The organism is Sagittula sp. P11 (genome assembly GCF_002814095.1).
Classification (GTDB): Bacteria; Pseudomonadota; Alphaproteobacteria; order Rhodobacterales; family Rhodobacteraceae; genus Sagittula.
On sequence record NZ_CP021913.1, the window covers coordinates 1,292,517 to 1,346,497 of the forward strand.

Here is a 53,981-nt window from a genome sequence, read left to right on the forward strand (position 1 = left end):
CGGTTCAGCCCCGCGCCCCGACGACAGGACCGCGCCATTTGCGTCCCTGCGCCGTGGATGGCGCGCATCCGGGCCCCCTGACCGGCCCACCCGCCACGTGCCGCCCCGCCCGGTTGCGCCGGGCGGCCCGAACGATGATCGCCTTTCTGGCCACCGGCGGTTGACACCGGCGCGCCCTCCTGAACCGCATCGAAAAGGGCCCGGCCGTCAAAGCCGGGCCCCTGCCCAAGTCACGATTCTCCGCAGGTCCCGGGGCGCTTCAGCCCGCCAGCGCCGTCTCCACGCCTTTCGCCAGCCGCAGCACCCGGTGTTCCGCCATCGGCGGCGCCATGACGGAGATGCCGCAGCTCGGCAGACCGGCGGGCAAGGTGACGATGGCACCGCCCAGCAGGTTGCCGATGCGGGTGTTGCGCAGGGTGCGGAGGTTCGCCTTCACGTAGGTCTCGCCCAGTTCCATCAGCGTCGCCGCCTTCTCCGGCAGGTTTGGCGCCGTGGGCATCAGCACCCCGTCGAACCCGGCCGTCGCCCGCGCCCATGTCTCCCGCACCGCCCGCAGCCGCTGCCAGGCCGCCTCGAAATCCGGGCCGGAGTGCGATTTCCCGCTCTCGAACCGCTCGCGGATCGGCTGGAACATCAGGTCGGGCCGCGCGTCGATCTCCGCGCCCCAGGTCGCCCAGGCCTCCACCGTGTACAGCATGGCGCTGTCCTTGTTCGGCCCCTCGATCTCCGGGAAGTCGAGCGGCACGATCTCGGCCCCGGCCTCCCGGATCCGGTCCAGCGCCTGCGCGTAGGCCCGCGCTGGCGCGTCGTCGAGGTCGTCCATCACCACGGTCTGCAGGGCCGCGAACCTCCGCCCCTTCAGCGACGTGTCGCCGCGCAGGTCCGGCGCCGGGCTGCCCTCCAGCGCCGACAGTACCAGCGCCGCATCCTCCACCGTCCGGCAAAGCGGCCCCACCGTGTCGAAGCTGACGATCAGCGGCACCACGCCCTTCAGCGAGAGCCGCCCCGTGGTGGTCTTCAGCCCCACGAGGTCGTTCCAGCAGGCGGGCAGCCGGACGCTGCCGCCGGTGTCCGACCCGATGCCCGCCGCCGCCAGACCAAAGGCCACCGACGCCGCCGCCCCGGAGGACGAGCCCCCCGCCACCGCATCTGGATCGTTCACGCAGGGCGAGGTCGCGGTCGACGGGTTCAGCCCAAGGCCAGAGAACGCCAGTTCCGACATGTGCGTCTTGCCGAGGCAGACCAGCCCGTTCAGCGTCGCTGTGCGCAACACCTCCGCGTCCTGCGCGGGCACCCGGCCCTTCAGCAGCGCCGAACCCGCCTCCGTCGCGACGCCTGCCGTGTCGTAGAGGTCCTTCCAGCTGATCGGCACCCCGTCCAGCGGATGCCGCCGCAGCTTCAGCCGCGCCCGCTCCGCCGCGGCCTCGGCTTCGGCCATGGCGCGCTCCGGGGTCGTGCGGGCAAAGATGCGGTCCTTCAGCGGATGCGCCTCGATCGCGTCGAGCATGTCGCGCGTCAGCCGGACCGGATCGGTCTCGCCGGAGGCAATGGCGCGTCCGAGGTCGGCGGCGCTGGGTCGGTCGGTCATGTCGGGCTCCCTGTCGTGCAGCACCTTGCGGCGGCGGCCATGCCTCCGCCCGGCTCCGGTGCGTCAGGAACAGGAGTAGCGGCGGGAAGGCGCATGGACAATCCCGCGCGGGCCGCCATATTCCGCCTCATGGAACATGACCTGATCATCGTGGGCGGCGGGCTGAACGGTCCGGCCCTTGCCCTCGCCGCCGCCCGCGCCGGACTGACCAGCGTGGTGCTCGACGCCCTGCCCGCGGCAACCCGCAGCGACGACAACTTCGACGGACGCGGCTACGCGCTGGCGCTGGCCTCGCAGCGCATGCTCGCAGCGCTCGACCTCTGGGACGGGCTGGCCGCCGACGCGCAACCGATGCGCCAGATCAAGGTCACCGATGGCCGCGTGGGCGAGGCGCAGGTCTTCCTCGGCCTGCATTTCGACAGCGCCGAGCTCGAGGAAGGCCCGATGGGCTACATGCTCGAGGACCGCTTCCTGCGCCGCGCGCTCATGGCCGCGACCGAAGCCTCGCCGCTCATCACCCCCCGCGCCGGCACCCGGGTCATCGCCCAGACCACAGGACACGAGGGCGCGACCGTGACGCTCGACGACGGCGAGGTGCTGAAGGGCCGGCTGCTGGTCGGCGCCGACGGACGGTCCAGCGGCACGGCGGCCCGTGCGGGCATCCGGCGCACCGGCTGGGGCTACGGCCAGACCGCGCTGGTCTGCGCCATCTCGCACGAGAAACCGCACGAGGGCGTGGCCCATCAGCTCTTCCTGCCCTCCGGCCCGCTGGCGATCCTGCCGCTGCCCGGCAACCGCTCCTCCATCGTCTGGAGCGAGACCGAACACCGCGCAAAGGCGATCGACGCGCTCGGCGATGCGGAATACCTGCAGGTCCTGCGCCCCCGCTTCGGCGACTTCCTCGGCGAGATCGGGCTGGCCGGGCAACGCTTCACCTACCCGCTGAACCTGACGCTGGCGAACCGCTTCGTCGACACCCGGCTGGCGCTGGTGGGCGACGCGGCCCACGGCATGCACCCCATCGCCGGACAGGGCCTGAACGCCGGTCTGCGCGACGTGGCGGCCCTGGCCCATGTGCTGAGCCACGCCAACGCCCGCGGCGAAGACATCGCCTCCGACCCCGTCCTCGCCCGCTACCAAAGCTGGCGGCGCTTCGACACCGCCTCGCTCGCGGCCAGCACGGACCTCTTCAACCGGCTGTTCTCCAACGACAATCCACTCCTGCGGCTGGCTCGGGACGCAGGCATGGCGGCGGTCAACGCCGTCCCCGGCCTGCGCCGCGGCATCATCCGCGAGGCCGCGGGCCTGACCGGCGACCTGCCCGACCTGATGCGCGGCTGACCGAACGGGGGCGCGGCTGACCGAACGGGGGCGCGGGCCAGACCGGCCCCGCCGCCGTACATCCCGCCGGCCCGACGGCATCCGCCGGCGCCCCATCCCGCGACCACGCCCCTTCCCCACCGCGCCGCGCTCTGCTTATCTGCGGCGGTCAACGGGAGGAAAGACACCAATGAAAACCGCTATCGTGACGGGCGCCGCCCGGGGCATCGGGCTGGCCACCACCGACCTCTTCCGCGAAATGGGCTGGCAGGTCGCCATGGTCGACCGCGACCGCGAGGAACTGGAGAAGGTGGCCGCCGACCGCGACAACATCCTCGCCGTCTGCCGCGACGTGTCCAACCCGCAGGAGGTGGACGCCATGATGCGTGACACACTCGCCTGGTCGCCCGCCGTCGACGCGCTGGTCAACAACGCCGGCGTCGCGGAATTCGGCCCGATCGAGGACTGCGACTTCACCACCTGGCGGCGGGTGATGGAAACCAACCTCGACGGCGTCTTCCTCTGCTCGCAGGCCGCGACCCCGGCGCTCAAGGAAAGCCGCGGCGCGATCCTCAACATCGCCTCGATCTCCGGCCTGCGCGCCTCCACCCTGCGCGTGGCCTACGGCACCTCGAAGGCGGGCGTCATCCACCTGACCAAGCAGCACGCCGCCGAACTGGGCGAATACGGCATCCGGGTGAACTGCGTGGCCCCCGGCCCGGTGAAGACCAAGCTCTCCATCGCCGTCCACAGCCCCGAGATCATCAAGGCCTACCACGATTCTATCCCGCTCAACCGCTACGGGACAGAGCGTGAGCTGGCCGAGGTCATCTGCTTCCTCTGCTCGGACAAGGCCGCCTACGTGACCGGGCAGATCGTCTCCGTCGACGGCGGCTTCGACTCCACCGGCGTGGGCCTGCCCGCACTGCGCGGCTGACCCCCTGCTTCTCTGCTGCAGAAATACTCCGGGGTGAGGCCGCAGGCCGAGGGGCAGCGCCCCTCCATCCGGTCGCGCCGCAAGGCGTGACCAGGACCTGCCGCGCGGCACGCGCGCCCGCCTGCCTGCAAACGAAAAAGGGCGGGGACCCGGCCCCGCCCTTCCAGAAACGTGTCAGAGGATCACTTGATCCGCTGGCCGTTCGCCAGGATCTGGCCCTGCGCGTTGAACTCGATGGTCGAGGTCGCGGTGTCCGGCTCTGCGCCCGGCACGGTGAACATGCCCAGCATCATCCGCGCGCCCATCGCATCCTGCTCCTGCACGATGCCCATGGCGATCAGCTTGTCGATCAGCCCGTTCAGGCCGGAGACCTGCAGGTTCACCTGGCCCTCGGGGCGCGGCATGCCGTCGAAGGTCTCAAGGTCGGTGTTGTCGAAGGTGAAAGAGCCCTCGCCCAGCACCTCCGCACCGACCGCGCGCACCACGAGGTCCGACAGCGTCAGCGCGTTCAGCTCCCCCGGCACGCCGCCCTGGCTCTCGACCTCCTCGATCGCGTCGGGTTCGAGCAGCGACACGAAGGGCGTCACCTCGGCCTCGACATTGGCACCGATGGTCGCCGGATCGCGCGGCAGCGTCTGACCCGGATCGAAGATGTTCCACAGCATGTCCGCCATGGTGAAGTCCGCCAGGAGGATCGACAGGCCCGCAGGCTTCGGCGTGTCCGACTTCGCCAGCGGCACCTCGAGCGAGAAGCCCGCCTCGCCGAAACGCGCGTCGATCGGGAACGGCATGTCGGGCACGGTCATCGACACGGTCTGCCCGACCGCCGACAGCGCATAGGTCATCGAGGCTTCGGACATCGCCATGCCCAGCTCGCCCGATTCAGACGAAAGCGTGCCGGACACCGTGTCGGACCCGTCGACGAAGTTGAACTCCGTCGTGCCGCCCTTGTGCGCCATGGTCGCATCCACGGCAAAGCCCGCGGCGAACATCGCGGCCGGATCCTCGTAATCCGAGTTCAGCGGCACGGTCGTCTCACCCGCCGCGGCCAGGCCGCGCAGGGTGCCCTTCAGTATGCCGGAGGAAGCCGGGTTTTCGGGGTCCTTGAAGGCAAAGTCATAGGAGATGTCGCCGTATGTGACCTCCTGGGTGATCGTCTGCGTGTCGGCGCCCTTCGACACATCGGCGGACCCCTCCATCGGGCCCATCGAGACCGAGGCCTTCAGCACGTCCGGCGGCAGTTGCTCTTCCGGGCTCTCGATCTCGTCGAGCGTCACGGTCATGCTCTCGGCGCTGTACTCGTAGTGCAAGTCGTTCTCGTCGCCCGAGATGTTCATGACCATGCCGCTCTGCGTCATGCCGAGCGTGACCGAGCCCTCCGACGGCTCACCGTCCTCCGAGAAGGTGATGACGATCTGCGAGCTTTCCGGCATCGACAGGTCGACCGACCCGTCGCCCTTCGCGGTATAGGTCATGTCCGGCATGGTGACGCCGACGCTGGCGTCTTCCTCCGGGACCGGGACGGTCATGGTGATATCGGTGACGGTCAGCGTGTCGCCGCTCACCGTCTCGGTCGCCGACACCTCGTAGCCGAAACCGGACATGTAGGATTCGAGGCTGTCCCACGCCTGCTGCGGCGTAATGTCCGCGTAAGCCGGGCCGCTCAGCACGAGCGCCAGGGCAGAGGCGGTAGCGAAGCGTTTCATAATGTACCTTTCTCAGTGACTTTCGTTATCCATCAAAGTCCAGCACCGGGGCAGGTCCGGTCAAGGGGCTGGATTCCCTACCCTTCAGGCTTTACCAGTTTTCCGGGAAACCGGAGCCGGGGGCAAGGCATGGATCAGACAGGACAAGAGCTCGCAGGCAAGGTGGCGCTGATCACCGGGGCAAGCCGCGGCATCGGCGCGGACACCGCACGCGCCTTCGCGGCCGCGGGCGCAAAGGTGGCACTGGTCGCCCGCAGCGCCGAGGCGGTTGCCGATCTGGCGGGCGAAATCGGCCCGCAGGCGGTGGCGGTGCCTTGCGACATATCGCGCTACTGGGAGATGGAGCAGGCCGTGGCCAACTGCCTGACGGCCCACGGGCGGCTGGACATCCTGGTGAACAACGCGGGCGTGATCGAACCCATCGCGCACCTGGCAGAGGCCGACCCGGACGCCTGGGGACAGGTAATCGACATCAACCTCAAGGGCGTCTTCCACGGCATGCGCGCCGCGCTGCCGGTGATGCTGGCACAGGGCGGCGGCTCGATCCTGACGATCGGGTCGGGCGCGGCACATGGCCCGGTCGAGGCCTGGTCGCACTACTGCGCCTCCAAGGCCGGGGCGCTGATGCTGACGAAGATGGCCCACAAGGAATACGGCGACCAGGGCATCCGCGCGATCTCGCTCTCGCCCGGCACCGTGGCGACGCAGATGCAGCGCGAGATCAAGGCCTCCGGCATCAACCCGGTCAGCCAGCTTGCCTGGGAAGACCATATCCCGCCGGAATGGGTGGCGAAGACCCTGCTGTGGATGTGCTCGGACAAGGCCGACAGCTTCCTCGGGGACGAGATCTCGCTGCGCGACCCCGACATCCGCGCGAAGGTCGGCGTCGCGTGATCCGGCTGGACAGGGAGGGCGACCTCTGGGTCGTCACCATCGACCGGCCCGAAAAGGCCAATTCCCTGACCGAAGACATGCTGGAGCGGCTGGCCGGGATCGCCGAGGACGCCCGCGACGCACGGGCCCTCGTGCTGACCGGCGCGGGCAAGGTGTTCTCCGCCGGTGCCGACCTCGACGCCGCCAAGGCCGGGCTGGCCGTCTCCCCGCTCTGGGAACGGCTCTCCGGCGCACTGGCCCGCCACCGTGGCCTGACGATCTGCGCCCTGAACGGCACGGTCGCGGGCGGCGCCATGGGCATGTTCCTCGCCTGCGACCTGCGCATCTCCGTCCCGGGCGCAAAGATCTTCTACCCGGTGATGAAACTCGGCTTCCTGCCGCAACCCTCCGATCCCGCCCGCCTTGCGGCACTGGCAGGACCCAGCCGCGCCAAGCTGATCCTGATGGGCGGCGCCAAGGCGACGGTCGAAGAAGCACTCACCTGGGGCCTCATCGACCGCATCGTCGAAGGCGATCTGCTCACCGCCGCGCGCGACCTCGCCACCGACACGCTCACGGCAGCCCCGGACCACGCCGCAGGTATCAAGGCCCTGATCCGCTGAGGGCGGCTTCGGATTGCTCCGCAATCCGACCGGCGCGCCCTCCGGGCGCGCAAACCCTCTCGACCACCTGCACCCTTCGATGAACAGATCAAGGGTTTCTCCTCGCTTTCGCGAGGCGACCCGCCGGGGGCTCCGCCCCCGCCGCGCCTTCGGCGCGACTCCCCCGAGGTATTTGGACCAAGATGAAGTGATCGGGGGCACGTCCTCTTCATCTTGGTCCAAATACCTCGGGGTGAGGCTGAAAGCCGAGGGGCGGAGCCCCTTGCGCGCCCGAAGGGCGCGCCTGTCGGAGACCGGGCAAGCTTTCGAAGAAAGCGCGGGCCGGGCTTCGATGCCCCCTAGGGCTCTTTTCCCCGGTGGTGGGTCGTGTACCGTGGACCCGAGTCAGGCAGGAGGCGGCGGGCATGGGTATTCTGGAAACGCGGATCGCGCAGGGGCGCGGCGACGAGGTGGCGGACGTCGTGCTGCGCGGCGGCCGGCTGCTGGATCTCGTCACCGGGGAATTGCTCGACGGCGACGTGGCGATCTGTGGCGACCGGATCGTCGGCACGCTCGAGACCTACGAGGGACGTGAGGTGATCGACGTCGGTGGCGCAATCCTCGTGCCGGGCTTCATCGACACCCACCTGCACATCGAATCCTCACTGGTCACGCCGTTCGAGTTCGACCGCTGCGTCGGTCCGCGCGGCGTCACCACCGCGATATGCGATCCGCACGAGATTGCCAATGTCATCGGTGCAGAGGGCATCCGGTACTTCCAGAAGGCCTCCCTGCACACGCTCATGGACATCCGCGTGCAGCTGTCCTCCTGCGTGCCCTCGACGCATATGGAGACCGCCGGGGCGGAACTCGGCGCGGAAGCGTTGCAGGCGCTCATGGGGCACCGCAGCGGGCTGGGGCTGGCGGAATTCATGAACTATCCCGGGGTGATCCACCGCGATCCGGGCTGCATGGAGAAGCTGGCGCTCTTCGACGGCGGGCATATCGACGGCCATTGTCCGCTGCTCTCGGGGCGCGACCTGAACGCCTATATCGCGGCGGGCATCCGGACGGAGCACGAGGCGACCTCGGCCCCCGAGGCGCTCGAGAAGCTGCGCAAGGGGATGCGGGTGCTGATCCGCGAGGGCTCCGTGTCCAAGGACCTGCACGCGCTGCAGCCGCTGCTGGACGAACGAACGGCGCCCTTGATGTGCCTGTGCACCGACGACCGCAATCCGCTCGACATCGGCGAGCACGGCCACCTCGACTACATGATCCGCGAACTGATCCGGCTGGGGACGCCGCCGCTGGCGGCCTACCGTGCCGCGACGCTGTCGGCGGCAGAGGCGTTTGGCCTGAAGGACCGCGGCATGATCGCCCCGGGCAAGCGGGCGGACATCGTGGCGCTCGGCTCGCTCGAGGCCTGCGATGCGCGCATGGTCATGGCGGGCGGCGTGGTGCTGTCGGACGCGGCCTTTGCCGCGCGGCAGGTGATCGAGCCGGTGGGGCGCGGGTCGGTCAGGGCACCCAGGGTCGGCGCCACGGACTTCCGCCACCGCGGCAACAGGGTGGAGACCGACGTGATCGGCATCCGCGAGGGCCAGATCCTCACCGACCACCTGCACGAGGACATCGCGATCGCCGATGGCGACAAGGCCCCGGACACCGACCGCGATCTCGTCCGCATCGCGGTAGTGGAGCGGCATGGCCGGAACGGCAACATCGCCACCGGCTTCGTCAGGGGGTTCGGGCTGAAGGCGGGAGCCATCGCCTCCACCGTCTGTCACGACCACCACAACATCGCCTGCGTGGGCGTCTCCTACGAGGACATGGCCGTGGCCGCCAACCGGCTGGGCGAGATCGAGGGCGGGTTTGTCGTGGTCCGGGACGGGGCCGTCCTGGCAGAACTGGCGCTGCCGGTGGCGGGCCTCATGTCGCTTGAGCCGTTCGAGGTGGTGCGCGACACGCTGGAAGACCTCCGCGCGGCGGCGAAATCGCTGGGCGTGACGCTGGAGGAGCCGTTCCTGCAGCTGGCCTTCCTCGCGCTGCCGGTGATCCCCGCCCTGAAGATCACCGACCGGGGCATGGTCGACGTGGTGAAGTTCGAGATCATTTCCTGAGCGCGCCCCGGCCCGGGGCGGGAGGCGGCGCGAAGCCCCGCCCTACGAACCGCTGTGCCTCAGTGCAGGTTGCGCCAGATCCCCCGCAGCGGACCGGCCATGCCGAGGATCGGGTCGGTCTCCGGCAGCGGCACGCCGGCGATGGCGGCGCGGTCGCCTGCCTGCATCTCGCCCTTGCGGCGGGTGCTGTAGCCCTCCTGCCCCGGCGGATAGGCGCCGCAGATGCGGAAGTCCTCCGACTGAGACACGCGGCAATGGCCCGTCCCCGCGGGCAGGACCAGCGCGTCCCCGGCCTCTACCGCAACCGTCCGGCCGCCGGGACCGCCCAGTTGCAGCCGGGCAGAACCGCTTGCCACGGCCAGCGCCTCGTGTGCGTCGGGGTGGTAATGGTGGTATGGGAAGACGGTGTAGACCCATGTGCCCCTCCAGCCGTTGGCCTTCAGCATGGCGCAGGTTTCGTCCGGCCCACCGCTGTCGAAGGCGCCCTTGTAGAGCACAACCGGAAGCTCCGGATTGTTCGGCACGTCGTTTGACGGTGCGAGGGCGATACGTGTGATCGTCGGTTCCGCCATGTCAGGTACACCTGTTGTACACGAGGGGATCGGAGACGGTTGCACCTTCCACGTCGCGGCGGATGAGGGTCTGGCCGTCGGCTTGCAGGTCGAAGAGGAACTCCGCGTCCCACGTCTGCCCCTCGCCGCTTGCGGCAAAGGAGGCGCGCAGATGATCCGGCCTGGCCTCCGTCACCCGTTCCAGCCTGTGGCGGCTTTCATAGAAGGTGAGCATGGTGGGCCCGATCCCGAGGAAACCCTTGGCATCGGCGCGGGTCGGGTCGCAGTCGGCAGGGTTGATGCCCCAGCGCCCCTGGAAGGCGGGCGGTATGTCGTCCGGCAGAGCCGTGTCCTGCGGCAGGCAGGCGGCCAGCACCGGCAGCACGAGCGCCATGGGCAGAAAGCGTGCGATCATGCGGGACCCGGGGTGCGGACGCGCCGCGGGGCGTCGTCCTCCACGAGGGTGCCGCAGAACAGGGTTCGGACGAGATAGCGTATCATGCCGGCACAACGCCGGCGGGGCGCGGCGGTTCCAGCGTCGTCGTTCAACTCTCAGATGAACCGCGCGCGCCATGACGGACCGGCCCCCGGTCAGATGGCGCGCGCAACCCGTATCAGAGCCGGTTCAGCAGCGTCGCGGTCGGCCATGCGTCGGCGGGCAGGCCCAGTTCCTTCTGCACGTCCCGCACCGCGTTGCGCGTGCCGCTGCCGAGGATGCCGTCGATCTCGCCCACGTCGAAACCACGCTCGGCCAGCTTGCTCTGCAGCAGCTTCATCTGGTCGCCGGACAGGCCCGGTTCCGGGTTGCCGGTCTCGTAGGGTTCGGCGCCCATCAGCCGGGTGCCGAAGTAGGCCGCCGTCAGCACGTAGGTAAAGCTCTGGTTCCACTCGAAATAGACCCGGAAGTTCGGGTAGGCGATGAAGGCCGGGCCTTTGCGCCCCTGCGGGATGATGATCGAGGCCTCAAGCCGCCCGTCGTCCAGTTGCCCGCTGCGCGCGCGCACGCCAAGCTGCTCCCACTCCGCCACGGTCTTCGTGGTCTGAAGCCCGGTCTCGTACCAGTCCAGATCCTCCGGCAGCACCACCTCCTGCAGCCACGGCTCGTTCGGGCGCCAGCCGAGGTGCGACAGCATCTTCGCCCCGGACAGGAGCGCATCGGGCGGCGAGGTCTTGAGCGAGACATGCCCGTCGCCGTCGCCGTCCACCCCGTTCTCGAGGATGTCCTTCGGCAGCATCTGGACCATGCCGATTTCCCCGGCCCAGGCGCCGGTGGTCGTCGCCGGGTCGAAGTCGCCCTGTTCGTACAGCGTCAGCGCCGAGAAGACCTGCGGGCGGAAGATTTCCGGGCGGCGGCAATCGTGCGCCAGCGTCACCAGCGCGTTCGCGGTGTTGAAGTCGCCCTGGTAGCCGCCGTAATCCGTTTCGAACGCCCAGAAGGCCAGCAGGACGCCCGGGGCGATGCCGTATTCACTTTGTATGCGGTCGAAGACCTCCGACCACTGCCGCGCCTTCTGCAGGCCGGTGTCCAGCCGGTTCTGGGAGATCAGCTTTCTCGAAAACGTGATGAACGGGTCCTGAAAGATGCCCTGGCGACGATCCGCCTTCAGCACTGCCTCGCTTTTCGAGATGCCGGAAAAGAACCGTTCGACCGTCGCGGGATCATGCCCTTCGGCCACCGCCTGGTCCTTAAGCCCCTGCACGAAGGACGAAAAGCTGCCGCCGCAGGGCACGTCCTGTGCAGAAAGCGGGCCGGACAGGGCCGTGGCCGCAAGGACCAGGCCAAGAAGGGTGTTGCGTCGCATGAAGCCTCCCGAGCGTGCGTTTCGCGGCAGATTACCAACTGGACCGCCATGAGCAAGCAGCCTGCACCCGCGGCCCATGCGGCACCGCAGCGTCAATCGGCAGATCTTTACCGGTTCTTCACCATTATGAACGCATACTGGCAGGGCCGCACCGGTAGCCCCGTCCGGGAGATTAGGATGAACGTCCTCATTCTGGAACACAACGCAGAGCTGGCCCGGCTCTGGTCACGCCACCTCGAAAGACGTGGCGCCGCGGTGACCTGTGCCACCGGGCTGGATGCCGCCGTCGCCGCGCTGGAGGACAGCCGGTTCGACATCCTCCTGCTCGACATCGAATGCGCGGACGGGGCGGCGCTGACCGTCTCCGACCTTGCCGCCTACCGCGACCCGAAGGCGCGGGTCATCTTCGTCACCGCGTCCCGCTTCTTTTCGGACGGGTCGCTGTTCAGCATCTGCCCCAACGCCTGCGCCTACCTGCCCAGCGGCACGCCCGCCAAGGACATCGCCGACATGGTGGAACACTACACGCCGATCCGCGCCTGACGGCCCTCAGGCGGCGGCGAGGTCGTCGCGGCCGTGGGGCTCGGAGAAGTCCAGCCGCGGCCCTGTCGGGATGATGCGGTGCGGGTTCACCGTGTCGTGGCTGTAGTGGTAGTGCCGCGAGATGTGATCCATGAACACCGTGTCCGCCACGCCCGGCCACTGGAACAGCTCGCGCGTGTAGGCCCAGAGGTTCGGGTAATCGACGATCCGCGCGCGGTTGCACTTGAAGTGCCCGTGATAGACCGTGTCGAACCGCACCAGCGTGGTGAACAGCCGCCAGTCGGCCTCGGTGATCCGGTCGCCCATCAGGTAGCGCTTGCCGGTCAGCCGCTCTTCCAGCCAGTCCAGACTGTCGAACAGCGGATCAACCGCCGCGTCGTAGGCGCTCTGCGTGGTGGCGAAACCGGCCTTGTAGACGCCATTGTTCACGGTGTCGTAGATCCGGTCGTTTACCGGCTCGATGTCGTCGCGCAGGTGCTCCGGCCAGTAGTCGTCGGTGTTGCCGGTAATGCCGTCGAAGGCGCTGTTGAACATGCGGATGATCTCGGAGCTTTCGTTCGACACGATGGTCTCGCGCTGCTTGTCCCAGAGCACCGGCACCGTGACGTGGCCGCTCGCGTCGCTGTCGGCCTTGGTATAGATCTCCCGCAGGAACGGCTTGCCGTAAAGCGTGTCCCCCGTCGATCCGGCAAAGCCGGTGTCGAAGGTCCATCCGTCCTCGAGCATGTCGGGATGCACCACGTTGACGGTGATCAGGTCGTCGAGCCCCTTGAGCTTGCGGAAGATCAGCGCGCGGTGTGCCCAGGGACAGGCGTAGGAGACATAGAGGTGATAGCGCCCGGCCTCCGCCTTGAAGCCGCCCTCACCCGAAGGCCCCGGCGCGCCGTCCGGCGTGATCCAGTTGCGATAGCCGGTCGTGGTCCGCTTGAAGGCCCCGTCCGGATCCTTCCCGTATTCCCACCCCGATTTCCATTCTCCGTCGACAAGTCTGCCCATGGTGTCCTCCTGTGCGTTACACCAGAGCTAGAGCGCCCGCGCCCCGAGGAAAATCCTTGGTCCCGCAGGGCGGGGGTGCACCTGCGCACATGAACGCCTGCCCAAGCGGCCTTTGCGTGCCGCCGCACAATTTCATCGGCGACAGCCCTTCCCGTGTTAACCTTGGTTTACGAATCGTTAACCAGTCCCATTTCAACGAAGGTTATTGTCCGATGAAACTCGCGATCTTGATGTTCGCTGCCGCGCTCCTCCTGCCGATGGCACAAGGCGCCCAGGCCCATGACCTGGTGACACCCGCCACCCCGCAGATCTCCACCCCTGGACCGGAACACGGTGGCGGATGCCGCAAGGACTCGCCGCGCGGCCAGTGCTGCCACGCAGGCTCCAAGCCGTACCATTGCCACTAAGGCCCGGGCGCGGCGTCAGCGCCGGCTGATCCAGTGCCAGAGGCCGATCAGCAGGAGCGCGCCAAGCGTCGCGCCCACCAGCCCCGCGGCCATGCCGGTCAGCACCAAAAGGAACCGCAGCACCAGCCCGCCCAAGAGCGCGCCGAGGATGCCGATGCTGATGGTGGTGACGATGCTCGTCTCCATCCCGAGGATGCGGGTCGCGATGAACCCGGCTGCGGCACCGATGATGACGAGGAAGACAAGCGACACGGGGCCTACCGCCTCCGGTCGCCGCGCCGTCCGACGCGGCCACGGTAATGCGTCGGCACGATCAGCAGGGCACCGACGGACGACACGATGGCGTTCAGCCCCGGGCTGCGGAAGCCGATGCCGAACATGATCTGCACGAAGTAGAACAGGAAAGCGCCGCCGATGCAGATGATGATCGACGGCAGGATGCCGTTCCGGGTGAACCCCGTCTTCTCCGACGCGTAACCGATGATGCCCGCGATCACAACCGTGCCGATCAGGACTGGAAACATGAGCAGGACTCCTTTGCGCAGACTATGGGGGCTCGCCGCGCGGCTGCCAAGTCCCGCCTGACCTCAGGTGCCGAACGCGGTGCCCTTCGGCAGCGGCAGGCCGTTCAGGAAGGTCTCCGCGTCCTGCGCCGACCTTCCCGCCCTCTGCGCCTCGGTGACGCGAAGGGCGCCGGTGCCGCAGGCGACGGTGAACCGGTCGTCGAGCGTGGTGCCCGCCGCCCCCTCGCCCGCGGCAGGGACCGCGGCCAACAGCTTGACCCGGTCGCCGTTCAGCGTCGTCCATGCGCCGGGAAAGGGCGACAAGCCGTTGATCTGCCGGACGATCGTGGCGGCATCGCCGGACCAGTCGATCGCCGCCTCCGCCTTGTCGATCTTGCTGGCATAGGTCACGCCCTCCTCGGGCTGCGGAACGGGTACGAGGTCGGGCAACCGCTCCAGCGCCTCGACGATCAGCGCCGAGCCGATCAGCGACAGCCGGTCGTGCAACTGGCCCGTGGTCTCCCCTGACGCGATGGGCGTGGCCTTGCGCAGCAGCACCGGGCCAGTGTCCAGCCCCGCCTCCATCTGCATGATGCAGACGCCGGTCTCCGCATCGCCCGCCATGATCGCCCGATGGATCGGCGCCGCCCCCCGCCAGCGCGGCAGAAGCGAAGCATGGATGTTGAGACACCCGTGCTCCGGCGCGTCGAGCACCGCCTGCGGCAGGATCAGCCCGTAGGCCACGACCACCGCAACCTCGGCCCGAAGCCCCGCAAACGCCTCCTGCGCCTCGGCGGATTTCAGCGAAACCGGATGCCGGACAGGCAGCCCCAGCTCCGCCGCGCGCGCATGCACGGGCGTGGGCCGGTCCTTCTTCCCCCGCCCCGCCGGGCGCGGCGGCTGGCAATAGACACAGACGACCTCGTGCCCGGCCTCGACCAGCGCATCGAGCACCGGCACCGAAAACTCCGGGGTTCCCATGAAGACCAGCCGCATCGAAATCTCCTTCCGGGCAAGAGGCGGCGCAAAGCCCCGCCCTACATCACGCGGCCCTGCTTGGCCCATCGCCCGCGCCGTGACAAGCCGATTGCCGGAAGGGGGCTCCGCCCCCCGGCCTGCGGCCTCCCCCCGAGGTATTTCGACAAGGTGAAGCGAATGGCGCGCGCTGCCCTTCATCTTGGTGCAAATACCTCGGGGGAGCTGCGGAGCAGCGGGGGCGGAGCCCCATCGCGCCCTGCAGGGCGCGCCTGTCGGCGCGCCTCATGTCTTTTCGAAGAAAAGGCGGGCCGGCGAGACGAGCCCTACGTTTTGCGCGCCTTGCGGATCAGCATGTCGCGTTTCACCTTGGACAGCCGGTCGAAGTACATCCGCCCGTTCAGGTGATCGATCTGGTGTTGCACCGAGGTGGCCCAGAGGCCGACGAAATCCCGTTCTACCCGCGTGCCCATCTCGTCCAGGTAGGCGACCGTCACGGCGCGGGGACGGGATACTTTGGCCCAGACGCCCGGCAGGTTGGGGCTGCCTTCCTCGTGGTCGCGCAGTTGCACCGAGGCGTGCAGGATTTCCGGGTTGGCCATGCGCACCGCCTCGCCGCGGGTGTCGGAGGCGTCGACCACCGCCAGCCGCAGCATCACGCCGATCTGCGGCGCGGCAAGGCCCACGCCCGGCATCGCCTCCATCGTGTCGATCATGTCGGTCCAGATGGCGCGGATCTCGTCGGTGACGGCCTCCACCGGCGCGGCGACCGTCCTGAGGCGCTTGTCGGGCCAGGGCACGAAGGGGCGGACGGTCATCGCAGGGCCTCGTATTCGGAAAGCAGCGCGCCGCGTTCCGCCAGCGGCAGGTGCTGAAAGTGCATCACCCCGTCGAGGTGATCGGTTTCGTGCTGGGCGATGCGGGCGGCGGCGCCGGTCAGCACGACCTCATGCGTCTTGTCGTCGAGGTCGGTGTAGCGCAGCCTGATCCGCGTTGGTCGGGTAACCATGACCGACACGCCGGGCATCGACAGGCAGGCTTCCTCGCCGGCCTCTTCGGGGCCGTCCAGCGGCTCCACCACCGGGTTGATGCAGACCATCGGCGTCTTCTCCCCGTCCTTCCAGGTCGCGTCCATCACGAACAGCCGCGACCGCACGCCCACCTGCGGCGCGGCGAGGCCGCGGCCCGGGGCGGCGTACATCGTCTCGAACATGTCGCCCGCCAGCCGCGCCACGGCAGAGGGCGCGCGCACCAGCATCGACGCCGCGCGCAGCCCGGTGTCCGGCCAGGTGAGGATCGGCAGCAGGCTCACGCCTTCTCCCGCGCGCGTTCCTTCTTCAGCTTGACCATCTTGCGGGTGATCATCTGACGCCGGAGCGGCTTGAGGTAGTCGATGAAGAGCTTGCCGTCGAGGTGGTCGATCTCGTGCTGGACACAGGTCGCCCAGAGGCCGTCGAAGGTTTCGGTCCGAAGCACGCCGTCGCGGTCAAGCCATTCCACGTCCACGACCTTGGGGCGCTCCACCTCGGCGTATTGCTCGGGAATGGACAGGCAGCCTTCCTCGTAGACGTTCTGCTCCTCCGACGAGGCGATGACGCGCGGGTTGAACATCACCAGCGGGCGGGCGTCCTCCCCGTTGTCGGACTTGGAGCAGTCGAGCACGATCAGCCGCGACAGCACGCCGATCTGCGGCGCGGCCAGCCCGATGCCCGGCGCGTCGTACATGGTTTCCAGCATGTCGTCGGCCAGCACGCGCAGATCGTCCGACAGGTCGGGCACGGGATCGCAGACCTTTTTCAGGCGCGGGTCGGGATGGATGAGGATGGAGCGCTTCATGCGCCGGGATTTAGGGAAATGTGCGCCTTCGCGCAAGCATCGGGGTTGCACCTGCGGATCAGTTGGCTAGCGTCCGCGGCAAAACTGCAGGAGATGCCGCCGCCATGAGCCGCTTTGACGAAGAGATCGACCGCCAGGGAACCCATTCGGTCAAATGGGACATGATGGAAAGCATCTACGGCGTGCCCTCGGACGAAGGTCTTGCGATGTGGGTGGCGGACATGGACTTCCGCCCGCCCGACTGCGTGCAGGCCGCCGTGCAGCGCATGGCCGACCACGGGCTTTACGGCTATTACGGCGACGACCGCGGATACCGCGAGGCGATCTGTTGGTGGATGAAGGAACGGCACGGCTGGACGGTCGAGCCGGGCGCCATCTTCACCACCCACGGGCTGGTCAACGGCACCGCGCTCTGCGTGCAGACCTACACTGAGCCGGGCGACGGCGTCGTCCTGTTCACGCCGGTCTACCACGCCTTTGCCCGCGTCATCAAAGCCTCCGGCCGCGAGGTCGTCGAATGTCCGCTGACGATTCAGGACGGGCGCTACGTGATGGATTTCGACGCCTACGACGCGCAGATGACCGGGCGCGAGAAGATGGTGATCCTCTGTTCGCCGCACAATCCGGGCGGCCGGGTGTGGACCCGCGAAGAACTGCAGGGGCTGGCCGATTTCGCCAGGCGGCACGACCTGATCCTCGTCTCGGACGAGATCCACCATGACCTCGTGATGCCGGGCCATACCCACGTGCCCATGCCGCTGGCGGACGACAGCATCATGGACCGGCTCGTGATGATGACCGCCACGACCAAGACCTTCAACATCGCAGGTTCCCACATCGGCAACGTGATCGTCCCTGACGAACGCCTGCGCGCGCGCTTCGCGGCGACCATGGCGGGGCTGGGGATTTCGCCCAACTCCTTCGGGATGTTCATGGCAGAGGCCGCCTATTCCCCGGAAGGCGCGGCCTGGGTCGACGAACTGGTGCAGTATCTCGACGGCAACCGGCGGCTCTTTGACGAGGGGATCAACGTCATCCCCGGCCTGCACAGCATGGAGATGCAGGCGACCTACCTCGCCTGGGTCGACTTCGCCGGGACGGGCATGGCGGCAGAGGAATACCGCGACCGCGTGCAGCAGCAGGCGAAGATCGCCGTCAACCACGGCCCGACCTTCGGCACCGGCGGCGAAACCTTCCTGCGCTTCAACTTCGCCACGCCGCGCGCCCGGGTGGTCGAGGCGGTCCGGCGGATGCAGGAGGCCTTCTCCGACCTGCAATGACGGCGCGGGGCCGTCAGCGGCCCCAGCCGCCTGCCGGACGGTAGGCGTCGCCGACCTCCATCTCCGAGACACCCAGCGCCTTCGCCACCTCCTTCTTGGTGGCATAGCGCGACTTGGTGTGGAAGTTGGTCGTCGCCTGCCGGTAACGGCCGATCCCGTAGGCGCCCGGTTCGTTGTTCTTGACGATGATCATCCAGGGATGCTTGTTCTCGCCGCCGAACTCCGGGTTCTCGAAATCCATGTGTTTCTTGGTGGTGATGTTGGTCGCCGCCGGGTCGGTCAGGTCGAAGGCCAGGAGGATACGCCCCTTCACCATGCTGGGCCGATACCCCTTGTCCATCGAGAAGATCCACATCGCCGATCCGTTGTGCGACACGAGGCCGGAGGCCAGCGCCTCCTCCGCGTGATCCTTCGGAACCCATCTGAAAAATGTAGGCATCGTGCAATCCTCCCCGCAGTATGAAATGCGGAAAGGGTGCCACGACTTCCCGTTTCGCGGGAGTATGATTTCCCTGACTTCAGCCCGGACTCCAGCCCCGAACCGGACACCCCGGTGCGCCCCCTCTCAGGGTTTGTAGCGCGGCGGAAACCCCTTGTAGACCGGCAGGCTCCAGCCAAAGGCGATGCTGCCCGCGCGCAGGCAGAAGGTGACGGCGGCACAGGCCATCGCCGCCTGGGCCGGGCCGACGGTCTGCGGCAGGAAGGTGGCCAGCCCCGTGGTCAGTGCGCCGAAGAAGGCGCAGGTCACGTAGAGTTCGCCCTGCTTCAGGATCAGCGGCACCTCGTTGGCGACCACGTCGCGCATCAGCCCGCCCGCGCAGCCGGTCAGCACGCCCATCACCAGCACGATGCCCAGCGACTGCCCTTCGGCCACGGCGATGCCAGACCCGGCGGCGACGGCCACCGACAGGGCCGCCGCATCCAGCCAGACGATCGCCTTGTAGCGGCTTTCCAGTAGATGCGCGGTAAAAAACACCAGCACGGCGGCGGCACAGGCCACGCCAAGGATATGCGGGTCCTTCATCCAGAAGATCGGGTTGCGGTCCAGCATGAGGTCGCGCAGCGTGCCGCCGCCCGTGGCTGTCAGGCAGGCAAAAAAGGCAAACCCCACGATGTCGAGCTGCGCCCGGCTGGCCACCAGCGCCCCCGTCAGCGCGAAGACAAGGACGGAGGCATAGTCAAGCAGTTGCAGCGCGGTCATGGCACCCATCCCGCGAGTGCGCGGACAGCCAGCGGCGCGGCACAGCCGATCCCGACAGGAGCGCCCTGTAACCGGAGGTGAGGTGACCAAAGGCGACGGGCCACCGGACGGCCCGAAAGGCTCCCGTCACGGCCTGTTCCACCGGCCCCGGGCTGCACAGCGCCAGCGACACACACGGTCATGCGCCAGCCCTCACGAGGCCCCGAACAGGATAACCCGGACCGAAGCCCGCAAGGGCCGACCCGGTCTGCGCCCGGCAAACGCGATGCGCGGTCATGCTGTCCTCCCCCTCTCCGCCTTGCAGACTGGTCCTTATCCCGGGCCGTCCGAAGGATCTCGCGACCCGCCTTCTACGACTTGAAGGGGGCCATGCCGGCGCGGGCCAGTTCGTCCGCGCGTTCGTTTTCCGGGTGGCCGGCGTGGCCCTTGACCCATTCCCAGACCACGTCGTGACGCGCCTGCGCGGCGTCCAGCCTCTGCCACAGTTCGACGTTCTTCACCGGCTTCTTCGCGGCGGTCTTCCAGCCGTTCTTCTTCCAGCCGAAGATCCAGCCCGTCACGCCGTTCTTCACGTACTGGCTGTCGGTGATGACCGTGATCCTGGACGGTTTCGTCAGCGATTCCAATGCGCTGATCGCCGCCATCAGTTCCATCTGGTTGTTGGTGGTGACCCGCTCGCCGCCCTTCAGCTCGCGCTGCTTGACGACCTCGCCGCCTTCCATCGCGCGCAGCAGGACGCCCCAGCCCCCGGGGCCGGGATTTCCGGAGCAGGCTCCGTCGGTATAGGCGTAGAGGTCGGGCATGGCGCTTTCGGTCAAGCGGTTTCGGTGTCTGGATCTGTGTCGGCGTCCGGCAGGATCTTCCGGGCGGTCAGGGTGAACCACCCGGCGACCTCACCGTCAAGCCCCTTGTCCGCACCCTCGCGCAGATCGTCCGTCACCATGTCGAGCGCGGCCAGCAGGCCGGTCAGCTCCGCCACGGTGTAATAGGTGTAGAACCGCCCCAGCCGGTCGCGCTTTTCGCCGGTGCCTTCCTTCAGCCCGATGTGCAGCACGCCGCCGGGTTTCAGCGCCCGGTGCAGCCGCGCCAGGTGGCCAGGCATGGCCGCACGCGGCGCGTGCAGGAGCGAGAAGTTCGCCCAGATCCCGTCATAGCGCGCCACGTCATCGATGTCCTCGAACACCGCCTTGCGGACCTTCAGCCCTTCGACCTTCGACGCCTCGGCCACCATGGCGTCGGAGGCATCCGTCGCCTCGACCTCGAACCCCATCTCAAGCATCGCCTGCGCCCAGCTTCCCGGCCCGCAACCGAGGTCGAGCACCCGCCCGCCCTTCGGCAGCCGCGCCACGAAGGCCTGCAGCGATGCGGTGGCGGCAGGGTCCCGCCCCATGGTCTGCGCGTAGTCGCCCGCGCGGGCGTTGTAGACCTCCAGCGTCTCGCGATCCGCAGTCACAGCAGCACCCCCACGGCCAGACAGGCGACGACCAGAACGGTCAGCAGCACCCGCAGTTTCATCCACCACTCGGGCGCCAGACCCCAACGCCAGAAGGCGAAGTCCAGCGTCAGCAGCCCGAGAAACCCGAAGATCAGGTAGGTCCCGGCCGAAACAGGCCCGCCCCCGGTCATGAAGAAGGCCCAGAGCGCGGGCAGCACCGACAGCCCGTAACCCGTCGCCGCCTGCCCGCCCTCTGCCTTCGTGGCAAAACCCCACAGAACGCCGGACATGAAGGACAGGATCACCGCGCCGTAGAACAGCTGCACGTAGGGGCCGGTGAACCGCGGCCCCAGCGTCGAGGCGGCGAAGTTCGCGGCAGCGGGCGACACCATCGTCAGCGCACCCCATGCAAACGGCAGCACCCCGGCCAGGCCGAGGATCAGGGCGGAACGGGGTATCTGGGTCATGGCGTCTCCGTCGCTTGGATGGCGGGCCGCGGGCGGGCGCGGCCCCGCACCCTGTTTAGCCCCCGGCACCACCGGCGGCCAGTGCCGCAAACCGGAGCCTCAAGCGCAGGCCGGACCGAAGGGCGCGCCCTATTCGTGCGGCGGGTTGCGCGAGGCCTGCAGCTCGCGGATCTCTTCCGGCCACTGGTCGTGGATGTAGGCGAGGATGTTCCAGATCTCCTCGTCCGACAGCGTGTCGCCGAAGGCGGGCATCCCGGACTCGAACCCCTTCACCCCCAGCCGCTTCACCAGCTCCGCGCCGCCCAGCTTCACGTAGTCGAAGTTCTGGACGTTGGAGTGATGCCATGTGTGGCCGCTCGCGTCATGCGGCGGGGCGGGCAGGATGCCGTCGTCGCCGGGCGACTGCCAGTCCGGCTGTCCTTCGAGGTCGGCCCCATGGCAGGACGCGCAGTTCTCGGCATAGAGCGTCTCGCCGGCGGCCAGGTCCCGGCCCTCGAATTCGTGGCCGGCAAAGGCCGGAGCGGCAAGCACAAGGGACAGGAGCAAAAGGCTGGATCGCATGGCGGGCACCCTTCCGGGGTTGGTCGTTGTCATCGGCTCAGCCTAGTCCGCAGGCGCGCCCGGGCAAATCACGTTGCGCGGCGGCCGCGGGACGGGGCGCACGCAACGCCCGTCTCACGCCGGGACACGCAGGACGCGGGGCACCTTGAACTCCACGTCTTCCTTGGCGGTCTCCACCACCTCCATCGCCACGTCGTACCGGGCGCGGAAGGCGTCGATGACCTCCTCGATCAGCACCTCGGGGGCAGAGGCCCCGGCGGTGATGCCCGCCGCGCCGATGCCCTCCAGCGCCCGCCAGTCGATGTCCGAGGCACGCTGCACCAGTTGCGCGTAGGAACAGCCCGCCTTCCGGGCGACCTCCACCAGCCTGCGCGAGTTGGAGGAGTTCGGCGCCCCCACAACCAGCAGCGCATCGACCTTCGGCGCGATGGCCTTGACCGATTCCTGCCGGTTCGTGGTGGCGTAGCAGATGTCTTCCTTGTGCGGTCCGACGATGGACGGGAACCGCGCCTTCAGCGCCGCGACGATCTCCGCGGTGTCGTCCACCGACAGCGTGGTCTGCGTGACGAAGGCCAGCCGTTCCGGATCGCGGACCTGCACATTGGCCACGTCGGCGGGGGTCTCCACCAGCAGCACCTCGCCCGCGGGCAGCTGGCCCATGGTGCCGATGGTCTCCGGATGCCCGGCATGGCCGATCATGATCATCTGCAAACCGTTCTCCGCGTGGCGGGCGGCCTCGATATGGACCTTCGAGACCAGCGGGCAGGTCGCGTCGACATAGATCATCTCGCGCCGCGCCGCCTCCGCCGGGACCGCCTTCGGCACGCCGTGGGCCGAGAAGATCACCGGGCGGTCGCCGGGACATTCCTCCAGCTCCTCGACAAAGACGGCGCCCTTGGCGCGCAGGTCATCGACGACGAACTTGTTGTGCACGATCTCGTGGCGGACGTAGACCGGCGCGCCCCATTTCTCGAGCGCCATCTCGACGATCTTGATCGCCCGGTCGACACCGGCACAGAAACCGCGCGGCGCGGCAAGGTAAAGGGTCAGTGGGGTCATGCGCATGTCTCCTTGCCCCTCACCTAGTCAGTCGCACCGCCCGCGTCCAGTAATCCGGACCTTGATCCACCAGCGTTAACCAAGCAGGCTGGGTCCAAACGCCTATTTCAAAGACAGAGTATTGCCATGACCGCCTCCAGCGACGAGTTCACCGATTTCCTGCGCTTTGGCGGGGCCGCCCCGCCGGACCCGTTCGCCGCCCTGAAGGAAAAGGTCCGCCGCAACCCGCTGGACGGCGCCGCGCTGGAGGAACTGGCCGAGGCGCAGATCGCCGGGGGCCGCATCCTCGACGGTTTCGCCACCTACAACACGCGGATCTCGCTCGGGAATGTCTCGGCGCCCACATGGGCGCGGATCGGCGCGGCGATGGACCGGCAGCAGGAATACGCGCAGGCCATCGCCTGCTTCGAGCAGAGCCTGTCGCTGGAGGACGCGCCGGAGGTCCGCCACATGATGGGCCGCGCGCTGTTCAAGCTGGGCGACGTGGACGCCTCCGTCGCGTTCCACGAAAGCGCCGCGAAAGAGACCGGCAACCTCGCTGCATGGCTTGCGGTGGCGACGCTGATCCCCGGCGCGCCCACCGCCACGCCCGAAACCATCCTCGCCGCCCGGCAGGCCTTTGCGCAGGTGCTGGCGAACTCCCCCCTCGCCAACCGGATGAAGCGCACGCCAAGACCCCGCCCCCGTACGGACGGGCCGCTGCGCGTGGGCTACGTGTCGTCGTGGCTGGAAAAGCCGAACTACATGCGGCCCACCTGGGCGCTGATCAACAACCACGACCGCGCGAAGGTGGAGGTGCACCTCTTCTCCGACAGCGCAGAAGGGGCGGAGATGATCGGCTACGAACCGCACCCGACCGACGTGATCCACACCACGGGCACGCTCGACAACACGCAACTGGGCAAGCTGATCTGCAAGACCGGGCTCGATATCCTGATCGATATCAACGCCTACAGCACACCCGAACGGCTGGGCATCTTCACCCAGCCCGTCGCGCCGATCTGTCTTGCATGGCAGAACCACTTCGCCCCCTCCGGCCTGCCCGGCTTTCACGGGATCGTCGGGGACGAGCAATCGGTGAAACCGGGCGAGGAGAGGTTCTTCAACGAAACCGTCCACCGCCTGCCCACCAGCTACCTGACCTTCACCGTCGCCCACAGGGCGCCGCCCGTGACCGATCCGCCCTGCCTGACGAAAGGTCACATCACCTTTGGCAGCCTCTGCGTGCAGTACAAGCTGACGCCTACCGTGATCGACGCCTGGTCGGAGATCCTGAAGGGCGTCCCCGGATCGAAGCTGTTCCTTGCCAACCGCACGCTGGAAAGCGGCGAGAACCGCGTCTGGCTGACCGAACGCTTCGCCGAACGGGGGATTGGGACGGATCGGCTGATCCTCGACGGCGGGGCCGAGCACTACGACTACCTGAAGAACTACGACCGGATGGATTTCGCGCTCGACGCCTTCCCCTACAACGGCGGCACCACCACGGTCGAGGCGATCTGGCAGGGCGTGCCGGTGCTGACCTTCGACGGCGACCGCTGGGCCTCGCGCACCTCCGCCTCGCTGATCTGCTACACGCACCTGAAGGACTTCGTCGCGCCCTCCCGGCAGGCGATGATCGACATGGCGATCCGCATGGGCAACGACCCCGAGACCCCCGCACGGCTGAAAGAGATGCGCCACGGGATGCGTGACGCCCTGAAGGACGCGCCGGTCTGCGACGGCAAGCGGATGGCGCAGTCAATGGAGGCGCTCTTCGACCGGCTGATGGACCGCCAGACCGGCCGGCAGGCGGACCCCGCCTAGCCGATGATCCCCGCCGCCGCCCAGGCGAACAGGATGTAGCGCACCGTCTTGGCGAAGGCGACGAGCGCCACGAACAGCCACAGCGGCGTGCGCATCACGCCCGCGATCAGGGTGATGGCGTCGCCCAGAGGCGCCCATGACAAGAGCAGCGTCCAGACGCCCCAGCGCGCGTACCAGCGCTGCGCCCGCTCAAGCTGCGCCTCGGAGGCCGGGAACCAGCGCGACCCGCGGAACCGCTCCGCCGCGCGGCCCATGGCGTAGTTCACCACCGACCCCAGCGTGTTCCCGACCGAGGCGACCACGATCAGCAGCCACAGCGGCCAGATGTCCTTGGCCTGCATCGCGGCAAAGACCAGTTCCGACTGGAACGGCAGGACCGTCGCCGCACCGAAGGCGGCAAGGAAAAGGCCGCCCATTGCGACGAATGTGGCGGCCAATCCCGTCATCGTTTCCCGGCTGGTGCCCCATCCGGCCCGGCGCCATCCCCACAGCGCCTGCCGGAAGGGTGCCCCGTCACTTGGACGAGGCGACCTCGAAGTTGCGTTCCACCTGCTGCTCGCGCGGCGGGCGGCCGATGACTTCGCGCAGCTCGTCCAGCTCGATGAAGTTGTCGGCCTGGCGGCGCAGTTCGTCGGCGATCATCGGCGGCTGGCTGCGGATGGTCGAAACGACCGAGACCCGCACGCCCTGACGCTGAAGCGATTCGACCAGGGGCCGGAAGTCGCCATCGCCGGAGAACAGCACGATATGGTCCACGCGCGGTGCCAGCTCCATGGCATCGACCGTCAGCTCGATGTCCATGTTGCCCTTGACCTTACGGCGTCCCTGGCTGTCCGTGTACTCCTTCGCGGGCTTTGTCACCATGGTGAAGCCGTTGTAATGGAGCCAGTCGACCAGCGGCCGGATCGGCGAATACTCGTCGTTTTCCAGCAAAGCCGTGTAATAGAATGCGCGCACCATCTTGCCACGACGCGCGAATTCCTGCCGCAGGAGCTTGTAGTCGATATCGAAGCCGAGTGCTTTTGCGGCTGCGTAGAGATTTGAGCCGTCTATGAACAGCGCAAGCCGTTCGTCCTTGTAAAACATCAAATGTCCTTTCATTCAATGTGTCCGCCGTCGTCCGTGAGTGTGAGTGTTTGGATAAAGGGCGGGCGTAGGAGCTAAGGTTAATGCTTTCAGCACGCATATCAAGCGCGCAAAACACCTCATAAGGATAGACCGGCGATCAATATGGAACAAGAATTCTTGATTGCATTGGGGTCGAACCTCGGGTCCGACCACGGCGACCCTGCGGAAACCGTGAAAGCGGCGCTTGCAGCGCTGGCAGATGCGGGCTTCCGGTTGCGACGGGTCAGCCGATTCTTCGCGACGCCGTGTTTCCCCGCCGGGGCCGGTCCCGACTACGTCAACGCCTGCGCCGCCGTGACCCTGCCCGGCGCCGCCGCGCCCGAGGTTCTGACCCGGCTGCATGCGATCGAGGCGGACTTCGGTCGCGCCCGCGTGCAGCGCTGGGGCAGCCGGACGCTCGACCTCGACCTGATCGCCGCCGATGACACCGTCCTGCCCGATGCGGACACCCACGCCGCCTGGCGCGCCCTGCCGCTCGAGGATCAGAAAAACCGCGCCCCCGACCGGCTGATCCTGCCCCACCCCCGGCTCCAGGAACGCGCTTTCGTGCTTGTGCCCCTGCGCGACGTGGCCGCCGGATGGCGCCATCCGGTGCTGGGCACAACCGTCGCCGCGATGACCGAGGCGCTGCCCGAAGAGCTGCGGCAAGAGGTCTTGCCATTGTGACTTGACGCCGCTTGTAAATCCGGCATTGCCGCGTTAAACCGTGGTTTCTCAGGAATCCACCACAGGATTGGAGCGTTCAGATGGCCCGCGTGACGGTAGAAGATTGCGTTGACAAGGTACCCAACCGGTTCGAACTGGTGATGCTCGCCGCGCACCGCGCGCGTGAGTTGTCCGCCGGTGCGGCGATCACCGTGGACCGCGACAACGACAAGAACCCCGTCGTTGCCCTGCGCGAGATCGCGGAGGAAACCCAGTCCACCGACGAACTGCGCGAGCGCCTGATCGAGTCGAACCAGACCCAGATCGAGGTCGACGAACCCGAGGACGACGCCATGGCGCTGCTCATGGGTGCCGAACAGGACAAGCCTCAGGACGACGACATGTCCGAAGAGAAGCTGCTGCGCGCGCTCATGGAAGCGCAGGGCCAAAGCTGAGCGGGACCTTTTGGGTCGGGGTAGGGCAACATGATCGCTGCTGAGGATCTTGTTGCCCTCGTCCGCAACTACAATCCGAAAACCAACGAGAAACTGATCACGGCGGCCTACGAGTACGGCCGCCAGATGCACGAAGGTCAGTTCCGCAAGTCGGGTGAACCCTATTTCACCCACCCCGTCGCCGTGGCCGCCATCCTGACGGAACAGCAGCTCGACGACGCGACGATCATCACCGCCCTGCTGCACGACACGATCGAGGACACCCGTTCCACCTATACAGAGGTGGAGCAGAACTTCGGCCACGAGGTCGCGGAACTGGTGGATGGCGTCACCAAGCTGACCAACCTCCAGCTTTCCAGCTCCGAGACCAAGCAGGCAGAGAACTTCCGCAAGCTGTTCATGGCGATGTCCAAGGACCTGCGCGTCATCCTCGTTAAGCTCGCCGACCGGCTGCACAACATGCGCACCATCAAGGCGATGAAGCCGGAGAAGCAGCAGCAGAAGGCGCGCGAGACGATGGAGATCTTCGCCCCCCTCGCCGGACGCATGGGCATGCAGTCCATGCGCGAGGAGCTGGAGGATCTCGCCTTCCGCGTGCTGAACCCGCAGGGCCGCGAATCGATCATCCGCCGCTTCATCACGCTGCAGAAGGAAACCGGCGACGTGATCCACCGGATCACCTCGGACATGCGGCACGAACTGGAAAAGGCCGGCGTCGACGCCGAGGTCTTCGGCCGCGCGAAGAAGCCCTACTCCATCTGGCGCAAGATGCAGGAGAAGAAGATCGGCTTCTCCCGCCTCTCGGACATCTACGGCTTCCGCATCATCACCCGGTCGGAGGCGGACTGCTACGCCACGCTCGGCGCGATCCACCAGCGCTGGCGCGCCGTGCCGGGCCGCTTCAAGGACTACATCAGCCAGCCGAAATCGAACGGCTACCGGTCGATCCACACCACCGTCTCGGGCCGCGACGGCAAGCGGGTCGAGGTGCAGATCCGCACGCGCGAGATGCATGAGGTCGCCGAAACCGGCGTTGCCGCGCACTGGTCCTACCGCGACGGCGCCCCCGCCGAGAACCGCTTTGCCGTCGATCCTGCCAAGTGGATCGCGTCCGTCACCGAACAGTTCGATTCGGAGGAGGATCACGACGCCTTCATGGAGGCGGTGAAGCTGGAGATGTACTCCGACAAGGTGTTCTGCTTCACGCCCAAGGGCGACGTGGTGAAGCTGCCCAAGGGCGCGACGCCGCTGGACTACGCCTACCAGATCCACACCCGCATCGGTTCGAAATGCGTCGGCGCCAAGGTCGACGGCATCCGCGTGCCGCTCTGGACCCGGCTGAAGAACGGCCAGTCGGTCGAGATCATCACCGCCGAGGGGCAGGCCCCGCAGGCCACGTGGCTCGACATCGCGACGACCGGCAAGGCCAAGACCGCGATCCGCCGCGCGCTGCGCGAGGCCAACAAGGAACGCTTTGCGCGGCTGGGCCTCGAACTGGCGCGCGCCGCCTTCGAAAGCCACGGCAAGAAGGCCACCGACAAGGTGCTCGAAAAAGCGGCCAAGACCCTGCGGCTGGAAGACACCGAAACCCTGCTGGCCCGCCTCGGCAGCGCCGAACTGACCACCCGCGAAGTGGTGGAGGCGATCTATCCCAACCTCGCCGTCGTCCGGGACGTGGAGGTGGACACCAAGCGCGCGGTCGTCGGCCTAGAACACGGCCAGGGGTTCGAACGCGCCTCCTGCTGCCAGCCGCTGCCCGGCGAACGCATCGTGGGCCTCGCCCATCGCGGCAAGGGCGTGGCGGTGCACGCCATCGACTGCGCCGCGCTGGCCGCCTACGAGGATCAGCCGTCGCGCTGGCTCGACCTGCACTGGGCGGACGGCATCCACCCGGCGGTCTACACGGTCACCCTTGAAATGGTGCTCGGAAATGATGCAGGCGCATTGGGACGGATTTGCACATTGATCGGAGAGCGCAAGGCCAATATCTCCGACATGACCTTCCTTGACAAGAAACCGGATTTTTACCGCATCATGATGGATATCGACCTGCGCGATGCCGAGCACCTGCATTCCGTCGTCTCCGCGCTGGAGGCAGAGAGCATGGTCGCTTCGGTAGAGCGACGGCGCGATCCCGGGCTGGAGGCGGCGCCGGAAGCGGCAGAATAAAGCGAGGCATCGGCAACGTGTTCAAGCGACGCGACAGGCGCCCGATCTGGCGGATCGTGGCGGAAGCGCTCTGGCCCAAAGGTGGCTGGGGTCGCGCCGCGCGTTACGTCCGGCTGCGCCTGAACCGCCTGCCCGATCCGCCGAACCGCATCGCGCGCGGCATCTTCGCCGGGGTCTTCACCACCTTCACGCCGTTCTACGGGCTGCATTTCATCGTCGCGGCGACGCTGGCGTGGCTGATGCGCGGCAACATCCTGGCCGCGCTGCTGTCGACCTTCTTCGGCAACCCGCTGACCTACGTGCCGATCGGCGTCATCGCGATGAAGACCGGCTACTGGCTCCTTGGCCTGCACGGCCATCCCGACCACCACGACGGCAGCCTCGGCGCCAAGTTCGTGAAGGCCGGGCAGGACCTGTGGGACAACTTCTACGCCATCTTCACGCCCGAACAGACGGACTGGTCGCACCTGAGGATCTTCTACGACGAGGTCTTCTATCCCTACATGATCGGCGGGATCATCCCCGGCATCATCGCGGGCACCATCGCCTACTACGTCTCGCTGCCGCTGATCACCGCCTTCCAGAACCGCCGCAAGGGGGTCATCAAGGCCAAGCTCGCCGAACTGAAAAAGCGCAAGGCCGAGGGCCGCGCGCCCTGACGTCCAAAGGTCTTCCGATGCAGGATTCCCCCACCGATTTCTTCGCGGGCAATGCCGCGACGGGCTACGACGCCCGCAACGCACGCCTCGCACCGATCTCCGACGCGCTGCATTTCCTGACCGGCCTCGTGCTGGAGGACCTTCCCGAAGACGCCCGTCTGCTCTCCGTGGGCACCGGCACCGGGGCAGAGGTGCTGGCCCTCGCCCGCGCTCATCCCGGCTGGCGCTTCACCTGCGTCGACCCCTCCGCCGACATGCTCGCCGTCTGCGCCGACCGGCTGGCGCAGGCGGGCCTTTCGGACCGCTGCACGCTGGTCCACGGCGACGTGCACGCCCTGCCCGACGGCGCCCCGCATGACGCGGCGCTGGCCATGCTCGTCGCCCACTTCATCGCCGAGGGCGACCGCCCCGCCTTCTACGCCGCGATTCGCGCGCAGCTCTCCCCCGGCGCGCCCTTCGTCAGCGCCGAGATCAGCCACGACCTCGACGCCCCCAGCTTCGCGCCGACGCTCGGGACGTGGAAAAAGGTCCAGACCCTGATGGGCGCCACACCCGAGTCGCTCGACCGCCTGTCCGTCCTGCTGAGAGAGACGCTCGCCGTCCTCTCCCCCGCCCGGACCGACACGCTGCTGGCAGAGGCGGGCTTCACCGCCCCAACGACCTTCTATCAGGCCGTGATGATCCGCGCCCTGCACGCCCGCGCCTGACCGAAGCACAGGCCCGGCCGCCGAGTATTTCCTGCAGAGGCTCACGGCCCCTACCAGCCCGCCAAACGCGCCAAGCTGTTGAAATTCAGACCGAATGGGCCGGCGGGCGGGCGCACTTGCCGAAGGCAACAGTCCCGCCCCCGGCCAGGACATCACGACAAGCGAAGCCCTTACTCTTCCTCTTCCGGCTGCACGTAGGCCACCGGCCCGAGGGTGGAGTTCAGCCCCCAGTCCCGCACCTTCAGCAGACCGTCGGCGATGTAGAGCTTGCGGATCGGGTACACCTGCTCGCCCTCCGGCCCGGCCACCACCATGACCGGCCCCTTGTTGGTGTTGCGCGTCCAGACCAGTGGGTCGGTCTCGGTGATGCTGTCGACGATCGCGCGAACCTCGTCGGGGTCGGTCACCCGCTCCACCTGGAAATAGCACAGCCCCTCGTAGCTGCCGACCGCGGCAAAGGCGACCGCCCCCACCACCAGCGTCACCGGCGCCGTGACCACCGCCGTGACCGAGGCCGCAAGCCCGCCGACACCGCCAGCCGCCGTGGTCGCGCTCGACACCGTTCCGGCGGCGCCGGTCACCAGCTTCACGCTCTGGCCCGGGTGCATCAGCATGTAGTTCCCGGCGACCCGCGCGCCGGTCCGGGCCACGTCGCCCGCCCGGTCGACCGCCGCGCCTGCCAGCTTCGACGGCTTGTTGGCGCAGACGCCTTCCGCCCATGCCAGCGACGGCAGCGCCGTCAGCATCGCCAGTCCGATGAAAGTCCCTGCAAGACGTCTCTGCGTCATTCCGGTCTCCTGCTCGCTATCCTCGCCCAAGGATCTATCAGGCCCGGCCCGCCCGGCAAACGCCGCAGCCGCGGGGCGCACCCGCCTGCGCGGCCTTCCGCCAAGCCGCGCGCCCGGAAACCGCGTTGCATTTCCCGCAGGGACCCCTAGTGTTTGATCAAATTCCACCCCGGAGGCCCCCATGACCCCCACCGGCAAATTGCGCCTCGGCGTGAACATCGACCACGTCGCCACCGTCCGCAACGCCCGCGGCTCCGCCTACCCGGACCCGATCCGCGCCGCCAAGCTGGCGGAGGAGGCGGGCGCCGACGGCATCACCGCCCACCTGCGCGAAGACCGCCGCCACATCTCCGACAGCGACATCGAACGGCTGATGGACACGCTCACCCTGCCGCTCAACTTCGAGATGGCCGCCACGCCCGAGATGCAGGCCATCGCGCTGCGCCACAAGCCGCACGCCATCTGCCTCGTCCCCGAGAAGCGCGAGGAGCGCACCACCGAGGGCGGGCTCGAAGTCGCGCGCGAGGAGAACAGGCTGGCGCATTTCATCGCCCCCCTGCGCGACGCGGGCTGCCGCGTGTCGATCTTCATCGCCGCCGACCGCCGCCAGATCGAGGCCGCCCACCGCATCGGCGCGCAGGTGATCGAGCTGCACACCGGCGCCTACTGCGACTTCCACGCCGAGGGCGACTTCGAGCAGCGCGACGCCGAGCTCGAGCGCATGCGCGAGATGGCCGCCTTTGCCCATTCCCTCGGGCTCGAGGTGCATGCCGGACACGGCCTGACCTACGAGACGGTGAAACCCGTCGCCGCCTTCCCCGAGGTGATGGAGCTCAACATCGGCCACTTCATCATCGGCGAGGCGATCTTCCTCGGGCTGCAACCGGCCATCGCCGAGATGCGCCGCCTGATGGACGAGGCCCGCGCATGACGGAGGTGACCGCCGCCGAGCGCGCGGTCATGGAGGAGCTGATCGACACCGCGCTCGACCGGCAGGGCAGCGGCGGGCCCGCCGCCATCGCCGCGGCGATCATGCGGGGCGACACGCTCCTGGCGCGCGGCGCGAACGAGGTGCACCTGAACCACGACCCCTCCCGCCATGCGGAAATCGTGGCGATCTCGGCGGCCTGCCGGGCGCTCGGCACGGCGGACCTCTCGGGCTGCACGCTGGTCACCACCCTGCAACCCTGCGAGATGTGCCTCGGCGCGATCCGCTTTGCGGGCATCGGCCGGGTGATCTTCGCCGCGCAGAAGGGCGGCGTGCAGGAGGCCAAGTATTTCGGCTTCCCCGGCCTCGACCTGCCCGACTTCGTGGCCGCCTGCGACGGGGAACTGACCACCTGCGGTGGCGTTGGGGAGGACCGTATCCTGCACGTCTACGCCGAGGGCAACGACTGAACGGACCCCCGCTTTGCGGCGCCGTTTTCCTCTCCCCTCCCCCGTGCTAGCGTCGCCGCCACCAGTTCAGGAGTGCCCGCCATGTTCCGTTCCCTCGCCCTGATGGGCCTGCTCGCCGCCACCCCGGCCCTCGCCGAAGAGTTCAACCCACAGGTGTCGAACTGCGACGGCCGGTCCAGCGCATGGAACCTCGCCGAACCGTGGGAGGCGCACACCCGCACCTTCTCCAACGGCAAGACCCGCGTGGCGATGATCGACACGGTGGAACCGGCGGGCGGCTGGGCCTACCTGCTGATCCTATCGCCCCCCTACGACGAACTCGGCATCCGCCAGTGCGTGATGATCGGCAACGGCGGGATCGGCTTCTCGCGCATGGACTTCGGCGCGATGACCGCCGATTACGACCCGGCGCAGGGGCTGATCTTCACCCTGCCCGTGGGCTCCTACATCACCGGCGAGGACAGCGATCCGGTCTACGACCTGCAGATCGTCCTCAACCAGGCGACCGGCGACGTCACCCTGCGCTGGCCGGACTGACCTCCATGATCCTCGGCATCGGCACCGACCTCGCCAACATCGAACGGATCGCGCGCACGCTCGACCGCTTCGGCGACCGTTTCCGCAACCGCGTCTTCACCGAAATCGAGCAGGCCAAGGCCGAACGCCGCGCCGACACGCCCGGCACCTACGCCAAGCGGTGGGCCGCGAAAGAGGCCTGCTCCAAGGCGCTCGGCACCGGGCTGCGGATGGGGATCGCGTGGAAGGACATGGCGGTGACCAACCTGCGCACCGGCCAGCCGGTGATGCACGTGACCGGCTGGGCGAAGGAGCGGCTGGACAGCATGACCCCGCCGGGGCACGAGGCGATCATCCACGTCACCCTCACCGACGACCACCCCTGGGCGCAGGCCTTCGTGGTGATCGAGGCGCGCCCGCTGGCATCGCCGGACAACGCCTGACCTACAGGCCAGCCCGGCGCACCCACGGCCGTCCGGACAACCGCTTCAGCGTCGCACATCCGGCCCCCATCAGGCCCGCCCTGACATCACGAACGAAGCGCCCGTCGGCACCGGCGCACCTCTGGCGCCGCGCCGCCCTGCCGGACGGACAACGCCAACCCGCACCCTCCAGGCACACCTGTCGAATGCCATGCGAAAGCGACTCGACCCCATGGATTTCGGGTCTCGGTCACGAGGCAATGCCAAGCAATCCTGCCCCCATTGCCACGCCTTTCCGACCCAATCCGGACCTTCGACGCGCCCCGCGCCCGTACCTGCTGTGCGGGACGGAGCGGACGTTGACGTGCGGTGGGTCAACGTCCGCAAATGATGACCTCAGGCCTTGGTAATGGAGTTTCCGCCATCCACGGTCATTGCGCTGCCGGTAACGAAAGATGCCTCCGGTGAAAGCAGGAACATTGCGGCCTGCGCGATTTCCGACGGCTCTGCGATCCGCTTGAGGGCATGGAACCCGCGCACGACCTCATGGAAACTGGGATCATCTCCCGCCATGGGCGTCATCGTGCCGCCCGGCAGGAGCGCGTTCACGCGCACTTTCTCTGTGCCGTGTTCGACAGCCAGAACCTGAACCAGTCCAACCAGACCTGCCTTAGCGGCAGCATAGGCCGCCATACCCGGCAATCCAATCGCATGCCCGACGAACGAAGAGGTGAAGACAATGGACCCGCCGCCGTTGTCGCGCAGCGCCGGTATCTGGTATTTGGCCGCGTAGAAGCCGCTGTTGAGATTGACGGCCAGCACCTCGTGCCAGTTGTTCGAGTGCATGTCAGGCACGGGCTGCATCTGACCTACCGTGCCTGCGTTGTTGAATGCGCCGTCAAGGCCCCCGAATGTATCCAGGGCACAGCGCACGAGGGCTTCGGCATATGCCTCGTCGCGCACGTCACCGGGAAGGCAGACCGCATTTCCGTTGCCTTGAGCGATCTGCCCGACGAGCCGTTCGAGTTCGGGCCTCCTTCGAGCGCCGAGAACGAGATTTGCGCCGTTCGAGGCCAGAAGAAGTGCGCTGGCAGCACCTATTCCGCTACTCGCCCCGGTCACGATGATGGTCTTGTCTTTGAGTTTCATTGCTATGCCTTTCGATCATTGGATGTTGATCGACTACGGCACAGCCTCGCGGACCGGCGACCCGTTTCATGCGCGGTCGGGGTGCTACGTATTCATTGCACAAGATCCGGATTGGACGTGGCCGGTATTGGAAAGCAGCCAATCGGACTGCGCGCAATATCGGCCGTTTCGGGCTCGCTGCCGGCCTTCGCTGCACGGGGCACGAACGACAGCTTTTCCTTGGCAAATGCGATCCGGGTCAGCGGTCTGACAGGGACGTCGCTTTTGTCTGACACCTGACAACACCCCCTCGCAGGGCGGGGCTATGCGCCGCCTCCCCCCGACAGCCACACGCGCCGCCTTACTCCCGGTTGCCGGAGCGGATCACCGAGCCCGCACTCGACTCGATGTCCCAGGCGCCGCGTTCGTTGCCGCGCAGGTCGTTGTCCTCGAACTGGCCGCCCGCCTCCTTGTAGATCCAGACCGCCTCGTAGGCGTTGCCGGTGATCGTGTTGCCGCGCACCACCGCGTGGCTCTTCTCGCGGGCCGAGATCCCCGCCGCGCCGTTGCCGGTGATCTCGTTGTCCTCGATGGTCCCCTTGCCGCCCTCGAACAGGCTCACCCCGCTCTGCCCGTTGTCGCGGATGGTGTTGCGGCGGATCAGAGGGTCGCCGTCCTCGCTGATCGAGATCCCGGCGTTGGCGTTGCCGTAAATCTCGTTGTCCTCGATCAGCCCCTTCGCGGCCTCGTAGACGTAGATGCCGCTCTGCTGGCCGTCGCGGATGGTGTTGCGGCGGATCACCGGATCGCCGTCCTTGCCGACGCTGATCCCCGACAGCACGTTCGCATAGACCTCGTTCTCCTCGAAGGTGCCGCGCCCGCCGTCGTAGACGTTCAGCCCGGACTGTTCGTTGTCATGCACGTCGTTGCGCCGCACGATCGGGTCCGATCCGGTCGCCACCGCGATGGCCGACTTGCCCGATCCCGTCACCTCGTTGTCCTCGATGGTGCCCTTGCCGTCCTCGAAGACGTAGATGCCGCTCTGCTCGCTGCGGTGTATGGCGTTGCGCCGGATCACCGGGTCGCCCCCGGTCTTGACCGAGATCCCCGACCCCTTGATGTCGAGGATCTCGTTGTCCTCCACCGTGCCGCGCGCGTCGTCGTAGACATAGACCCCGGTCGAGGCGCCGTCCTTGATGATGTTGTTGCGCACCGTCGCGGTGCTGCCCGACCGGACCCCGACGATGGCCAGCCCGCCCGAGGACATCACGTTGTCCTCCAGCACAGCCGAGCCGCCGTCGAAATCCACGGTGTAGAAATCGCCGCCCCGCAGGTGCAGCGTCAGGTTGGCGATGCGGCCCGACCCGGCGGTCCAGTAGATCACGTCGTCCTCGTCCGATTCCCAGACGATGGTCGTGCGGTCGCCGACCCCGACGATGGTCACGGGGATGTCCACGTCCACGCCGCCCTCGTAGAGGCCCGGGTAGATCTCGATCACGTCCCCGGCCGAGGCCGCGCGCAGCGCCGCGTCGGGCGAGTTGTAGTCGCCCCGCCCGTCCGCCATCACCCGCAGCACGTCGGTTCCGGGGATCGGCTCGCGCGGGTTGATCGCCTCCTGTGTGGAAGAGGCCGTGACCAGCTCCAGCATGGCCCGTGCGCTTTCTGCCGCCGCCGTCTCCGGGAAGGTGGCGATCAACTCCTCCAGCCGCGACCGGCGCGACAGCCCCTGCACCTGAAGCGCGGCGGTCAGCGCCGCGGTCGCGGTCTGCTCCGGGTCCTCGCGGCCCGGCCCCTGCATCAGGTCCAGCGCCCGCTGCGCGCTCTGCGCCGCGCGGCTGCCGGGAAAGCCCTGCACGATCTGCGCCAGAGCATCGCGGCGCGCCGCGTCGTCCTCGATCAGCAGCGCATCGGTCAGCGCGCCCTGCGCCCGCGCCGCCGGGTCGAAGCTGCCGGTGCCGCCCGCGCCGGCCTGCTGGAACTCCAGCCCCAGCGCCGCCGCCACGGCCGAGATCTTGTGCCCGCTGTTGTAACCGCCCTGCGCGTTCAGCCCGCCCTGGTTGTGCAACCCCATGACCGCCAGCGTCCGCGCGTCCAGCAGCAGCGACCCGGACGACCCACCCGTGCTTTCGCAGCTGTGCCGCAATTGCGAGGCGGCCTCCGGCAGCGCGGCCTGCTCCGGGTGGATCTGGCAGGTGCCCGAGGAAAACTGCTGCGCGTCGCCCCGCGGGTGATGCACCATGGTCAGCGCCCGGCGCGGCGTCACGTCGGTCTCCATCATCATCGGGACGCTGCCGCCCAGGGCCTCGTTCGCGTCGGCCCCGATGATCTGCAGCAGAAGCGCATCGGTGGCGTCGTCCGCGGCGATTTCCCGGTCGTCGACAAGGAAGGTCTGCACGTTCCCGGTGAAATCCGTCGAGGTGTAGCCGAAGTTGATCCGCGCCTCCCGCACCCGGGTAAAGCCCGCCGCGACAAGGCTCGGCTCACGGAAACAATGCACGTTGGTCAGCAGGCGGTTACCGGGCAGCAGCGCCGCGGTGCAGTTCGTCACGTAGGGCGAATTGAGCGTGGTCGACCCGTTCGGCGTCTGCACCGTGCGCGGCTTGCCGTCCGGCGTCATCAGGCACACGTCCAGCCGCCCGATGAACCGCCCGATGTCCTGCACGTCCTGCGGGGCCTCGCGGATCGGGCGCCAGAAGCCGCCGCGCGACGCGGCCCCCTCGACAAGGGCCTGGAAGGCCGAACTTTGCGCGTCGATCTTGAACTCGAACTTGCAGTCTTCCAGCGCATGGGCGGGCATCGCGGCCGCGACAAAGCCCAGCACCACGCAGGCGATCCGAAAAAGCATGATCCATCCGTCCCGATGAAATATGACCTGTGAAGTATGCCCCCACGGTACGCCCGTCCGGCGATCTGTCAACGGTTGGAGAGCCGCCTTGACACGCCCTGCCCTGCCGCTCATGTAGCGCGGGGGACATCTGGCAAGGGGCATTGAATGGCAACCGAAGAGAAAAAAGGTGGTCTGCTCGAGACCATCAAGACCATCGTCTACGCGTTGCTCATCGCCGGCGTCTTCCGCACCTTCCTGTTCCAGCCGTTCTGGATTCCCTCGGGTTCCATGAAGGACACGCTGCTCATCGGCGACTTCCTCTTCGTGAACAAGATGGCCTACGGCTATTCCTACGCCTCCTGCCCCTCCATCATCATCCCGCGCTTCGGCATCGACATCGACGCGCATGACGTCTGCGGCTGGGCCGACGGCGACAACGCCCGCCTCTTCGGGTCCGAGCCCGAGCGCGGCGATGTCGTAGTCTTCCGCCACCCGACCACCGGGCGCGACTTCATCAAGCGGCTGATCGGCCTGCCCGGCGACCGTATCCAGATGCGCAACGGCATCCTCTACATCAACGACCAGCAGGTCGAGGTGCAGCCCGACGGCACCTTCGAGGAGATCGCCGCACCGCAGGGCCCCCAGCGCCTGCGCCCCCGCTGTGCCAACGGCCCGGTCGGCGAAGGCGGCGTCTGCGTCAAGGAGAAGCTGATCGAGACCCTGCCCGGCGGCACCAGCCACTCGATCCTGAACATCGGCACGCAGGGCTCCGACAACACCGGCGTCTTCACCGTGCCCGAAGGCAACTACTTCTTCATGGGCGACAACCGCGACAACTCCTCCGACAGCCGGGTCAGCTCCATGACCGGCGGCGTGGGCTTTGTCCCCTACGAGAACCTCGTGGGCCGGGCGGACCGGGTGATGTTCTCCTCTGCCGGGCGTTCGATGCTGTTCTTCTGGACGTGGCGCGGCGACCGGTTCTTCAAGAAGATCCAGTGATCCCATGGACTTCGTCCGCGACGGGCTGGACTGGAGCGGCCTGACCGGGCGCGCCCGGGTGGCGCTTGCGACGGCCCTCTGGCTGGCGCTGTCCTTCCTGGCGCAGCGCGTCGACGGCTTCGGCCCGCTGCACGCCGCGCTCTGGCTCGCCGCCGCGCTGTCGATGCTGCTCGCCGTGGGCCATGCCCGCCGCCGCCTGCGCGACATCAACGCGTCGGGCTGGTGGCTCTGGCTGCTGATGGTGCCCTTCGTCTCGCTCGTCTTCGCGCTGTTCCTTGTCCTGCGCAGGCCCGAACCTGCAAAGGCCTCTCCCGCCTTCAGCCGCACCGCCCGCGCCGCCACGGCCCTGCTCGCCCTGCTGGTCGCCAGCCGCGCCCTGTGGGAACCCTACGCCATCCCCGCCGGCAGCATGAAGCCCGCGCTCCTGCCCGGCGACTACATCCTCGCCACGCCCGGCTTCGGCCGTCCCGAACGCGGCGACGTCATCATCTTTTCCCACCCCGACACCGGCACGCCTTTCGTCAAGCGCGTGATCGCGCTCCCCGGCGAAACCATCGCCTTTCAGAACGGCATCCCGGTGATCGACGGCACGCCCCTTCTGCACGCGCCCGACGGCCTCTTTACCGAACCGGCCGAAACACCTCTGTCCACCGCCGCGCCGCGCTGCGCCAACGCCCCCGTGGCCCCCGGCGCCCCCTGCGAAAAGCGCCGCGAGACCGAGACCCTGCCCGAGGGCCGCACCGTCACCGTGCTCGACATCGACGCGAAGACCATGGACGACCTGCCCCCCTTTGTCGTACCCGGGGGGCATGTCTTCGTTCTGGGCGACAACCGCGACAATTCTCTCGACAGCCGTGTGCCGCGCCGGTCCGGCGGCCCAGGTCCCGTGCCCTACCGCGCCATCACCGGCCGGGCGCGGATCGTGCTGTTCAACAACCGCGGCACCGGCGGCCGGGTGATGCGGGGGATCGAATGAAGGTATCGGCAGAGATCAAGGCGCTCGAGGAAAAGCTCGGCCACACGTTCCAGGACAAGTCCCTCCTGCGGCGCGCCGTCACCCATGCCTCCATGTCCGGCCCCGGGCGCGAGGACAACCAGCGGCTCGAATTCCTCGGCGACCGCGTCCTCGGCCTCGTCATGGCCGAGGCGCTGCTGGGACATGACCGCAACGCCTCCGAAGGGCTGCTGGCGCCGCGCTTCAACGCGCTGGTGCGCAAGGAAACCTGCGCCGAGGTCGCGCGCACCATCGGCGTCGGAGAGGCGCTGAAGCTCGGCCGCTCCGAACAGATGTCCGGCGGCCGGCGAAAGCAGGCGCTGCTCGGCGACGCGATGGAGGCGGTGATCGCCGCGGTCTACCTCGACGGCGGTTTCGACGTCGCGCAGGAGATGATCCTGCGGCTCTGGGCGCCCCTGATCGCCAGCGTCGAGGAAGACGCCAAGGACGCCAAGACCACGCTCCAGGAATGGGCGCAGGGCCGAGGCATGGCGCCGCCCTCCTACACCGAGGTCGAACGCTCCGGCCCCGACCACGCCCCGGTCTTCACCATCGAGGCCCGCCTCGCCACCGGCGAAACCGCCCGCGCCACCGCCGGCAACAAGCGCCAGGCCGAACAGGCCGCCGCCCGCGCCCTGCTGGACGAGCTAACCTGACGACCTGCGCGCAGCCTTCTGCCGCTCGAACCGCTCCCCTGCCACCCTTGTCACCCGGCCGGCCACAGAACTTTCCGCCCCCATGGCGGTTCTCCTTCCCTTGGGCGGCGTGCTGGTGCAAGACACGCCTCGTTCCTTTCGCGCAGAAGATCCCCATGACCGACAACCTCCGCGGCGCCCTCTGGATGATGCTCTCGATGCTGGGCTTCGGGATCGAGGATGCGTTCTTCAAGGCGGCCACCGGCACCGGCGAGGTCAGCGCGGGGATGGGCACCGTGCAGTTCGGGCTGATGGCCATGGCGCTCTACGCGCTTTATGCCGTGCAGCAGGGGGTGCCGGTCTGGACTGGCGAATACCTCAAACCGCGGCTCCTGATCCGCACCGCCTTCGAGATCCTCGGGCGGCTGTTCTTTGCCCTCTCGCTGGCCTACACGCCGCTTTCGACCACCTCCGCCATCCTGCAGGCCGCGCCGCTGGTGGTGATGCTGGGCGCGGGGCTGATCCTCGGCGAGAAGATCGGGCCGCGCCGCTGGGCCGCCATGGCCGTGGGCTTTGCCGGGGTGCTGCTGATCGTCCGCCCCACGCCCGACGCCTTCCAGCCCAACGCCATCCTCGCGATCCTCGGCATGATCGGCTTTGCCGGGCGTGACCTGGCGACCCGCACCGCGCCGATGCATGTGCACGCGGCACAGCTGGGGGTGCTGGGCTTTGCGGTCGTCACCTTCGCCGGGCTGGTCATCGTGGCGTTCGAGCCGGGCGCGTCCGCGCTGCCGACCGCGCAGGCCGCCACGCTGCTCTGCGGCACCGCCATCGCCGGGGTGATCGGCTACACCGCCATCACCTTCGCCATGCGCACCGGAGAGGTCTCGGTCGTGGCGCCCTTCCGCTACTTCCGCCTGATCGTGGCGCTGATCCTCGCCTATTCGATCTTCGGCGAACGGCCCGACACGCTGACGCTGGCCGGGGCCGCGCTGATCGTCGGCGCCGGGACCTATTCGCTGATCCGCGACGGACGGCGCAGAAAAACCGCGCCGCTCGCAAAGACGTGAGCCGCCAAATACCGACAATTTTAGCGAGCGGCCCGTTTTCGAGCTCAGACCCGCAAAAACGCCATGTTCGCGATTCGTCGCCACAGGCGAAAGGTTAACAACCGGCCGGTTCACCCCCTCCAACCGGCCGGGACTCACCACAACAAAACCTTAACGCGCCGGGATTAACGCACCGACCGATCCGGAGGGGACGGGTTTCGGCCTTTGTGCTATGGCGGGACGGCGCGAAACCCGCTAAGGGAGCGCCTTCACCATCGGACCAAGACAGCCACCATGACCACACGCGCCGGATTCATCGCCCTGATCGGAGAGCCCAACGCGGGCAAATCCACCCTCACCAACCGCATGGTCGGGGCCAAGGTGTCCATCGTGACGCACAAGGTCCAGACCACCCGCGCCCGCATCCGCGGCGTGGCGATGGAGGGCGAGAGCCAGCTGATCTTCGTCGACACGCCGGGCCTGTTCCAGCCGCGCCGCAGGCTCGACCGGGCGATGGTCGCCGCCGCATGGGGCGGGGCTGCCGACGCCGACATCGTGGTCCTTCTGGTCGAGGCGCACCGCGGCAAGACGCCGGGCGTGGACCGCATCCTCGAAGGGCTGGCAGAGCTGCCGCGCGGCCGCCGCGTCGCGCTCGCGATCAACAAGATCGACCGGGTGAAGGCCGAGGAACTGCTGGCGCTGTCGCAAAAGCTGAATGAAATCCACGCGTTCGAGAAGACCTTCATGATCTCCGCCGAACGTGGCTACGGCGTGGACGACCTGCGGGAATGGCTGGCAGCCGAGGTGCCGGAAGGCCCGTGGCTCTACCCCGAGGACCAGATCGCCGACCTGCCGCTGCGGATGATCGCGGCGGAGATGACGCGCGAGAAGCTGACCCTGCGCCTGCACCAGGAACTGCCCTACCAGCTGACGGTCGAGACGGATCACTGGACGGAACGCGAGGACGGCACTGCCCGCATCGACCAGGTGATCTACGTCGCCCGGGACGGCCACAAGGGCATCGTGCTGGGCCACAAGGGCGAGACGATCAAGGCGATCTCGAAGGCCGCGCGCGAGGAGCTGACCGAGTTCCTGGGCCGCAAGGTGCACCTGTTCCTGCAGGTGAAGGTGCGCGAGAACTGGCTGGAAGAGGCCGAGCGCTACTCGGAAATGGGGCTCGACTTCAAGGACGGCAACAGCTGAGCCGGCGATCCGGACGGGGCCCCTTGTTTCCTTGGGCGTTGACCGTTTCTCAATGGACATGAACGCCGCATAAACCGGAGTGCCGATGACCCGCCTGACCGCCCGTTTCTGGGTCGACGCTTACCTCACGCGGCTGCGCCTGCACGACATCCCGGCCTTCGTCGTGGCGCACGGCGACGACACCGCCGGCGCCGTCCTGGTCAAGCTTGCGACCCTCGACGGCAAGGCCCGCGCCTTCACCCGCAGCTTCGACCTCGCGACCGGAGAACGCGTCTGGACCGACCTCGCCAGCGGCGACGAACGGGAGGTCGACGCGGCCATTTCCCGCCAGCGCGGCTTCGACCCGGACCTCTGGGTGATCGAGGTCGAGGACCGCGCCGGACGCCACCTGCTGGACGAGGACGGGCTGGCCTGAGCGCAGGGCGGCGCAGAGCCCCGCCCTACATCCCCGCGCGCTGTTGCACGGGCCGGAACACGCCGATCAGCCGGGGAAGATCCGCGCCATCTGCCCCTCGAAATGCGCCCAGGTCATCGTCGCCCGGTTGCCCGCGTACCCGTGGTAATGCGACCGCCCCGACGAGTTCGGCAGGCCCGCCCAGATCTTCGCGATGTTGTTCATGAAGGCCGTGCGGGTCATCACCCCTTCGCGGAAGGCGGTCAGCCCCGCCTCCTCCAGCAGGATGTCTGCAAGGCGGTCCTGAACCTCCGGCGAGAAGCGGGTGTTCGGCCCGTAATGCGCCTTGCGCACAAGGCCGCGCAGGGTGGCGGGGATGATCTGGTAACGCCCGATGGCATGGGGCTGTCCGGGCGTCGCGTCGATCCAGGCGTAGATCTCCGTCAGGGTCATGCGGGTGGGCGGCAGGGGCGGCCGGATCCGCGCCCCGTGCTGCACCGCGTCATAGCCCGCGCGCCCTGCCTCTGCCGTGGCGATCAGGTCGCGCAACTGCGCCACCGGCCCGCCAAGACGCGGTCCGATCCGGTCGATCACCGGGGCCCCGCGGCTGGGCCACGGCGCAAAGAAGGAAGCCGCCGCGCGCCCGGCAAACAGGCTCGCCTCCGCGCCGTTGGCGCCGCCTGCACCGCCCGTGCTGACGTGGATCACCTGCGCCTGCCCGTCGCGGGCCATGGGCACGACCGCGCCGCCCGCCCCGCCGAACATCGGCCCGCGATCCGCGAACAATGCCCCGCGCGGTTCCATGGAGATCGCCTGCGCCGAAGCCCCCTCCGCCATCAGCACCATGGCCAGAATCCACAGGTATCGCCGCATCCCATCCTCCTTCTGAAGGTCAGGGCGTTGTGACACAGCGGGGTTGAGAAACCCTTGCCCCCGCCCGGCCGCGGCGCCAATGTCGCGGCATGGAATGGCGGGACACCGGGATACTGCTGGCAACGCGGCGGCACGGCGAGACCTCGCTGATCCTCGACGTGTTTACGCCGGAACGCGGGCGGCACGCGGGCGTCCTGAGGGGCGGCACCTCGCGCAAGATGGCACCGCACCTGCAACCCGGCGCGCAGCTCGACCTGAGCTGGCGGGCGCGGCTCGAAGACCACATGGGCGCCTTCACGGTCGAACCGCAACGCTCCCGCGCGGCGGCGGCCCTGGGGGACCGGCTGGCGCTGGCCGGGCTGAACGCGGTCGTGGCGATGCTGCGGTTCTGCCTGCCGGAGCGGGTGCCGCACCCCGATCTCTACACCTTCAGCGAACGGCTGCTGGACCTGCTGGACCAGCCCGACCTCTGGCCGCTCGCGTACCTGCGGTGGGAGATCGCGCTGCTGGAAGAGATGGGCTTCGCGCTCGACCTTTCGAGCTGCGCCGTAACCGGGCGGACAGAGGGGCTGGTCTATGTCTCGCCGAAGAGCGGACGGGCGGTGACGGCAGAGGGGGCGGGCAACTGGATCCACCACCTGCTGCCCCTGCCCGAGGTCATGCTGGGCCAGGGCGCTGCCGGGAACGCCGAGATTGCAACGGCCCTGGGCACCACCGGCTATTTCCTCGAACACCGGCTGGCGCCACAGATGGGCGACAAGCCCGTGCCAGAGGCCCGCGCCCGGCTGATCGACCGCATCCGCCAGCGGGACTGAACCGGCACGCGCCGCCCGCCCGCGCAAGCGGCGTTTCAACGCAGGCCCCCCGACAGGCAAATGTGATGAACTAGGTGGCAACGTCCTGCCAGAAGGCACGGAGGCGAGGCCCCTTCCCCCGCCGTTTGGAACCCGTTAGGAATGCTGCGATGAAATGGACCCTGCCAAATATCCTGACGGCCCTGCGCCTGCTCGCCGCCCCCGGCGTGGCGCTGATGTTCCTCTACTTCGCGCGGCCGCTCGCGGACTGGCTGGCTCTGATCCTGTTCCTCGGCGCGGCGATCACCGACTTCTTCGACGGCCACCTTGCCCGCGCGTGGAGCCAGGAAACCAAGCTGGGCGCGATGCTGGACCCGATCGCGGACAAGGCGATGGTGGTGATCGCCCTGATGGTCATCATCGGCTATTCGTCCTGGACGCCGTGGCTGGTGCTGCCCGCGACCGTGATCCTGTTCCGCGAGGTATTTGTCTCGGGCCTGCGGGAATTCCTCGGCGACGTCTCGGGCACGCTGAAGGTCACCAAGCTGGCAAAGTGGAAGACCACGGTCCAGATGGTCGCCATCTCGGTGCTGTTCAGCCAGGGCGTGTTCGAACACTATCTCGTGATGTCCGCCATGGGCATGGACGACGAGATCGTGCGCAATATCCTGAACGGCACGGCCGAGGACCTGATGGGCCTGCGCTGGAAACAGCATGGCATGGTCTGGGCCGGGCTCGCCGGGATCGCGCTCTTGTGGCTGGCGGCAGCGTTGACGCTGATCACCGGGCTCGACTATTTCCGCAAGGCGATCCCGCACCTCAAGGAGGAGACGTGATGCAGGTACTCTATTTCGCCTGGGTCCGCGAACGGATCGGACTGGCCAAGGAAACGGTAGACACCGGCGCGGCGACGGTGATGGACCTCGTGGCCGAACTGCGCGCCCGGGAAGAGCGGTACGCGGCGGCCTTCGAGGACATCTCGGCCCTGCGTGTGGCCGTGGACCAGGAACTGACGGAATTCGACGCCCCGCTGGCCGGTGTGCGAGAAGTGGCGTTCTTCCCGCCGATGACGGGCGGCTGATGCGGATCGTCGTGCAGGACGCGCCTTTCGACTTCGGCGGAGAGGCGGCGGGCTTTGCCGCCGGGCGTCACGACATGGGCGCCATCGTCACCTTCACCGGCGTGGTGCGAGACGTGGACGGCGGGCTGAACGCGATGGAGATCGAGCACTATCCCGGCATGACCGAGAAAGCGCTGGAGAAGATCGCCACCGAGGCCATGGAGCGATGGTCCTTGGGCGACGCGCTGGTGATCCACCGCTACGGGCGGATGGAGCCCGGCGAACAGATCATGATGGTCGCCACCGCCGCGCGCCACCGCAAGGACGCCTTCGAGGCAGCGGAGTATCTCATGGACTACCTCAAGTCCCGCGCGCCCTTCTGGAAGAAGGAGTTTGTGGGGGAGGAGACGGGGTGGGTCGCCGCGCGGGACGAGGATGAGGCGGCGCTCGACCGCTGGTAACCATCCCTTAAGGACGGGCGGCGCGAAGCCCCGCCCTACGATCCGTGTCGCCCTGTGGCGGGTGTTGCTTCGGCTGATGCCATCACGCCTTTTGGCGAGAGCCCACGGGTACTTTCCGTCACGCCCTCCGGAAAACCCGCCGGCTCAGACCATCACGCCCACCACAAGCACATCCGCTGCGGTCAGGGCCTGTACCGGAGACAGAAGGGTCGCCACAGTGAGACCGTCCGCCGTGACGATCTGATCCCCGTTCGCGAGGGTGGTCACCGCGATCTCCGGCGCCGGGGCACCGCCAGAGGCGTCGTATTCCACGACCAGCTCGTCGTCGCCCACGCCGAAGTCGTCGATCAGCACGCCGGTGCCATCGCTATGCGCCGTCCAGCCGGAGACGAAGAAGTCGTCGTCCCCCGCGCCGCCGATCATCTCGTCTCCCTCGCCCGCGTGGAGCGTGTCATCGCCCGCACCGCCGTCCAGCGTGTCACTGCCGTCCGCGCCCGCCGGGGCGCCCGGATAGCGCTGGAGCATCTCGTCGAACAGGTTTTCCGCCGCGGCCTGCTGGTCCTCGTCGGACAGCGCGTCGAATTCCTCCCTGTTGTCAAAGACATGCTCGAGGGATTCATGGAAGGCACGCGCTGTCAGGTCGTCGCCCGAAGGACCGGGGACATGGGCGTACATCAGGTCATTCCCGCTGTCGCCCGCCATGGAATCGTCGCCCGCGCCGCCGATCAGCAGGTCATCCCACTCACCGCCCGACATCTCGTCGTCGCCTTCGCCGCCCAGAAGGGTGTCCTTTCCGGTGTCGCCAAAGAGCGTGTCATCGCCCGCCCCGCCGTCGAGGGCGTCGTGCCAGGCGCCGGCGTTCAGGAGGTCGTTGCCTTGGCCGCCTTCCAGGAGGTCGCGGCCGCGCTCTCCGTAAAGGGTGTCGTTACCTTCGTGACCTTCGAGTGTATCGCAGCTCCGCCCGCCGGCCAGCCAGTCGTCCTGCGCGGTGCCGTCGACCTGGTCGGACCAGAGCCCCGCCTGTACGATCTCTCCGGAGGCTGTGTCGGGCTGGTCGAGCGGCAGGTCGGGTTCTTCGTTGCCCGCCGTCACATCGTCCGGCTGGGCGATGGCGGCGAGCGTCATGGTACCGAGGAGGGATGCGATCAGTGCGGTCAGCATGGGGGCCTCTGGAATGCTTTGTCCCGGACCATTCTGTTGAGGATTAAGGCCGCAATGCGCCGCAATTCGGGTAATTGTTCACACGTGCCGACGGATGGGGCTTCCCTGCGTGTCACTGGTTTTGGTAAGACAAGCAGACCAAAGCGAGGTCCCATGCCCTTCGAAAAAGTCCAACCGGAGAAACTGGCGGCGGCCGTCGTGCGGCAGATCGAAAAGCTGATCCTGCGCGGCATCCTGCGCCCCGGAGAGCGCCTGCCCTCGGAACGCGAACTGTCTGAAAAGCTTGGGGTTTCCCGCCCGTCCCTGCGGGAGGCGGTGGCCGAACTGCACGAACGCGGCCTGCTGGAAAGCCGCGCCGGGGCCGGTATCTTCGTCACCGATGTGCTGGGGTCGGCGTTCTCGGAGGCGCTGGTGCGGCTGTTTGCCAACCACGACGAGGCGGTGTTCGACTACCTGTCGTTCCGGCGCGACATGGAGGGGCTGGCGGCCCAGCGCGCGGCGCAATACGGCACCGAAACCGACCTGAAGGTCATCGACGAGCTGATGACCAAGATGGAAGCGGCCCACGGCAAGCGGAACCCGGCAGAGGAAGCAAGGCTCGACGCCGACTTCCACCTGGCAATTATCGAAGCTTCTCATAACGTTATCATGCTGCACATGATGCGCAGCATGTACCAGTTGCTGCGGGAAGGCGTGTTCTACAACCGCCAGATCATGTTCAAGCAGCGCACCACGCGCGAAAGCCTGCTGGAGCAGCACCAGGCCATCAACGCCGCCCTGCAGGCCCGCGATGCGGAGGCCGCGCGCGTGGCCGTCGAGCGGCATCTGGGCTACGTGGAGACCGCGCTGACCGCCGACCGCAAGGCGGAGCGGAACGAGCTGATCGCGCGCCAGAGGCTGGAGCGGGAAATCAACCGCTGAGCCTTTTGCGCCTCTCGGAAGAGGCGTGTGGGAAAGGTGAAAACAGGCACCGCGCGTTGCGTGAAGGTGTTAACGCGGGCTTCACTCTTGCACGTCAGGATTGTGGCATCCAGCCGATATGCCACCAGAAGGACACAAAACCGGGGTCCGATAACGCAGCGACCGCTGCGTTCATCCCACCCCGTTAACCGCTTGTTGGGGTGAGTCCCGGCCGGTTCGCCCCCCTGAACCGGCCGGTTGTTAACCTCTCTTCGCAAAGCACGCCGGGCGGGGCCGACGGGCCGCGCGATGCCGCCCGAATCGCCCCCTCCCGACTGCCCTTGTCTCAGGCGTCGTCGGTGGGCTTCGCGTTGAGCTGGCCGTAGGCCGAGGCGCCGATGGTCGCTTCGAGGTCGAGCTGGGTCTCGAGGAAGTCGATGTGGCCTTCCTCGTCGGCGATCAGTTCCTCGAACAGGTTCTTCGACACGTAGTCGCCCACCGAGTCGCAGTGCTTGCGGGCCTCGATATACAGGGTGCGCGCGTCGTATTCGGCGGCGAGGTCCGCCTCCAGCGTTTCGCGCAGGTTCTGGCCGATGCGCAGCGCGTCGAGCTTTTGCAGGTTGGGATGGCCGCCGAGGAAGATGATGCGTTCGATCAGCTTGTCGGCATGGTGCATCTCTTCGATGCTTTCCTCGCGCGATTTGGCGGCCACGCGGCCAAAGCCCCAGTCTTCCTGAAGCCGGTAGTGCAGCCAGTACTGGCTGACCGCGGTCAGTTCGCTGCGCAGCGCCGCATTGAGATATTCGATGACTTTTTCGTCGCCCTTCATGGTGCCCCTCATGAGATGAATTGGCCTGGCTCACGCCCGTTGTGCGGGCGGTGGCTGGGTGATCGGTCAGATCACCTTAGGGCAGATTCAGGGGCGGCGCCAATAGTCCGCACGGTGGGTGCGACCGTCAGCGCACCTGGCGCATGCGGCGTGCACCGGCCTTGGTCAGAACGGGCACTTCGAGGCTGGTGTTCTTCTGCATCGTGTCGAGAAAGAGCGGCAGGCAGCCGGCGCAGTCGGTCTTGCGTCCGAGCGCGCGGAACACCTTTCCGGGCGTGATGATCGTGTCCGGGTCGGCGGCCCGCATCCAGTCCATGGCGGCGTGGATGTCCTTGTCCGAGATTCCGTTGCAATGGCAGATCATCATGACGCGTTTGACCCTGTTGCTGACGAGGAATAGATGACCAATTCGGTCGGGCATGTCAATCCTGATGGATTTACTCGGATCAATCGTGATCCGGGCGTGAGCCCCGCGCCAAGGCCGCTCCGCATAGAAAAGACCCGGGCGCATCGCTGCGCCCGGGTCCGTGCCAGATCGGGTTGAGAGGGAGGCCTCAGCCCTTGGAGAATTCCGGATAGGCTTCCATGCCCAGCTCGGCCATGTCGAGACCCATGATCTCTTCTTCCTCGCCGACGCGGATGCCCATGACCATTTTCAGGACGAACCAGACCACACCGGAGGTGACGACCACGAAGATGCCGACCACGAGGATGGAGTAGAGCTGCACGCCGAGGTTCGCGTCACCGTTGGTCAGGACCACGGCGATGGTGCCCCAGATGCCGCAGACGAGGTGCACCGGGATGGCGCCGACAACGTCGTCGATCTTGAGCTTGTCGAGGACCGGAACCGCGAGGACGCAGAGCACGCCGCCGATCATGCCGATGATGGTCGCCATGCCGAGACCGGGGGTCAGCGGTTCAGCGGTGATCGACACGAGGCCTGCCAGGGCGCCGTTCAGCACCATGGTGAGGTCCGGCTTCTTGTAGAGGATCTGCGTCAGGATCAGCGCCGCGATCGCGCCACCGGCAGCTGCCGTGTTGGTGTTCGCGAAGATGCGGGAGATGTCGGCCACGTTGCCCGCGGTGTCCATGTAGAGCTGCGAGCCGCCGTTGAAGCCGAACCAGCCGAGCCACAGGATGAACGTACCGAGGGTCGCCAGGGTCAGGTTGGAACCCGGCATCGGCACGGTGCGGCCGTCCTTGTACTTGCCGATCCGCGGTCCGAGGATCAGGGCACCGGTCAGGGCTGCCCAGCCGCCGACGGAGTGTACGACGGTGGAACCTGCGAAGTCGAGGAAGTCGGTCTGGCCGTCGATGCCCGGCGCGAGGAAACCGCCGCCCCACTTCCAGGACGCCTGAATCGGGTAGATGAAGCCGGTCAGGATCACGGTGAAGATCAGGAAGGGCCACAGCTTGATGCGCTCGGCCAGGGTGCCGGAGACGATCGACGCGGTGGTGGCGCAGAACATCAGCTGGAAGAAGAAGTCGGAGCCGACGGAGGCGTAGGTCAGGTCGGTTTCCGTGTCGGCGAGGCCGACGGGCTCCAGCGAGGTCGGCATGAAGGCACCGATGACGCCCTCCATGGACCAGCCGTCGCCCGGGTACATCAGGTTGTAGCCGATGAGGTAGTACATGATCGCAGCGATCGAGAAGAGCGCGACGTTCTTCATGAGCTGCATGGTGACGTTCTTCTGACGGACGAGGCCGGCCTCGAGCATGGAGAAGCCTGCGCCCATCCACATCACCAGGAAGCCGGTGACGAGGAACATGAAGGTGGTGAAGATGTAGCCGATCTCTCCGTTCGGCGGCGTGACGTCTGCCTCCTGAGCGAAGCCCAGCGTCGGCAGCGCCACCAGCGCGGCGATCGCGGCAACTGTGGTGAAGCGTTTCATGTCTGTGTCATTCCCCTATGAGTGGCGCGTCTCAGAGCGCGTCTGCATCCGTTTCGCCGGTACGCACGCGCACCGCCTGCTGCACATCCAGAACGAAGATCTTGCCGTCGCCGATCTTGCCCGTCTGCGCGGTGGTCTTGATGGTCTCGACCACCTGATCCGCCATGGCTGCGCCGACGACGATCTCCAGCTTGATTTTCGGCACGAAATTCACGGCGTATTCGGCTCCGCGGTAGATTTCGGTATGGCCGGACTGAGAGCCGAAGCCCTTGATTTCCGTAACCATCATGCCGCGCACGCCGATGCCCGTGAGGGCTTCGCGCACCTCCTCGAGCTTGAACGGCTTGATCGTTGCAATGATCAGTTTCACCTTGTTCCCCTTCGGTCTTGGCGGGGCCTCCCCCCGCATTGCACTGGCAGCAAAGCGGTGGAGACCGCCCGAATTGAAGAGTTTGACGGAAAATGAGGCGTTCCATTAATCCGTCGCGCACAAAAAATGTGCCGTATGCGATAATTGCCTATATTTTGCGCAAAACAAAAACGTCAGCTTTGCCGGGAAGAGGTCAACATTCCGAGTCGGAAAGGGTAGAGTCGCCGCAACGAACAAACCTGAGCAGGCGCAGTTTCACATGAGTTCCACGCGAAAGCCCGGACGGCTGGTGGCGGACCGCAGGTATGGCGGACAATCGACCCGCCAGACCGCGAAATCCAAGACCGCGGCAGCGGGCAAGACCACGGCCAAGAAAACCCCGACGAAGCGGCGCCGCGCGCCCAGGCAGCGGCGCGGCGGGTTAGCCGGGCTGATCACCGGGTTCTTCGGCTGGATCTTCCGGCTGGTGTTCAAGATCACCGCCTCGGTGGCGGTCCTCGTGGCGCTGATGATCGGCGCCTGGGTGCTCTACGTCGAATCGACCCTGCCGGAGGTGGAGACGCTGCTCGACGGGCGTGCCCGCGGCTCGGTCACGCTGCTCGACCGCGACGGCGCAGTGTTTGCGCTGCGCGGCGACCAGTTCGGCGGCGTGGTCACCGCCGAAAGCGTCAGCCCGCACCTCAAGAACGCCGTGGTCGCCACGGAGGACAAGCGCTTCTACCGCCACTTCGGCGTCAGCCCGCGGGGCATCGCCTCGGCGGTGCGGATCAACCTCAGCGAAGGCCGGGGCGCGCTGCAGGGGCACGGCGGCTCCACCATCACGCAGCAGACCGCGAAACTCCTCTGCCTTGGCAAGGTCTACGATCCCAAGGTCTGGAAGTCGGAGGCCGATTACGTCGCCGACTGCCGCCAGTCCTCGCTGGAGCGCAAGGCCAACGAGGCGATCTTCGCCATGGCGATGGAGGTGAAGTACACCAAGAACGAGATCCTCTCGATCTACCTCAACCGCGCCTACATGGGCGGCGGCGCCTACGGGGCAGAGGCCGCCTCGCAACGCTACTTCGGCAAGCACGCGGCGCAGCTGAACCCGGCCGAGGGCGCGATGCTGGCGGGGTTGCTGACCGCCCCCTCGACGCTGGCGCCGACCTCGAACCTCGAACGCAGCCAGGCCCGCGCGGCCACGGTGCTGCGGCTGATGGCCGATCAGGGCTACATCACCGAGGAGGAGATGCGCCAGTACCAGAACAACCCGGCGACGCTGGGCAGCGGCGCGAACACCATGGGCGGCGGCTATTTCGCCGACTGGGTGATGCAGTCCGGGCCGGAGTTCTTCACGCAGGACACGACAGAGGACGTGGTGATCTCGACCACGCTCGACCCGCGCATCCAGCGCGCCACCGAGGACGCGGTGCGGCAGATCTTCTCCGAGAAGGTGAAGGACGGCTCCAAGGCGCAGGTGGCCGTGGTGGTGATGAGCGCCGACGGCGCGGTGCGCTCGATGGTCGGCGGGCGTGACGTGGACGCCACGGGCCTGTTCAACCGGGCCTTCCAGGCGGTGCGGCAGACCGGCTCTGCCTTCAAGCCCTTCGTCTATGCGACGGCGCTGGAACTCGGGTACTCGCCGCTCGACACGGTGGTGGACGAACGCTGGTGCGTGGACATGCCGGGCGGGCAGAAGGACTACTGCCCGGACAACTACAGCCGCAACTTCCACGGCCGGGTGACGCTGGCAGAGGCGCTGGCGCGCTCGCTGAACGTGCCGGCGGTGAAGGTCTCCGAATCGGTGGGGCGCGACCTGGTGATGCGCGTGGCGCGCGACTTCGGCCTCTACCGCGACCTGACGGACACGCCGTCGCTGGCGCTTGGCGCGTCTGAGGCGACGCTTCTGGAGATGACCGGCGCCTACGCGGGCATCCTGAACGGCGGCTCCTCGGTGACGCCCTACGGACTGCAGGAACTGCGCCTGAAAGGCGACACGGAGGCGCTGATGGGCACCGGCGGCGGCATCGGCGAACGCGTGGTGCAGGAAAGCGCCGCGCGGCAGCTTACGTGGATGATGCAGAAGGTGGTCGACGAAGGCACCGGCACGCGGGCGCGGCTCGACGGCTGGGAGGCGGCGGGCAAGACCGGCACCAGCCAGGAGGCGCGCGACGCCTGGTTCGTGGGGTTCACCGCGGACTACGTGGCCGGGGTCTGGATGGGCTACGACGACAACACGCCGCTCTCCGGCGTGACAGGCAGCGGCCTGCCCGCCGAGATCTGGCACGAGGTGATGGCACGGGTCCACGACGGCCTGCCCCCGAAACCCCTGCCGGTGCAGGCACCCGTGGCCCCCGCCCCGCCGCCGGAACCGGAACCGCAGCCCGTGCCGCAACAGGCCCCCGAGGTCGCGGTCCCCCGCGGCGGCGGCACCACCCGCGAGGTCCCCAAGAGCGTATTGGAACAGGTTCTCCGCGACATCCTCGGCGGCGGCAACCGCTGACACCGGCCGTCGGCCGGGGCGGCGCACAGCCCCGCCCTACGGGCCGGCAGCGTTTCGGCCACCGATCCGCTTGGGTGTTCAGGAAATGGGGGCTCCGCCCCCGCCGCTCCTGCGGAGCCGCTCCCCCGAGGTATTTGGACCAAGATGAAGGAGCACGACAGCTCCAAGATGTCCTCTGGATTGGGTCTTCACCTCACCAGGGTCTTCATCTTGGCTGAAATACCTCGGGGGAGGCCGCAGGCCGGGGGCGGAGCCCCCTCTTCGTGCCGGGCCGGTCGGGCCGAGGCCAGCCGGCGTCACGTGGCCCCGCCCAGATGCTCCGGTCAGGAGGCCGTCCTGAGGTCCTGGATCAGCGCGTCGATGTTGCCGCGGCGGCGGTCCAGCATGGCGCCCACCTCGGTGCGTTCGGTCAGGAGCATGTTCACCCCTTCGATGAACAGGTTGAACAGCAGCGGGCGGCCGGTGCGGTCGGAGA

The 53,981-nt window shown here is 67.7% G+C and carries 61 protein-coding genes (1 of these 61 only partly in view); 30 read left to right on the plus strand and 31 right to left on the minus strand.

Annotated features, from left to right (window positions below; translation table 11 throughout):
- Positions 1-259: 259 nt before the first annotated feature.
- Positions 260-1,588, minus strand: coding sequence for an amidase (locus CDO87_RS06265; RefSeq protein ID WP_100927983.1), 1,329 nt, complete (start codon positions 1,586-1,588; stop codon positions 260-262).
- A 93-nt stretch (positions 1,589-1,681) separates the two neighbouring features.
- Between CDO87_RS06265 and CDO87_RS06270 the strand changes: the two genes are divergently transcribed.
- Both CDO87_RS06270 and CDO87_RS06275 read left to right on the plus strand, forming a co-directional pair.
- Positions 1,682-2,929 (plus strand): UbiH/UbiF/VisC/COQ6 family ubiquinone biosynthesis hydroxylase, encoded by a 1,248-nt coding sequence (locus CDO87_RS06270; RefSeq protein ID WP_198521830.1) that lies wholly within the window; start codon positions 1,682-1,684, stop codon positions 2,927-2,929.
- Positions 2,930-3,098: 169 nt separating this feature from the next.
- The gene (locus tag CDO87_RS06275) at positions 3,099-3,845 is read left to right on the plus strand and encodes an SDR family NAD(P)-dependent oxidoreductase (RefSeq protein WP_100927984.1); all 747 of its coding nucleotides are present in this window, start codon (positions 3,099-3,101) and stop codon (positions 3,843-3,845) included.
- Positions 3,846-4,027: 182 nt separating this feature from the next.
- On the opposite strand, the gene CDO87_RS06280 is transcribed toward CDO87_RS06275, so the two are convergent.
- On the minus strand, positions 4,028-5,551 hold the full coding sequence (locus tag CDO87_RS06280) for a DUF2125 domain-containing protein (RefSeq protein WP_100927985.1): 1,524 nt from the start codon (positions 5,549-5,551) through the stop codon (positions 4,028-4,030).
- A 129-nt stretch (positions 5,552-5,680) separates the two neighbouring features.
- Here CDO87_RS06280 and CDO87_RS06285 point away from each other — a divergent pair, with 129 nt between their 5' ends.
- From CDO87_RS06285 to ade, 3 genes are all read left to right on the plus strand, one after another.
- Positions 5,681-6,445, plus strand: a complete 765-nt coding sequence (locus CDO87_RS06285; protein WP_100927986.1) for an SDR family oxidoreductase — start codon at positions 5,681-5,683, stop codon at positions 6,443-6,445.
- Entirely contained in the window at positions 6,442-7,047 is a 606-nt protein-coding gene (locus CDO87_RS06290; RefSeq protein WP_100927987.1) for an enoyl-CoA hydratase/isomerase family protein, read from the plus strand. The genes CDO87_RS06285 and CDO87_RS06290 overlap by 4 nt, the downstream gene beginning before the upstream one ends.
- 404 nt (positions 7,048-7,451) lie before the next feature.
- The gene (gene ade, locus CDO87_RS06295; RefSeq protein ID WP_100927988.1) at positions 7,452-9,146 is read left to right on the plus strand and encodes an adenine deaminase; all 1,695 of its coding nucleotides are present in this window, start codon (positions 7,452-7,454) and stop codon (positions 9,144-9,146) included.
- A gap of 59 nt (positions 9,147-9,205) precedes the next feature.
- On the opposite strand, the gene CDO87_RS06300 is transcribed toward ade, so the two are convergent.
- The 3 genes from CDO87_RS06300 to CDO87_RS06310 all read right to left on the minus strand — a co-directional run bounded on the left by CDO87_RS06300 (position 9,206) and on the right by CDO87_RS06310 (position 11,499).
- Positions 9,206-9,718, minus strand: a complete 513-nt coding sequence (locus CDO87_RS06300) for a cupin domain-containing protein (RefSeq protein WP_100927989.1) — start codon at positions 9,716-9,718, stop codon at positions 9,206-9,208.
- 1 nt (position 9,719) lies between these two features.
- Entirely contained in the window at positions 9,720-10,112 is a 393-nt protein-coding gene (locus CDO87_RS06305) for a hypothetical protein (RefSeq protein ID WP_100927990.1), read from the minus strand.
- Positions 10,113-10,311: 199 nt separating this feature from the next.
- Positions 10,312-11,499 (minus strand): lytic murein transglycosylase, encoded by a 1,188-nt coding sequence (locus tag CDO87_RS06310; protein ID WP_100927991.1) that lies wholly within the window; start codon positions 11,497-11,499, stop codon positions 10,312-10,314.
- Positions 11,500-11,676: 177 nt separating this feature from the next.
- Between CDO87_RS06310 and CDO87_RS06315 the strand changes: the two genes are divergently transcribed.
- Positions 11,677-12,042 carry a response regulator transcription factor gene (locus tag CDO87_RS06315; protein ID WP_100927992.1) on the plus strand — a complete coding sequence of 122 codons (366 nt, stop codon included), beginning with the start codon at positions 11,677-11,679 and terminating at the stop codon, positions 12,040-12,042.
- Positions 12,043-12,048: 6 nt separating this feature from the next.
- On the opposite strand, the gene CDO87_RS06320 is transcribed toward CDO87_RS06315, so the two are convergent.
- Positions 12,049-13,038: a glutathione S-transferase family protein gene (locus tag CDO87_RS06320; RefSeq protein WP_100927993.1), complete on the minus strand. Its 990-nt coding sequence runs from the start codon at positions 13,036-13,038 to the stop codon at positions 12,049-12,051.
- Between the two features lie 212 nt (positions 13,039-13,250).
- Here CDO87_RS06320 and CDO87_RS06325 point away from each other — a divergent pair, with 212 nt between their 5' ends.
- Entirely contained in the window at positions 13,251-13,445 is a 195-nt protein-coding gene (locus tag CDO87_RS06325; protein WP_100927994.1) for a hypothetical protein, read from the plus strand.
- 15 nt (positions 13,446-13,460) lie between these two features.
- Here CDO87_RS06325 and CDO87_RS06330 read toward each other — a convergent pair whose 3' ends face one another.
- From CDO87_RS06330 to def (CDO87_RS06355), 6 genes are all read right to left on the minus strand, one after another.
- Positions 13,461-13,697 (minus strand): GlsB/YeaQ/YmgE family stress response membrane protein, encoded by a 237-nt coding sequence (locus CDO87_RS06330; protein WP_100927995.1) that lies wholly within the window; start codon positions 13,695-13,697, stop codon positions 13,461-13,463.
- A 5-nt stretch (positions 13,698-13,702) separates the two neighbouring features.
- Positions 13,703-13,969: a hypothetical protein gene (locus CDO87_RS06335; protein WP_100927996.1), complete on the minus strand. Its 267-nt coding sequence runs from the start codon at positions 13,967-13,969 to the stop codon at positions 13,703-13,705.
- Between the two features lie 63 nt (positions 13,970-14,032).
- Positions 14,033-14,944: a methionyl-tRNA formyltransferase gene (gene fmt / locus CDO87_RS06340; RefSeq protein WP_100927997.1), complete on the minus strand. Its 912-nt coding sequence runs from the start codon at positions 14,942-14,944 to the stop codon at positions 14,033-14,035.
- Between the two features lie 305 nt (positions 14,945-15,249).
- Positions 15,250-15,741 carry a peptide deformylase gene (def, locus tag CDO87_RS06345; protein WP_100927998.1) on the minus strand — a complete coding sequence of 164 codons (492 nt, stop codon included), beginning with the start codon at positions 15,739-15,741 and terminating at the stop codon, positions 15,250-15,252.
- The gene (def, locus tag CDO87_RS06350; RefSeq protein WP_100927999.1) at positions 15,738-16,235 is read right to left on the minus strand and encodes a peptide deformylase; all 498 of its coding nucleotides are present in this window, start codon (positions 16,233-16,235) and stop codon (positions 15,738-15,740) included. Before def (CDO87_RS06350) ends, def (CDO87_RS06345) begins: the two co-directional genes overlap by 4 nt.
- Positions 16,232-16,759 (minus strand): peptide deformylase, encoded by a 528-nt coding sequence (gene def / locus CDO87_RS06355; protein ID WP_100928000.1) that lies wholly within the window; start codon positions 16,757-16,759, stop codon positions 16,232-16,234. Before def (CDO87_RS06355) ends, def (CDO87_RS06350) begins: the two co-directional genes overlap by 4 nt.
- A gap of 104 nt (positions 16,760-16,863) precedes the next feature.
- On the opposite strand from def (CDO87_RS06355), the gene CDO87_RS06360 reads away from it, so the two are divergent.
- Positions 16,864-18,039 (plus strand): MalY/PatB family protein, encoded by a 1,176-nt coding sequence (locus tag CDO87_RS06360; RefSeq protein WP_100928001.1) that lies wholly within the window; start codon positions 16,864-16,866, stop codon positions 18,037-18,039.
- Positions 18,040-18,052: 13 nt separating this feature from the next.
- Here CDO87_RS06360 and CDO87_RS06365 read toward each other — a convergent pair whose 3' ends face one another.
- The 7 genes from CDO87_RS06365 to ispH form a co-directional block, all read right to left on the minus strand.
- On the minus strand, positions 18,053-18,478 hold the full coding sequence (locus CDO87_RS06365) for a hypothetical protein (protein ID WP_100928002.1): 426 nt from the start codon (positions 18,476-18,478) through the stop codon (positions 18,053-18,055).
- Between the two features lie 126 nt (positions 18,479-18,604).
- Entirely contained in the window at positions 18,605-19,240 is a 636-nt protein-coding gene (locus CDO87_RS06370; RefSeq protein WP_100928003.1) for a trimeric intracellular cation channel family protein, read from the minus strand.
- A gap of 350 nt (positions 19,241-19,590) precedes the next feature.
- Positions 19,591-20,043 carry a ribonuclease HI gene (rnhA, locus tag CDO87_RS06375; protein WP_100930858.1) on the minus strand — a complete coding sequence of 151 codons (453 nt, stop codon included), beginning with the start codon at positions 20,041-20,043 and terminating at the stop codon, positions 19,591-19,593.
- 11 nt (positions 20,044-20,054) lie between these two features.
- Positions 20,055-20,693 (minus strand): bifunctional 2-polyprenyl-6-hydroxyphenol methylase/3-demethylubiquinol 3-O-methyltransferase UbiG, encoded by a 639-nt coding sequence (locus CDO87_RS06380; RefSeq protein WP_198521831.1) that lies wholly within the window; start codon positions 20,691-20,693, stop codon positions 20,055-20,057.
- Complete coding sequence (locus CDO87_RS06385) at positions 20,690-21,142, minus strand: DUF3429 domain-containing protein (RefSeq protein ID WP_100928004.1); 453 nt, start codon at positions 21,140-21,142, stop codon at positions 20,690-20,692. The genes CDO87_RS06380 and CDO87_RS06385 overlap by 4 nt, the downstream gene beginning before the upstream one ends.
- A gap of 129 nt (positions 21,143-21,271) precedes the next feature.
- Positions 21,272-21,703: a c-type cytochrome gene (locus tag CDO87_RS06390; RefSeq protein WP_100928005.1), complete on the minus strand. Its 432-nt coding sequence runs from the start codon at positions 21,701-21,703 to the stop codon at positions 21,272-21,274.
- 114 nt (positions 21,704-21,817) lie between these two features.
- Complete coding sequence (ispH, locus tag CDO87_RS06395; protein WP_100928006.1) at positions 21,818-22,768, minus strand: 4-hydroxy-3-methylbut-2-enyl diphosphate reductase; 951 nt, start codon at positions 22,766-22,768, stop codon at positions 21,818-21,820.
- A 120-nt stretch (positions 22,769-22,888) separates the two neighbouring features.
- On the opposite strand from ispH, the gene CDO87_RS06400 reads away from it, so the two are divergent.
- Entirely contained in the window at positions 22,889-24,568 is a 1,680-nt protein-coding gene (locus tag CDO87_RS06400) for a glycosyltransferase family 41 protein (RefSeq protein WP_100928007.1), read from the plus strand.
- Here the strand turns inward: CDO87_RS06400 and CDO87_RS06405 are convergent.
- Together CDO87_RS06405 and CDO87_RS06410 are read right to left on the minus strand one after the other, a co-directional pair.
- Positions 24,565-25,014: a YqaA family protein gene (locus CDO87_RS06405; protein ID WP_254698356.1), complete on the minus strand. Its 450-nt coding sequence runs from the start codon at positions 25,012-25,014 to the stop codon at positions 24,565-24,567. The genes CDO87_RS06400 and CDO87_RS06405 overlap by 4 nt on opposite strands.
- Before the next feature lie 67 nt (positions 25,015-25,081).
- Positions 25,082-25,654: an NYN domain-containing protein gene (locus tag CDO87_RS06410; protein ID WP_040604057.1), complete on the minus strand. Its 573-nt coding sequence runs from the start codon at positions 25,652-25,654 to the stop codon at positions 25,082-25,084.
- Between the two features lie 144 nt (positions 25,655-25,798).
- Here CDO87_RS06410 and folK point away from each other — a divergent pair, with 144 nt between their 5' ends.
- The 5 genes from folK to CDO87_RS06435 all read left to right on the plus strand — a co-directional run bounded on the left by folK (position 25,799) and on the right by CDO87_RS06435 (position 30,331).
- Positions 25,799-26,362, plus strand: a complete 564-nt coding sequence (gene folK / locus CDO87_RS06415; protein ID WP_100928009.1) for a 2-amino-4-hydroxy-6-hydroxymethyldihydropteridine diphosphokinase — start codon at positions 25,799-25,801, stop codon at positions 26,360-26,362.
- An 80-nt stretch (positions 26,363-26,442) separates the two neighbouring features.
- The gene (gene rpoZ / locus CDO87_RS06420; RefSeq protein ID WP_100928010.1) at positions 26,443-26,796 is read left to right on the plus strand and encodes a DNA-directed RNA polymerase subunit omega; all 354 of its coding nucleotides are present in this window, start codon (positions 26,443-26,445) and stop codon (positions 26,794-26,796) included.
- Positions 26,797-26,826: 30 nt separating this feature from the next.
- On the plus strand, positions 26,827-28,965 hold the full coding sequence (locus tag CDO87_RS06425) for a bifunctional (p)ppGpp synthetase/guanosine-3',5'-bis(diphosphate) 3'-pyrophosphohydrolase (RefSeq protein WP_100928011.1): 2,139 nt from the start codon (positions 26,827-26,829) through the stop codon (positions 28,963-28,965).
- Between the two features lie 17 nt (positions 28,966-28,982).
- Positions 28,983-29,624: a DUF2062 domain-containing protein gene (locus CDO87_RS06430; protein ID WP_100928012.1), complete on the plus strand. Its 642-nt coding sequence runs from the start codon at positions 28,983-28,985 to the stop codon at positions 29,622-29,624.
- A 17-nt stretch (positions 29,625-29,641) separates the two neighbouring features.
- A complete protein-coding gene (locus CDO87_RS06435) occupies positions 29,642-30,331 on the plus strand; it encodes a class I SAM-dependent methyltransferase (RefSeq protein ID WP_100928013.1) in 690 nt (229 codons plus the stop codon).
- Between the two features lie 170 nt (positions 30,332-30,501).
- Here CDO87_RS06435 and CDO87_RS06440 read toward each other — a convergent pair whose 3' ends face one another.
- Complete coding sequence (locus tag CDO87_RS06440; RefSeq protein WP_100928014.1) at positions 30,502-31,119, minus strand: hypothetical protein; 618 nt, start codon at positions 31,117-31,119, stop codon at positions 30,502-30,504.
- 181 nt (positions 31,120-31,300) lie between these two features.
- Between CDO87_RS06440 and CDO87_RS06445 the strand changes: the two genes are divergently transcribed.
- From CDO87_RS06445 to acpS, 4 genes are all read left to right on the plus strand, one after another.
- Positions 31,301-32,050: a pyridoxine 5'-phosphate synthase gene (locus CDO87_RS06445; protein ID WP_100928015.1), complete on the plus strand. Its 750-nt coding sequence runs from the start codon at positions 31,301-31,303 to the stop codon at positions 32,048-32,050.
- A complete protein-coding gene (locus CDO87_RS06450; protein WP_100928016.1) occupies positions 32,047-32,517 on the plus strand; it encodes a nucleoside deaminase in 471 nt (156 codons plus the stop codon). Before CDO87_RS06445 ends, CDO87_RS06450 begins: the two co-directional genes overlap by 4 nt.
- 81 nt (positions 32,518-32,598) lie before the next feature.
- Complete coding sequence (locus CDO87_RS06455; RefSeq protein ID WP_100928017.1) at positions 32,599-33,054, plus strand: hypothetical protein; 456 nt, start codon at positions 32,599-32,601, stop codon at positions 33,052-33,054.
- Between the two features lie 5 nt (positions 33,055-33,059).
- Complete coding sequence (gene acpS, locus CDO87_RS06460) at positions 33,060-33,476, plus strand: holo-ACP synthase (protein ID WP_100928018.1); 417 nt, start codon at positions 33,060-33,062, stop codon at positions 33,474-33,476.
- 375 nt (positions 33,477-33,851) lie between these two features.
- On the opposite strand, the gene CDO87_RS06465 is transcribed toward acpS, so the two are convergent.
- Both CDO87_RS06465 and CDO87_RS06470 read right to left on the minus strand, forming a co-directional pair.
- Complete coding sequence (locus tag CDO87_RS06465; protein ID WP_100928019.1) at positions 33,852-34,604, minus strand: SDR family oxidoreductase; 753 nt, start codon at positions 34,602-34,604, stop codon at positions 33,852-33,854.
- A gap of 340 nt (positions 34,605-34,944) precedes the next feature.
- A complete protein-coding gene (locus tag CDO87_RS06470) occupies positions 34,945-37,428 on the minus strand; it encodes a right-handed parallel beta-helix repeat-containing protein (protein ID WP_100928020.1) in 2,484 nt (827 codons plus the stop codon).
- A gap of 147 nt (positions 37,429-37,575) precedes the next feature.
- Between CDO87_RS06470 and lepB (CDO87_RS06475) the strand changes: the two genes are divergently transcribed.
- The 6 genes from lepB (CDO87_RS06475) to CDO87_RS06500 all read left to right on the plus strand — a co-directional run bounded on the left by lepB (CDO87_RS06475) (position 37,576) and on the right by CDO87_RS06500 (position 42,705).
- Entirely contained in the window at positions 37,576-38,409 is an 834-nt protein-coding gene (gene lepB / locus CDO87_RS06475; RefSeq protein WP_100928021.1) for a signal peptidase I, read from the plus strand.
- A gap of 4 nt (positions 38,410-38,413) precedes the next feature.
- A complete protein-coding gene (lepB, locus tag CDO87_RS06480) occupies positions 38,414-39,385 on the plus strand; it encodes a signal peptidase I (protein ID WP_100928022.1) in 972 nt (323 codons plus the stop codon).
- Positions 39,382-40,059, plus strand: coding sequence for a ribonuclease III (gene rnc, locus CDO87_RS06485; protein ID WP_100928023.1), 678 nt, complete (start codon positions 39,382-39,384; stop codon positions 40,057-40,059). Before lepB (CDO87_RS06480) ends, rnc begins: the two co-directional genes overlap by 4 nt.
- Positions 40,060-40,214: 155 nt before the next feature.
- Positions 40,215-41,108, plus strand: coding sequence for a DMT family transporter (locus CDO87_RS06490; protein ID WP_100928024.1), 894 nt, complete (start codon positions 40,215-40,217; stop codon positions 41,106-41,108).
- 273 nt (positions 41,109-41,381) lie between these two features.
- Complete coding sequence (gene era / locus CDO87_RS06495; RefSeq protein ID WP_100928025.1) at positions 41,382-42,290, plus strand: GTPase Era; 909 nt, start codon at positions 41,382-41,384, stop codon at positions 42,288-42,290.
- An 85-nt stretch (positions 42,291-42,375) separates the two neighbouring features.
- Entirely contained in the window at positions 42,376-42,705 is a 330-nt protein-coding gene (locus tag CDO87_RS06500) for a DUF1491 family protein (protein ID WP_100928026.1), read from the plus strand.
- Between the two features lie 66 nt (positions 42,706-42,771).
- Here CDO87_RS06500 and CDO87_RS06505 read toward each other — a convergent pair whose 3' ends face one another.
- Positions 42,772-43,557: a hypothetical protein gene (locus CDO87_RS06505; protein ID WP_100928027.1), complete on the minus strand. Its 786-nt coding sequence runs from the start codon at positions 43,555-43,557 to the stop codon at positions 42,772-42,774.
- 89 nt (positions 43,558-43,646) lie between these two features.
- Here CDO87_RS06505 and recO point away from each other — a divergent pair, with 89 nt between their 5' ends.
- The 4 genes from recO (at position 43,647) to CDO87_RS06525 (ending at position 45,872) form a co-directional block, all read left to right on the plus strand.
- The gene (gene recO / locus CDO87_RS06510) at positions 43,647-44,372 is read left to right on the plus strand and encodes a DNA repair protein RecO (protein ID WP_100928028.1); all 726 of its coding nucleotides are present in this window, start codon (positions 43,647-43,649) and stop codon (positions 44,370-44,372) included.
- A gap of 149 nt (positions 44,373-44,521) precedes the next feature.
- Positions 44,522-45,187, plus strand: coding sequence for a CDP-diacylglycerol--glycerol-3-phosphate 3-phosphatidyltransferase (gene pgsA, locus CDO87_RS06515; RefSeq protein ID WP_100928029.1), 666 nt, complete (start codon positions 44,522-44,524; stop codon positions 45,185-45,187).
- Positions 45,187-45,432 carry a molybdopterin converting factor subunit 1 gene (gene moaD, locus CDO87_RS06520; protein WP_100928030.1) on the plus strand — a complete coding sequence of 82 codons (246 nt, stop codon included), beginning with the start codon at positions 45,187-45,189 and terminating at the stop codon, positions 45,430-45,432. The genes pgsA and moaD overlap by 1 nt, the downstream gene beginning before the upstream one ends.
- A complete protein-coding gene (locus CDO87_RS06525) occupies positions 45,432-45,872 on the plus strand; it encodes a molybdenum cofactor biosynthesis protein MoaE (protein WP_100928031.1) in 441 nt (146 codons plus the stop codon). Before moaD ends, CDO87_RS06525 begins: the two co-directional genes overlap by 1 nt.
- 144 nt (positions 45,873-46,016) lie before the next feature.
- Here CDO87_RS06525 and CDO87_RS06530 read toward each other — a convergent pair whose 3' ends face one another.
- Entirely contained in the window at positions 46,017-47,033 is a 1,017-nt protein-coding gene (locus CDO87_RS06530) for a calcium-binding protein (RefSeq protein ID WP_100928032.1), read from the minus strand.
- Between the two features lie 153 nt (positions 47,034-47,186).
- On the opposite strand from CDO87_RS06530, the gene CDO87_RS06535 reads away from it, so the two are divergent.
- Positions 47,187-47,954 carry a FadR/GntR family transcriptional regulator gene (locus tag CDO87_RS06535; RefSeq protein WP_100928033.1) on the plus strand — a complete coding sequence of 256 codons (768 nt, stop codon included), beginning with the start codon at positions 47,187-47,189 and terminating at the stop codon, positions 47,952-47,954.
- Between the two features lie 325 nt (positions 47,955-48,279).
- Here the strand turns inward: CDO87_RS06535 and bfr are convergent, their stop codons facing one another.
- From bfr to CDO87_RS06555, 4 genes are all read right to left on the minus strand, one after another.
- Positions 48,280-48,762, minus strand: a complete 483-nt coding sequence (gene bfr, locus CDO87_RS06540) for a bacterioferritin (RefSeq protein WP_100928034.1) — start codon at positions 48,760-48,762, stop codon at positions 48,280-48,282.
- A 127-nt stretch (positions 48,763-48,889) separates the two neighbouring features.
- The gene (locus CDO87_RS06545) at positions 48,890-49,129 is read right to left on the minus strand and encodes a bacterioferritin-associated ferredoxin (protein WP_100928035.1); all 240 of its coding nucleotides are present in this window, start codon (positions 49,127-49,129) and stop codon (positions 48,890-48,892) included.
- A 187-nt stretch (positions 49,130-49,316) separates the two neighbouring features.
- The gene (locus CDO87_RS06550; RefSeq protein ID WP_100928036.1) at positions 49,317-50,654 is read right to left on the minus strand and encodes an ammonium transporter; all 1,338 of its coding nucleotides are present in this window, start codon (positions 50,652-50,654) and stop codon (positions 49,317-49,319) included.
- 31 nt (positions 50,655-50,685) lie between these two features.
- The gene (locus CDO87_RS06555) at positions 50,686-51,024 is read right to left on the minus strand and encodes a P-II family nitrogen regulator (protein WP_005855408.1); all 339 of its coding nucleotides are present in this window, start codon (positions 51,022-51,024) and stop codon (positions 50,686-50,688) included.
- Between the two features lie 259 nt (positions 51,025-51,283).
- Here CDO87_RS06555 and CDO87_RS06560 point away from each other — a divergent pair, with 259 nt between their 5' ends.
- On the plus strand, positions 51,284-53,506 hold the full coding sequence (locus CDO87_RS06560) for a transglycosylase domain-containing protein (protein WP_100928037.1): 2,223 nt from the start codon (positions 51,284-51,286) through the stop codon (positions 53,504-53,506).
- A 323-nt stretch (positions 53,507-53,829) separates the two neighbouring features.
- Here the strand turns inward: CDO87_RS06560 and CDO87_RS06565 are convergent, their stop codons facing one another.
- Positions 53,830-53,981, minus strand: the end of a protein-coding gene (locus CDO87_RS06565; RefSeq protein WP_198521832.1) for a phospholipid-binding protein MlaC. 454 nt of this gene lie beyond the right edge of the window; the window shows 152 of its 606 coding nt (coding positions 455-606); the start codon falls outside the window, past its right edge — the gene reads right to left on this strand; it ends in the stop codon at positions 53,830-53,832.

Excerpts from the sequence above, each read along its gene's own strand:
- CDO87_RS06530 (WP_100928032.1), bottom strand. The coding sequence starts at position 47,033 with ATGCTGACCGCACTGATCGCATCCCTCCTCGGTACCATGACGCTCGCC.
- CDO87_RS06560 (WP_100928037.1), top strand. The coding sequence starts at position 51,284 with ATGAGTTCCACGCGAAAGCCCGGACGGCTGGTGGCGGACCGCAGGTAT.
- CDO87_RS06400 (WP_100928007.1), top strand. The coding sequence starts at position 22,889 with ATGACCGCCTCCAGCGACGAGTTCACCGATTTCCTGCGCTTTGGCGGG.
- acpS (WP_100928018.1), top strand. The coding sequence starts at position 33,060 with ATGATCCTCGGCATCGGCACCGACCTCGCCAACATCGAACGGATCGCG.
- CDO87_RS06300 (WP_100927989.1), bottom strand. The coding sequence starts at position 9,718 with ATGGCGGAACCGACGATCACACGTATCGCCCTCGCACCGTCAAACGAC.
- CDO87_RS06425 (WP_100928011.1), top strand. The coding sequence starts at position 26,827 with ATGATCGCTGCTGAGGATCTTGTTGCCCTCGTCCGCAACTACAATCCG.
- CDO87_RS06405 (WP_254698356.1), bottom strand. The coding sequence starts at position 25,014 with ATGACGGGATTGGCCGCCACATTCGTCGCAATGGGCGGCCTTTTCCTT.
- def (WP_100927998.1), bottom strand. The coding sequence starts at position 15,741 with ATGACCGTCCGCCCCTTCGTGCCCTGGCCCGACAAGCGCCTCAGGACG.
- lepB (WP_100928021.1), top strand. The coding sequence starts at position 37,576 with ATGGCAACCGAAGAGAAAAAAGGTGGTCTGCTCGAGACCATCAAGACC.
- CDO87_RS06455 (WP_100928017.1), top strand. The coding sequence starts at position 32,599 with ATGTTCCGTTCCCTCGCCCTGATGGGCCTGCTCGCCGCCACCCCGGCC.
- CDO87_RS06265 (WP_100927983.1), bottom strand. The coding sequence starts at position 1,588 with ATGACCGACCGACCCAGCGCCGCCGACCTCGGACGCGCCATTGCCTCC.
- rpoZ (WP_100928010.1), top strand. The coding sequence starts at position 26,443 with ATGGCCCGCGTGACGGTAGAAGATTGCGTTGACAAGGTACCCAACCGG.
- CDO87_RS06490 (WP_100928024.1), top strand. The coding sequence starts at position 40,215 with ATGACCGACAACCTCCGCGGCGCCCTCTGGATGATGCTCTCGATGCTG.
- recO (WP_100928028.1), top strand. The coding sequence starts at position 43,647 with ATGGAATGGCGGGACACCGGGATACTGCTGGCAACGCGGCGGCACGGC.
- CDO87_RS06360 (WP_100928001.1), top strand. The coding sequence starts at position 16,864 with ATGAGCCGCTTTGACGAAGAGATCGACCGCCAGGGAACCCATTCGGTC.
- CDO87_RS06315 (WP_100927992.1), top strand. The coding sequence starts at position 11,677 with ATGAACGTCCTCATTCTGGAACACAACGCAGAGCTGGCCCGGCTCTGG.
- CDO87_RS06325 (WP_100927994.1), top strand. The coding sequence starts at position 13,251 with ATGAAACTCGCGATCTTGATGTTCGCTGCCGCGCTCCTCCTGCCGATG.
- pgsA (WP_100928029.1), top strand. The coding sequence starts at position 44,522 with ATGAAATGGACCCTGCCAAATATCCTGACGGCCCTGCGCCTGCTCGCC.
- CDO87_RS06440 (WP_100928014.1), bottom strand. The coding sequence starts at position 31,119 with ATGACGCAGAGACGTCTTGCAGGGACTTTCATCGGACTGGCGATGCTG.
- CDO87_RS06465 (WP_100928019.1), bottom strand. The coding sequence starts at position 34,604 with ATGAAACTCAAAGACAAGACCATCATCGTGACCGGGGCGAGTAGCGGA.
- CDO87_RS06385 (WP_100928004.1), bottom strand. The coding sequence starts at position 21,142 with ATGACCCAGATACCCCGTTCCGCCCTGATCCTCGGCCTGGCCGGGGTG.
- CDO87_RS06305 (WP_100927990.1), bottom strand. The coding sequence starts at position 10,112 with ATGATCGCACGCTTTCTGCCCATGGCGCTCGTGCTGCCGGTGCTGGCC.
- CDO87_RS06365 (WP_100928002.1), bottom strand. The coding sequence starts at position 18,478 with ATGCCTACATTTTTCAGATGGGTTCCGAAGGATCACGCGGAGGAGGCG.
- rnhA (WP_100930858.1), bottom strand. The coding sequence starts at position 20,043 with ATGCCCGACCTCTACGCCTATACCGACGGAGCCTGCTCCGGAAATCCC.
- fmt (WP_100927997.1), bottom strand. The coding sequence starts at position 14,944 with ATGCGGCTGGTCTTCATGGGAACCCCGGAGTTTTCGGTGCCGGTGCTC.
- CDO87_RS06470 (WP_100928020.1), bottom strand. The coding sequence starts at position 37,428 with ATGCTTTTTCGGATCGCCTGCGTGGTGCTGGGCTTTGTCGCGGCCGCG.
- CDO87_RS06535 (WP_100928033.1), top strand. The coding sequence starts at position 47,187 with ATGCCCTTCGAAAAAGTCCAACCGGAGAAACTGGCGGCGGCCGTCGTG.
- CDO87_RS06450 (WP_100928016.1), top strand. The coding sequence starts at position 32,047 with ATGACGGAGGTGACCGCCGCCGAGCGCGCGGTCATGGAGGAGCTGATC.
- CDO87_RS06550 (WP_100928036.1), bottom strand. The coding sequence starts at position 50,654 with ATGAAACGCTTCACCACAGTTGCCGCGATCGCCGCGCTGGTGGCGCTG.
- bfr (WP_100928034.1), bottom strand. The coding sequence starts at position 48,762 with ATGAAGGGCGACGAAAAAGTCATCGAATATCTCAATGCGGCGCTGCGC.
- CDO87_RS06410 (WP_040604057.1), bottom strand. The coding sequence starts at position 25,654 with ATGTTTTACAAGGACGAACGGCTTGCGCTGTTCATAGACGGCTCAAAT.
- CDO87_RS06545 (WP_100928035.1), bottom strand. The coding sequence starts at position 49,129 with ATGATGATCTGCCATTGCAACGGAATCTCGGACAAGGACATCCACGCC.
- ade (WP_100927988.1), top strand. The coding sequence starts at position 7,452 with ATGGGTATTCTGGAAACGCGGATCGCGCAGGGGCGCGGCGACGAGGTG.
- CDO87_RS06525 (WP_100928031.1), top strand. The coding sequence starts at position 45,432 with ATGCGGATCGTCGTGCAGGACGCGCCTTTCGACTTCGGCGGAGAGGCG.
- CDO87_RS06390 (WP_100928005.1), bottom strand. The coding sequence starts at position 21,703 with ATGCGATCCAGCCTTTTGCTCCTGTCCCTTGTGCTTGCCGCTCCGGCC.
- CDO87_RS06320 (WP_100927993.1), bottom strand. The coding sequence starts at position 13,038 with ATGGGCAGACTTGTCGACGGAGAATGGAAATCGGGGTGGGAATACGGG.
- CDO87_RS06500 (WP_100928026.1), top strand. The coding sequence starts at position 42,376 with ATGACCCGCCTGACCGCCCGTTTCTGGGTCGACGCTTACCTCACGCGG.
- CDO87_RS06445 (WP_100928015.1), top strand. The coding sequence starts at position 31,301 with ATGACCCCCACCGGCAAATTGCGCCTCGGCGTGAACATCGACCACGTC.
- moaD (WP_100928030.1), top strand. The coding sequence starts at position 45,187 with ATGCAGGTACTCTATTTCGCCTGGGTCCGCGAACGGATCGGACTGGCC.
- CDO87_RS06505 (WP_100928027.1), bottom strand. The coding sequence starts at position 43,557 with ATGCGGCGATACCTGTGGATTCTGGCCATGGTGCTGATGGCGGAGGGG.
- CDO87_RS06270 (WP_198521830.1), top strand. The coding sequence starts at position 1,682 with ATGGACAATCCCGCGCGGGCCGCCATATTCCGCCTCATGGAACATGAC.
- CDO87_RS06435 (WP_100928013.1), top strand. The coding sequence starts at position 29,642 with ATGCAGGATTCCCCCACCGATTTCTTCGCGGGCAATGCCGCGACGGGC.
- CDO87_RS06310 (WP_100927991.1), bottom strand. The coding sequence starts at position 11,499 with ATGCGACGCAACACCCTTCTTGGCCTGGTCCTTGCGGCCACGGCCCTG.
- CDO87_RS06275 (WP_100927984.1), top strand. The coding sequence starts at position 3,099 with ATGAAAACCGCTATCGTGACGGGCGCCGCCCGGGGCATCGGGCTGGCC.
- rnc (WP_100928023.1), top strand. The coding sequence starts at position 39,382 with ATGAAGGTATCGGCAGAGATCAAGGCGCTCGAGGAAAAGCTCGGCCAC.
- lepB (WP_100928022.1), top strand. The coding sequence starts at position 38,414 with ATGGACTTCGTCCGCGACGGGCTGGACTGGAGCGGCCTGACCGGGCGC.
- CDO87_RS06285 (WP_100927986.1), top strand. The coding sequence starts at position 5,681 with ATGGATCAGACAGGACAAGAGCTCGCAGGCAAGGTGGCGCTGATCACC.
- folK (WP_100928009.1), top strand. The coding sequence starts at position 25,799 with ATGGAACAAGAATTCTTGATTGCATTGGGGTCGAACCTCGGGTCCGAC.
- CDO87_RS06370 (WP_100928003.1), bottom strand. The coding sequence starts at position 19,240 with ATGACCGCGCTGCAACTGCTTGACTATGCCTCCGTCCTTGTCTTCGCG.
- era (WP_100928025.1), top strand. The coding sequence starts at position 41,382 with ATGACCACACGCGCCGGATTCATCGCCCTGATCGGAGAGCCCAACGCG.
- CDO87_RS06335 (WP_100927996.1), bottom strand. The coding sequence starts at position 13,969 with ATGTTTCCAGTCCTGATCGGCACGGTTGTGATCGCGGGCATCATCGGT.
- CDO87_RS06280 (WP_100927985.1), bottom strand. The coding sequence starts at position 5,551 with ATGAAACGCTTCGCTACCGCCTCTGCCCTGGCGCTCGTGCTGAGCGGC.
- ispH (WP_100928006.1), bottom strand. The coding sequence starts at position 22,768 with ATGCGCATGACCCCACTGACCCTTTACCTTGCCGCGCCGCGCGGTTTC.
- def (WP_100928000.1), bottom strand. The coding sequence starts at position 16,759 with ATGAAGCGCTCCATCCTCATCCATCCCGACCCGCGCCTGAAAAAGGTC.